General features: G+C 72.8%; 49 protein-coding genes, 1 tRNA gene and 1 pseudogene (2 of these 51 cut by a window edge). 26 read left to right on the top strand and 25 right to left on the bottom strand.

From position 1 onward, the window contains the following. The 4 genes from ACH5AO_RS04410 to ACH5AO_RS04395 all read right to left on the bottom strand — a co-directional run. On the bottom strand, nt 1-820 hold the 5' portion of the coding sequence (locus tag ACH5AO_RS04410) for a Cys-Gln thioester bond-forming surface protein (protein WP_398921647.1). 593 nt of this gene lie to the left of the window's left edge; only the first 820 of its 1,413 coding nucleotides appear in the window; its start codon is at nt 818-820; the stop codon falls past the left edge of the window. Nucleotides 821-1,098: 278 nt separating this feature from the next. Continuing rightward, nucleotides 1,099-1,575: a single-stranded DNA-binding protein gene (locus ACH5AO_RS04405; RefSeq protein ID WP_398921645.1), complete on the bottom strand. Its 477-nt coding sequence runs from the start codon at nt 1,573-1,575 to the stop codon at nt 1,099-1,101. A 318-nt stretch (nt 1,576-1,893) separates the two neighbouring features. Beyond that, nucleotides 1,894-3,711, bottom strand: a complete 1,818-nt coding sequence (locus tag ACH5AO_RS04400) for a GTPase (protein ID WP_398921643.1) — start codon at nt 3,709-3,711, stop codon at nt 1,894-1,896. Nucleotides 3,712-3,714: 3 nt separating this feature from the next. Then, on the bottom strand, nt 3,715-5,325 hold the full coding sequence (locus ACH5AO_RS04395) for a dynamin family protein (protein WP_398921642.1): 1,611 nt from the start codon (nt 5,323-5,325) through the stop codon (nt 3,715-3,717). A 322-nt stretch (nt 5,326-5,647) separates the two neighbouring features. Here ACH5AO_RS04395 and ACH5AO_RS04390 point away from each other — a divergent pair. Next, nucleotides 5,648-5,723, top strand: a tRNA-Arg gene (locus ACH5AO_RS04390). 174 nt (nt 5,724-5,897) lie between these two features. On the opposite strand, the gene ACH5AO_RS04385 is transcribed toward ACH5AO_RS04390, so the two are convergent. From ACH5AO_RS04385 to ACH5AO_RS04375, 3 genes and pseudogenes are all read right to left on the bottom strand, one after another. Beyond that, nucleotides 5,898-6,890, bottom strand: coding sequence for a site-specific integrase (locus tag ACH5AO_RS04385; RefSeq protein ID WP_398921640.1), 993 nt, complete (start codon nt 6,888-6,890; stop codon nt 5,898-5,900). Then, nucleotides 6,890-7,087, bottom strand: coding sequence for a helix-turn-helix transcriptional regulator (locus ACH5AO_RS04380; protein WP_398921638.1), 198 nt, complete (start codon nt 7,085-7,087; stop codon nt 6,890-6,892). Before ACH5AO_RS04380 ends, ACH5AO_RS04385 begins: the two co-directional genes overlap by 1 nt. Continuing rightward, nucleotides 7,084-7,348, bottom strand: a pseudogene (locus tag ACH5AO_RS04375) (replication initiator); the annotation flags it as partial. The gene ACH5AO_RS04380 and the pseudogene ACH5AO_RS04375, both read right to left, overlap by 4 nt. On the opposite strand from ACH5AO_RS04375, the gene ACH5AO_RS04370 reads away from it, so the two are divergent. Then, the gene (locus ACH5AO_RS04370) at nt 7,325-7,552 is read left to right on the top strand and encodes a hypothetical protein (protein WP_398922018.1); all 228 of its coding nucleotides are present in this window, start codon (nt 7,325-7,327) and stop codon (nt 7,550-7,552) included. The pseudogene ACH5AO_RS04375 and the gene ACH5AO_RS04370 overlap by 24 nt on opposite strands. A gap of 62 nt (nt 7,553-7,614) precedes the next feature. On the opposite strand, the gene ACH5AO_RS04365 is transcribed toward ACH5AO_RS04370, so the two are convergent. Further along, nucleotides 7,615-8,037 (bottom strand): hypothetical protein, encoded by a 423-nt coding sequence (locus ACH5AO_RS04365; protein WP_398921635.1) that lies wholly within the window; start codon nt 8,035-8,037, stop codon nt 7,615-7,617. A gap of 176 nt (nt 8,038-8,213) precedes the next feature. On the opposite strand from ACH5AO_RS04365, the gene ACH5AO_RS04360 reads away from it, so the two are divergent. After that, complete coding sequence (locus tag ACH5AO_RS04360; protein WP_398921633.1) at nt 8,214-8,555, top strand: UTRA domain-containing protein; 342 nt, start codon at nt 8,214-8,216, stop codon at nt 8,553-8,555. Nucleotides 8,556-8,685: 130 nt separating this feature from the next. Here ACH5AO_RS04360 and ACH5AO_RS04355 read toward each other — a convergent pair whose 3' ends face one another. Continuing rightward, a complete protein-coding gene (locus ACH5AO_RS04355; protein WP_398922001.1) occupies nt 8,686-9,246 on the bottom strand; it encodes a DUF6416 domain-containing protein in 561 nt (186 codons plus the stop codon). Nucleotides 9,247-9,657: 411 nt separating this feature from the next. Beyond that, a complete protein-coding gene (locus tag ACH5AO_RS04350; protein ID WP_398921631.1) occupies nt 9,658-9,927 on the bottom strand; it encodes a hypothetical protein in 270 nt (89 codons plus the stop codon). Nucleotides 9,928-10,902: 975 nt separating this feature from the next. Between ACH5AO_RS04350 and ACH5AO_RS04345 the strand changes: the two genes are divergently transcribed. Next, entirely contained in the window at nt 10,903-11,859 is a 957-nt protein-coding gene (locus tag ACH5AO_RS04345) for an alpha/beta fold hydrolase (protein ID WP_398921629.1), read from the top strand. Nucleotides 11,860-11,937: 78 nt separating this feature from the next. Here the strand turns inward: ACH5AO_RS04345 and ACH5AO_RS04340 are convergent, their stop codons facing one another. Both ACH5AO_RS04340 and ACH5AO_RS04335 read right to left on the bottom strand, forming a co-directional pair. Beyond that, entirely contained in the window at nt 11,938-12,804 is an 867-nt protein-coding gene (locus tag ACH5AO_RS04340; protein ID WP_398921627.1) for a tyrosinase family protein, read from the bottom strand. Beyond that, on the bottom strand, nt 12,788-13,288 hold the full coding sequence (locus ACH5AO_RS04335; protein WP_398921625.1) for a tyrosinase family oxidase copper chaperone: 501 nt from the start codon (nt 13,286-13,288) through the stop codon (nt 12,788-12,790). Before ACH5AO_RS04335 ends, ACH5AO_RS04340 begins: the two co-directional genes overlap by 17 nt. Before the next feature lie 428 nt (nt 13,289-13,716). On the opposite strand from ACH5AO_RS04335, the gene ACH5AO_RS04330 reads away from it, so the two are divergent. From ACH5AO_RS04330 to ACH5AO_RS04285, 10 genes are all read left to right on the top strand, one after another. Continuing rightward, complete coding sequence (locus ACH5AO_RS04330) at nt 13,717-13,962, top strand: hypothetical protein (RefSeq protein ID WP_398921624.1); 246 nt, start codon at nt 13,717-13,719, stop codon at nt 13,960-13,962. Nucleotides 13,963-14,183: 221 nt separating this feature from the next. Continuing rightward, entirely contained in the window at nt 14,184-14,465 is a 282-nt protein-coding gene (locus ACH5AO_RS04325; protein ID WP_398921622.1) for a hypothetical protein, read from the top strand. Nucleotides 14,466-15,408: 943 nt separating this feature from the next. After that, complete coding sequence (locus ACH5AO_RS04320; protein ID WP_398921620.1) at nt 15,409-16,497, top strand: DUF3344 domain-containing protein; 1,089 nt, start codon at nt 15,409-15,411, stop codon at nt 16,495-16,497. A gap of 116 nt (nt 16,498-16,613) precedes the next feature. Beyond that, nucleotides 16,614-17,843: a glycosyltransferase family 4 protein gene (locus ACH5AO_RS04315; RefSeq protein WP_398921618.1), complete on the top strand. Its 1,230-nt coding sequence runs from the start codon at nt 16,614-16,616 to the stop codon at nt 17,841-17,843. Further along, nucleotides 17,840-19,267, top strand: coding sequence for an exopolysaccharide biosynthesis polyprenyl glycosylphosphotransferase (locus ACH5AO_RS04310; protein WP_398921616.1), 1,428 nt, complete (start codon nt 17,840-17,842; stop codon nt 19,265-19,267). Before ACH5AO_RS04315 ends, ACH5AO_RS04310 begins: the two co-directional genes overlap by 4 nt. Nucleotides 19,268-19,273: 6 nt before the next feature. Then, nucleotides 19,274-20,617 (top strand): O-antigen ligase family protein, encoded by a 1,344-nt coding sequence (locus ACH5AO_RS04305; RefSeq protein ID WP_398921614.1) that lies wholly within the window; start codon nt 19,274-19,276, stop codon nt 20,615-20,617. A gap of 443 nt (nt 20,618-21,060) precedes the next feature. Continuing rightward, the gene (gene murJ, locus ACH5AO_RS04300; protein ID WP_398921612.1) at nt 21,061-22,710 is read left to right on the top strand and encodes a murein biosynthesis integral membrane protein MurJ; all 1,650 of its coding nucleotides are present in this window, start codon (nt 21,061-21,063) and stop codon (nt 22,708-22,710) included. Next, nucleotides 22,694-23,458 carry a polysaccharide deacetylase family protein gene (locus ACH5AO_RS04295; RefSeq protein ID WP_398921610.1) on the top strand — a complete coding sequence of 255 codons (765 nt, stop codon included), beginning with the start codon at nt 22,694-22,696 and terminating at the stop codon, nt 23,456-23,458. Before murJ ends, ACH5AO_RS04295 begins: the two co-directional genes overlap by 17 nt. Then, nucleotides 23,458-24,594, top strand: a complete 1,137-nt coding sequence (locus ACH5AO_RS04290; protein ID WP_398921608.1) for a glycosyltransferase — start codon at nt 23,458-23,460, stop codon at nt 24,592-24,594. Before ACH5AO_RS04295 ends, ACH5AO_RS04290 begins: the two co-directional genes overlap by 1 nt. Nucleotides 24,595-24,628: 34 nt before the next feature. Beyond that, the gene (locus ACH5AO_RS04285; protein WP_398921606.1) at nt 24,629-25,279 is read left to right on the top strand and encodes a lipopolysaccharide biosynthesis protein; all 651 of its coding nucleotides are present in this window, start codon (nt 24,629-24,631) and stop codon (nt 25,277-25,279) included. Between the two features lie 16 nt (nt 25,280-25,295). Here the strand turns inward: ACH5AO_RS04285 and ACH5AO_RS04280 are convergent, their stop codons facing one another. After that, complete coding sequence (locus ACH5AO_RS04280; protein WP_398921604.1) at nt 25,296-26,729, bottom strand: glycosyl hydrolase; 1,434 nt, start codon at nt 26,727-26,729, stop codon at nt 25,296-25,298. Between the two features lie 171 nt (nt 26,730-26,900). On the opposite strand from ACH5AO_RS04280, the gene ACH5AO_RS04275 reads away from it, so the two are divergent. After that, the gene (locus ACH5AO_RS04275; protein WP_398921602.1) at nt 26,901-28,151 is read left to right on the top strand and encodes an ATP-grasp domain-containing protein; all 1,251 of its coding nucleotides are present in this window, start codon (nt 26,901-26,903) and stop codon (nt 28,149-28,151) included. Between the two features lie 2 nt (nt 28,152-28,153). Then, nucleotides 28,154-29,419: an NAD(P)-binding domain-containing protein gene (locus tag ACH5AO_RS04270; RefSeq protein ID WP_398922000.1), complete on the top strand. Its 1,266-nt coding sequence runs from the start codon at nt 28,154-28,156 to the stop codon at nt 29,417-29,419. 216 nt (nt 29,420-29,635) lie between these two features. Here ACH5AO_RS04270 and ACH5AO_RS04265 read toward each other — a convergent pair whose 3' ends face one another. From ACH5AO_RS04265 to ACH5AO_RS04250, 4 genes are all read right to left on the bottom strand, one after another. Further along, nucleotides 29,636-30,655, bottom strand: a complete 1,020-nt coding sequence (locus ACH5AO_RS04265; RefSeq protein ID WP_398921600.1) for a chaplin — start codon at nt 30,653-30,655, stop codon at nt 29,636-29,638. A 154-nt stretch (nt 30,656-30,809) separates the two neighbouring features. Then, nucleotides 30,810-31,697 carry an ABC transporter permease gene (locus ACH5AO_RS04260; protein WP_398921597.1) on the bottom strand — a complete coding sequence of 296 codons (888 nt, stop codon included), beginning with the start codon at nt 31,695-31,697 and terminating at the stop codon, nt 30,810-30,812. Continuing rightward, on the bottom strand, nt 31,694-34,366 hold the full coding sequence (locus ACH5AO_RS04255; RefSeq protein ID WP_398921595.1) for an alpha/beta fold hydrolase: 2,673 nt from the start codon (nt 34,364-34,366) through the stop codon (nt 31,694-31,696). Before ACH5AO_RS04255 ends, ACH5AO_RS04260 begins: the two co-directional genes overlap by 4 nt. A 258-nt stretch (nt 34,367-34,624) precedes the next feature. Next, nucleotides 34,625-35,233 (bottom strand): hypothetical protein, encoded by a 609-nt coding sequence (locus ACH5AO_RS04250; protein ID WP_398921593.1) that lies wholly within the window; start codon nt 35,231-35,233, stop codon nt 34,625-34,627. A 331-nt stretch (nt 35,234-35,564) separates the two neighbouring features. Between ACH5AO_RS04250 and ACH5AO_RS04245 the strand changes: the two genes are divergently transcribed. Then, nucleotides 35,565-35,774: a hypothetical protein gene (locus ACH5AO_RS04245; RefSeq protein ID WP_398921591.1), complete on the top strand. Its 210-nt coding sequence runs from the start codon at nt 35,565-35,567 to the stop codon at nt 35,772-35,774. 252 nt (nt 35,775-36,026) lie between these two features. Here ACH5AO_RS04245 and mmsA read toward each other — a convergent pair whose 3' ends face one another. Both mmsA and ACH5AO_RS04235 read right to left on the bottom strand, forming a co-directional pair. Next, a complete protein-coding gene (gene mmsA, locus ACH5AO_RS04240) occupies nt 36,027-37,529 on the bottom strand; it encodes a CoA-acylating methylmalonate-semialdehyde dehydrogenase (RefSeq protein WP_398921588.1) in 1,503 nt (500 codons plus the stop codon). Between the two features lie 328 nt (nt 37,530-37,857). Beyond that, entirely contained in the window at nt 37,858-38,115 is a 258-nt protein-coding gene (locus ACH5AO_RS04235; RefSeq protein WP_398921587.1) for a hypothetical protein, read from the bottom strand. 382 nt (nt 38,116-38,497) lie between these two features. On the opposite strand from ACH5AO_RS04235, the gene ACH5AO_RS04230 reads away from it, so the two are divergent. Continuing rightward, complete coding sequence (locus tag ACH5AO_RS04230) at nt 38,498-38,698, top strand: MerR family transcriptional regulator (protein WP_344563407.1); 201 nt, start codon at nt 38,498-38,500, stop codon at nt 38,696-38,698. Between the two features lie 30 nt (nt 38,699-38,728). Here ACH5AO_RS04230 and ACH5AO_RS04225 read toward each other — a convergent pair whose 3' ends face one another. After that, nucleotides 38,729-39,775 (bottom strand): zinc-dependent alcohol dehydrogenase family protein, encoded by a 1,047-nt coding sequence (locus ACH5AO_RS04225; protein ID WP_398921585.1) that lies wholly within the window; start codon nt 39,773-39,775, stop codon nt 38,729-38,731. Nucleotides 39,776-40,005: 230 nt separating this feature from the next. Between ACH5AO_RS04225 and ACH5AO_RS04220 the strand changes: the two genes are divergently transcribed. Together ACH5AO_RS04220 and ACH5AO_RS04215 are read left to right on the top strand one after the other, a co-directional pair. Next, nucleotides 40,006-40,245: a heavy-metal-associated domain-containing protein gene (locus ACH5AO_RS04220; protein WP_398921583.1), complete on the top strand. Its 240-nt coding sequence runs from the start codon at nt 40,006-40,008 to the stop codon at nt 40,243-40,245. A 128-nt stretch (nt 40,246-40,373) separates the two neighbouring features. After that, nucleotides 40,374-42,635, top strand: a complete 2,262-nt coding sequence (locus ACH5AO_RS04215) for a heavy metal translocating P-type ATPase (protein ID WP_398921581.1) — start codon at nt 40,374-40,376, stop codon at nt 42,633-42,635. A gap of 882 nt (nt 42,636-43,517) precedes the next feature. On the opposite strand, the gene ACH5AO_RS04210 is transcribed toward ACH5AO_RS04215, so the two are convergent. The 3 genes from ACH5AO_RS04210 to ACH5AO_RS04200 all read right to left on the bottom strand — a co-directional run bounded on the left by ACH5AO_RS04210 (nt 43,518) and on the right by ACH5AO_RS04200 (nt 47,931). Beyond that, nucleotides 43,518-44,807, bottom strand: coding sequence for a citrate synthase (locus tag ACH5AO_RS04210; RefSeq protein ID WP_351996261.1), 1,290 nt, complete (start codon nt 44,805-44,807; stop codon nt 43,518-43,520). A 232-nt stretch (nt 44,808-45,039) separates the two neighbouring features. Then, nucleotides 45,040-47,313 carry an ATP-dependent RecD-like DNA helicase gene (locus tag ACH5AO_RS04205; RefSeq protein WP_398921579.1) on the bottom strand — a complete coding sequence of 758 codons (2,274 nt, stop codon included), beginning with the start codon at nt 47,311-47,313 and terminating at the stop codon, nt 45,040-45,042. A 135-nt stretch (nt 47,314-47,448) separates the two neighbouring features. Continuing rightward, the gene (locus ACH5AO_RS04200) at nt 47,449-47,931 is read right to left on the bottom strand and encodes a hypothetical protein (RefSeq protein ID WP_398921577.1); all 483 of its coding nucleotides are present in this window, start codon (nt 47,929-47,931) and stop codon (nt 47,449-47,451) included. Between the two features lie 303 nt (nt 47,932-48,234). Between ACH5AO_RS04200 and ACH5AO_RS04195 the strand changes: the two genes are divergently transcribed. The 6 genes from ACH5AO_RS04195 (at nt 48,235) to ACH5AO_RS04170 (ending at nt 55,343) form a co-directional block, all read left to right on the top strand. After that, nucleotides 48,235-49,278, top strand: coding sequence for a LacI family DNA-binding transcriptional regulator (locus tag ACH5AO_RS04195; protein ID WP_398921575.1), 1,044 nt, complete (start codon nt 48,235-48,237; stop codon nt 49,276-49,278). Next, complete coding sequence (locus tag ACH5AO_RS04190; RefSeq protein WP_398921573.1) at nt 49,275-50,804, top strand: sugar ABC transporter ATP-binding protein; 1,530 nt, start codon at nt 49,275-49,277, stop codon at nt 50,802-50,804. The genes ACH5AO_RS04195 and ACH5AO_RS04190 overlap by 4 nt, the downstream gene beginning before the upstream one ends. Beyond that, nucleotides 50,794-52,743 carry a substrate-binding domain-containing protein gene (locus ACH5AO_RS04185; protein ID WP_398921571.1) on the top strand — a complete coding sequence of 650 codons (1,950 nt, stop codon included), beginning with the start codon at nt 50,794-50,796 and terminating at the stop codon, nt 52,741-52,743. The genes ACH5AO_RS04190 and ACH5AO_RS04185 overlap by 11 nt, the downstream gene beginning before the upstream one ends. 23 nt (nt 52,744-52,766) lie before the next feature. Then, a complete protein-coding gene (locus tag ACH5AO_RS04180) occupies nt 52,767-53,738 on the top strand; it encodes a ribokinase (protein WP_398921569.1) in 972 nt (323 codons plus the stop codon). Next, nucleotides 53,735-54,124 (top strand): D-ribose pyranase, encoded by a 390-nt coding sequence (gene rbsD, locus ACH5AO_RS04175; protein ID WP_398921567.1) that lies wholly within the window; start codon nt 53,735-53,737, stop codon nt 54,122-54,124. Before ACH5AO_RS04180 ends, rbsD begins: the two co-directional genes overlap by 4 nt. A 247-nt stretch (nt 54,125-54,371) precedes the next feature. Continuing rightward, entirely contained in the window at nt 54,372-55,343 is a 972-nt protein-coding gene (locus tag ACH5AO_RS04170; RefSeq protein WP_398921998.1) for a helix-turn-helix domain-containing protein, read from the top strand. Between the two features lie 379 nt (nt 55,344-55,722). Here the strand turns inward: ACH5AO_RS04170 and ACH5AO_RS04165 are convergent, their stop codons facing one another. Continuing rightward, a complete protein-coding gene (locus ACH5AO_RS04165) occupies nt 55,723-56,520 on the bottom strand; it encodes a sugar phosphate isomerase/epimerase family protein (protein WP_398921996.1) in 798 nt (265 codons plus the stop codon). Between the two features lie 32 nt (nt 56,521-56,552). Continuing rightward, nucleotides 56,553-56,603, bottom strand: the final stretch of a protein-coding gene (locus ACH5AO_RS04160) for a dihydrodipicolinate synthase family protein (RefSeq protein ID WP_398921565.1). 1,104 nt of this gene lie beyond the right edge of the window; 51 of the gene's 1,155 nt are visible here — the last part of the coding sequence; the start codon falls outside the window, past its right edge; it ends in the stop codon at nt 56,553-56,555.

The raw sequence follows: 56,603 nt of genomic DNA, 5'->3' as shown, positions 1-56,603 counted from the left end.
CCGCCGCCGCGTCCTCGGGCACCTCGAAGAAGATCTGGCCGCCGTCGGCCGCGGTGGTGACGGGCTCGCCCTTCTCGTTCACGATCCGCACCCCGCTCGTGGCGGCGTCCGCCGGCGGGGAGACGGTCACGCTGCGCGCGTTCGTGCGCACCGTCACCGGGCCGATCGGCTCACCCGGGCGGCCGGAGACCGCGGGCGGGTCCAGAGCCAGCGACGCCTTGGGCTCCTCCTCGTCGCGGGCGTTCTTCTGCAGGTAGTCGGCGAGCTGCTCGGCCTGGGGGTCGACGGCGTCCACGGAGACGTCGTCGGAGTACCGCCAGATGGCCACCTGTGTGCCGGCCGCCGCGTCCTGTTCGGTGAGCCGGCCTCGTACGCCGGCCTTCTTCGCGAGTGCCGCGAGGTCGTTGACCTGCGGGTAGGAGTTCCGCAGGATCCAGCGGATCCGGCCGGCGTCCTTGTTGACGCCCAGTGAGGTCCCGCTCCAGGCGGTCTCGTGGTACTTGGCGTCCTTCTGCGTGGGCGTCCGGATGTCGACGCAGTACGTCTGCAGCATGCCGCCGCCCTCGACGGACATCTCGAACAGTCCCGCCGACACCTGCTGGTCCCCGGTGGCGCCGTGCATCACGGCCGCGCCGTAGGTCTTGAGTCCGGTTATGGTCGCGGCCGCCCCGCCGTGGTCCGGTGCCGTCTCCTCGTCGGCGGCCGCCGTCCCGGCACCGGCCAGTACGGCTGTGGCGACGAGTCCGGACGCCAGCGTCCCTGCGGCGAGGCGGGCCGACCAGCGTCCGCGCGCGGGTCCCGCGGAGAACGAAGCAAACACCGAAATCCTTTCCGGGTGGGACCCGTTGACGTGGGGGGACGGTCCCACCAGCAGAATCACCGGCCCCGAGAGTCCCGGGTGCCATGCCCGGCATCCTAAGGAGACGGCGATGCGCGCTTGCCGGTGATCGCGCCGGAGGGGTGATCCGACTCGGAATCGTTATCGCGGAAGCCGCCGCGGGCGGGGCTTATCGACAAATCCACCCGGGGTGATTCGATACACATCCGTCGATAAGCCTCAGTTCGGTCAGTGTCGGTACCGAGGCCGTATCACTGACCTCATGTCACCGTCGCGGGCTCCGGCCGCCGTTGGGGTGCGGTTCCGGCCGCGGTCGCCGCGTTCCCCGTCCCGCTTTCCCAGTTGGGCTCGGGAAGTTCCGGCACGGGGGCCTGCTCCGGTCGCTGCGCGCGCCGGAAGGCGGACGTGCCGCGGGCGAGGTCGTGGCCGATCGACACCGCGTCGATGTCCGCCGACATCCACCCCTGCCCCTCGCGCGTCTCCGTACGCACCTTCAGCCGGCCCTGCACGATCACCGGTTCGCCCACCGACAGCGACGCCGCCGCGTTGGTGGCGAGCTGCCGGTTGGCCCACACCGTGAAAAAGTTGGTGTGCCCGTCCGCCCAGGCGCTCTTCTCCCGGTCCCAGTACCGGGACGTGACCGCGATCCGGAACCTGGCCGCGGGGCCGGACACCGTCTCCCGGTACACCGGCCGCGTCGCCACGTTGCCCACCACGCACACCGTCGTCTCGTTCATCGTGTTTCCCTCCCTCGCCCGCCCGCCGGTCACGACACCGGCGCCGGGCCGGTACGCGTACGGGCCCGTCCCGTACGGCTGCCGTACGGCAGGGCGACCGCGGACCGTCCCGCGATCGCCGTACGGCCAGACTGCCTCCGTCGGACCGGACCCGCCGAGCGCTGTGGACCACCTCCGGCCTGTGGACATCCCCGCCACCCGAACGAGGCGCTCCGCCCCGGCCCCGTCCCGCCCGGCCCCGTCCCGCCCAGCCCTGTCCAGACCCGTCCTCCCCGGCCCCAGACCCGTCCTGCCCAGCCCCCTCCCGCCCCGCCGCCGTCAGGCGCGGCCGGCGCCCGCCCCCACGACCCGCCCGTACTGCTCCCGCACCTCCCGGTACCGCAGCAGCTCCGCCGCCACCGGGTCCAGGACGCGGGCCCGCCCGCACCCCGCGGCCGCCTCCCGCAGCCGTCTCTCCGCCTCCTGCCCGTACCGCCGGGCGGGCCCCCGGGCCGCCATGCGGCAGCTCCACTCGATGAGCGGGCCGCCGACGATGCCGATCACCATCAACAGCACCGGCACCCCCAGGTTCGGCGCCATGACCCCGACGATCTGGGCCAGCAGCCACAGCCCGCCGACGAACTGGAGGATCGTCATCGACACCTGGGCGAACACGGCCAGCGGCCACCACCCGGGCCGCGGCGGCCTCCCCGGCGGCAGTCCCGCGCGCACGGCCAGCTCGTCCAGCGCCTCCGGCAGGCCCTGGGAGCCGCGTACGGCCGCCTCCCGCACCGCCAGCGCCCACGGCGCCGGCAGCCCGGCCGAGGCGCGGTCGGCCACCGTGCGCACCGCCTGTTCCACACGCTGCCGGGCCGTGGCCTCCTCCTCGGGCTGACCGCGCGGGGCGATCCGGCCGGTGGACGGCTCGCCCCGCTCCTGGCACCAGCGCCACAGCCGCAGCCAGGGCGTGCCGCACGCGCGGTTGGCGTTGCGCAGCCAGGCGCGTTCGGCCGCCTCGCCCGTGGCGGTGGCCCCCACGGCGTCCGCGAGCCGGTCGGCGAACTCCTCGCGCGCCTCCTCGCTCAGCCCGGTGCGCCGCCGGGTGGCGTACACCGGCCACAGCCGGGCCGCCGCGACGTCCACGTCCGCGGAGATCCGCCGGGCCGGAGCCCCCCGTTCGGCCACGAACCGGGCGAGCGATTCCCTCAGTTCGCCGACCCCGTCCCCGGTCAGCGCGGACAGCGCCAGCACGGTCGTGCCGGGTTCGCCGTACTCCCCCAGCACGATGCCGTCCTCGTCGAGCAGCCGCCGCAGGTCGTCCAGGACCTGCTCGGCGGCCTCCCCGGGCAGCCGGTCGGTCTGGTTGAGGACGACGAACATGACCTCCGCGTGGGCCGCCATGGGCCGCAGATAGCGCTCGTGCAGCACGGCGTCGGCGTACTTCTCGGGGTCGACGACCCAGATGACCGCGTCGACCAGTCCCAGGACGCGGTCCACCTGCTCCCGGTGCTGGACGGCCGCCGAGTCGTGGTCGGGCAGGTCGACCAGGACCAGCCCGCGCAGCCGCTCGTCGGCGTCCGCGGTCGCCTGGAGGGGGCGCCGCCTGAGCCTGGGCGGGATGCCGAGGCGTTCGATGAGGCCGGCCGCGCCGTCGCTCCAGCTGCACGCGATGGGTGCGGCGGTGGTCGGCCGCCGTACGCCGGTCTCCGAGACGGGCACTCCGGCCAGCGCGTTGAACAGCTGCGACTTGCCGCTGCCGGTGGCGCCCGCGATGGCCACGACGGTGTGCTGTCCGGAGAGCCGGCGCCGCGCGGTGGACTCCTCGAGGACCCGGCCCGCCTGCGCGAGGGTCCGGTTGTCGAGCCGGGCGCGGGAGAGCCCCACCAGCTCGCGCAGCGCGTCGAGCCGCGTCCGCAGCCACGAGTCGTAGGCGAGCGGGGCCACGGTCTGCGGCGCGGGCGCGCGGGCTGCCGCCGCCCCGCCCTGCTCCTCGCCGGCGCCCCCGTTCACCCGGCGTGCGATCAGCCCGTCGTCCCAGGGGCCCGCGGCGCCCGCGGTGCTCGCGGTGTCCGTACGGGGCGCCCCTTCGGCCTCGTGGCCGGGACGCTCGGGACGCTCGGGGTGCTCGGTGTGGTCCTGGTCAGTGACGGCGGTCACCGGTCACCTCTCCTTCTGCAGTACGGACAACGCGGCGATGAGTTCGGCCTGGGGCTCCGCGTGCACCTCGAGCGCGTCGAGCGGGGCGAGCCGGCGTTCGCGTTCGGCGCGCATGACGCGGTCCACGTGCTCGACGAGCAGCCGTCCGCCCCGGTCGCGCAGCCGCAGCGCGCCGTGCGCGCCGATCCGCTCGGCGATCCCCTCCCCGGCGGTCCGGGCCCGGCGGCCGCCCAGCAGGGCCGTGGCGACCAGCGCGGCGACCGTCTCGGGGTCGGGCGCGGTGCCGCGGTCCAGCACCCGCACCTCGTCCTCGGCGTACTCCTCGAGCTCGCGCCGCCAGCGCCGTACGGCCAGTCCGATGCGGTGCTCGGTGCTCTCGGGCGCGGTGTCGCGGCCGGCGAGCTCGGGGGCGTCCGCCGCGGGTTCGCGCCGCCAGGCGTCGTCGACGCGTTCGTCGGCGGCGGCGACGGCGCACAGCAGCAGCTCGCTCAGGCTCTCCACCAGGGCGTCGAGGAGTTCGCCCGGGGTGCAGTCCAGGGGGAAGGCGCGCCACCGTCTGAGCGCGTCGCCGGCGAGTACGGCCCCGGCCTGCAGCCGCCCCCGCACGCGCGCGTGCTCGCTGTCGTACGCCCCCTCGACGGCGGCGGTGAGCCGCAGCGCGGCCGCGTACTGCGCGGCGGCGGCACCCGCCAGTTCGGGCATGCGGGCGTCGAGGGAGCCGAGGACGCCGTACGCGGTGCGGGCCATCACGTGCTGCCGGGCCGCGGGATCCAGCGTCTGGTGGACCAGCCAGGTCCGCAGCGAGGCCACGGCGGTGGCGGGCAGCAGCCCGCCGCCCCAGGCCGACTCGGGCAGCTCGGGCACGGTGAAGCGCGGTACGTGGCCGAGTCCGGCCTTGGTGAGCAGGGCGCCGTACTGCCGTGACACCTCGGAGACGACCTGGTGGGGTACGCGGTCCAGGACGGTCACCAGGGTGACGTCGTACTCCTTGGCGGTGCGCAGCATGTGCCAGGGCACGGCGTCGGCGTAGCGGGCGGCGGTGGTGACCATGACCCAGATGTCCGCGGCGTTGATGAGTTCGGCGGCGAGGACCCGGTTGTCGCAGACGAGGCTGTCGACGTCGGGCGCGTCCAGGAGGGCGAGGCCGGGCGGCAGGGTGTCGGCGGTCTCGACGCGCAGCACCCGCGCGGGGTTCTCCCCGGGCAGGAGCAGGTCGTCCGCGGGGTCCCGGTGGTGGGGCACCCACACGCGCGTGAGGTCGGGCAGCACCCTCATCCCGCTGAACCAGTGGTGGTCCTCCGGATGGCAGACGAGCACCGGTGTCCGGGTCGTGGGCCGCAGCACGCCCGCCTCGCTGACCCGGCGGCCCACCAGGGAGTTCACCAGGGTGGACTTCCCGGCTCCGGTGGATCCTCCGACGACGGCCAGCAGGGGCGCCTCGGGATCTCTCAGCCGGGGCACCAGATAGTCGTCGAGCTGCGCGAGCAGTTCGTCACGGTTGGCACGCGCGCGTGCGGCCCCCGCCAGGGGCAGCGGGAAGCGGGCGGCGGCGACACGGTCGCGCAGGGCGGAGAGCGCGTCGAGCAGCTGGGGCCGTACGTCCAAGGTCACCACATGCGAAGAATGCCCAATTTTGGGGGAATTCTGAAGCATATGAGTATGCCTGCGCGCCGACAGGACACAAGGGGCGGAAGGGACGACCGCGACGCGTACGCGCTCCAGGCATAACGAGTGCACAACACCCGGTGCGCGAGAGACCAAAAGCGGTGCACGATTCGTACCTGCCTGCGATTATCAGGACCGCTTCACCGAACCTCCACATGGAGCCACGGAGGCGAGGCGACAGGGGGCAAGGATGCGGGAGCCCTATCCTTGTCTCCGGCAGCGTCACGGACAGGCCCGGACCCGGGCACCACGACGACAGGCCACCACACCGGCCCCCGTAGCTCAGTGGATAGAGCAGGCGCCTTCTAAGCGCTTGGCCGCAGGTTCGAGTCCTGCCGGGGGCGCCACTCTCCACCCTCCCCTCGGGAGGGCTTTTCGCTGGTCAGAGCGTATGCCAGCCGACACGACGAAGCCCCGGACGCCCTTTTGGCGACCAAAGGCGGGCTCCGGGGTTGTCCGGCTGTCACCGGGTTTTCGCGGGTGGCCGTATCGAATACGTGTCGAAGTTCCCGGCCGGAGGATCAGCCGGCCCCGGACGCCTCCGGCAGGTCCCCCGCGGCTTCGAGCCGCCGTTTCAGGTCCGGTAGCTGCCCGTCGACACATCGGGCGTATGTGGCGAGCAGCACAGCCACGCTGTTCCCGGCCCACTCCGCCACTTGGGCGGGCGGGACGCCGTCGTTGAGCCACTTGGTCAGGCGCCTGTGCCGGTTGTCGTACACGCGCCGTCCGGTCGGCGATTCGAAGACGTGCGGAGGCAGCACGGCCTTACGTGCGCTGCGCCACGCCCGACGGATGACCGACCCGGCGAGGACGCCGCCCGACTCTCCCTGGAACAGCAGATCACCCGGCCGCAGCCGCTCGTCCTGGATGTGCCGCCGCAGGATGCGCCGCCGGACCGCGTACTTCATGACGACGTTGAGGATCCGGCGGTTGCGCTTCCGGGACCAGGCCGCCGCTTGCCTGCCGTCGAGGCGGGTGTCGATGGCTTGCGGGACCTGGTCGGCCTTCTCCGGGTCCTCCCAAGCCGAGACGGGCAGGGAGTTTCGCTCGACCCATCTGAGGATGGCCGCCACATCCCGCGGCGCGTCAGGTCGTCGGTTCGTATTGAACGCCCACTCACGCAGGGCGGTACGCACGGCCGCAGGCGCGAACTGGGTGAGCTCGGCCCGCAACAGTGCGATGGTCGTCGCGGTGAGGGTCTTGGCCATGTTCTTGCGGCTGTTGCCTCCGAGCTGGGACCAGCGGGCATCCACGTACTCAACGGCGGACTTGTACCAACTCATGGCAGCCGACTTGGAGCGATGGGACACCGGAAGACCAGTGGTGACGACGAACGCCTCCCCCTTACCGGTGGCCCGGATGAGTTCGGAGCGGAAGCCCTCGGCGAGCGCGACCGTGTCGAAGGGCTCACGCCAGCGCTTCCCCGCGACCACCCAGCGCACGGTGTACGTGTTCTTCCGGGCACCCTTGTACGCGAGGATCTTGTAGACCTTGACGTCGTACGTCGTCTCCATCAGGCGGCGCCCTCACGGTCGTAGAGCCAGTCCTCGAGGTCGCTCCGCCGGATCCGGAGGTCGCCGTTCGGGAGCTTGATGCAGCGCGGCGCACGACGCTTGGCCCGCCAGTCGTAGAAGGTCGAGCGCGAGATGGCCAGTTCCTCGCAGACCTCCGCGAGGGTGAGCATGCTGCGCGACCGGACGGCCGTGGTCATTCCGCGCTCCCTTCGCTCAGGAGGGCTTCGCGGGCGGTCTCGCGGTTGGTCCGGAGGCCGCGGGCAATGGTCGCGGCGAGTGCGGCTTTGCCCGGCGTGTGGCCGTGGCCGGCGTACTGCCAGTCCGTCAGGACGAGGGGTGTCCGGCTCGCGGTCGTCCAGGCCGAGGGCCCCGGCCTCCTGTGCGGCGCGGTAGTCGGCGCGTGCCTGGCGGAGGGCGCAGAGGGTGGTGGAGTAGTGGCGGGACTTCAAGTGCCCGCGCACGGCGCGGGCGCGCGCCGCCTCTGCGGCGCGGCCTGCCTCTTGTCCGCGCCCCGGCTGGCCGCGCCCGGCGGCGCGCTGGCGATCTGCGGGCATGAGATGGGTAAAACCCTCTGTGGCTGGGGCGGTCGGCTCCACAAGGAGGACGGCGCGGCACTGTGGGCGTTCGGGGCGACGGAGACCAGGGTCAGGGTCGTCGAGTAGCTCGCGAGTCTTACGGGCGATGCCCCGGACACCCTCATCGGCGTGCCCGGGGCGATGCGACCTCAGCAGACGGACATGGTGTTGAAGTCGTACGTCGCCGCGTTCGGGAACACGGTGATGACGTTGGGGTTGGCAGGGGCGCGGTACGTACCCACGTTGGGCCCCGTGAAACGGACTTCGGCTCCGCCCGTCTGGTTGTTGAGCACGGAGAGCGCGTCGATGAAGTTCGAGAGCGACCGCGTACCGCACCTGTAGAGGTGGAAGATGCTCTGCTTGCCGTCGCCCTGACCGACCGAGACACAGGCGATCCCTGATGCCCAGGCGCAAATCTTGAGCGCCTCTTCAGCATCGTCACCACCTGGTATGTCCCGCTGCACCCACTCGCCCGAGTACAGGGGGGAGATCCCCGGCGTCCACGCGTTCGCGGCGGCCTGGGCCGGTGCCTGCGCAGCCAGCGGAAGAAGGAACGCGGCGATCAGCGTCACGACCGTCGCAGCCGCTCGTTTTCTCAGTCTCATGGGGTCCCCTCTGGAGTCGAAACCGACGTCTCGAACCGTAGACCGCACCAGGGACGTCGTGACCCTGACAGCTATCAGGGTGGGTCGGCTCGGGGCGCGTCCGAGGCAAGGGCTGCGGAGCCCCCATTTCGAGCCCCGGCGGCATGCCGGTGGGGGCGTACGACAGTGCAGTCGACCGACACCAGCCAGTCGATGTCGCCGGCGCATCCGCCTGGGACTGGGCTGCCGGGCGCATCTGCTCGAACGTGCCGTCCAGGGCCCAACGGCGAAAGCGGTCGTGCAGCGTCTGCCACGCTGTGGAGCAGCCGGAGCCGAGGAAGGCGACCGCGGAGGAGGCGTCACTCCTGGGCATCCAGAAGTCCGCGCTCGTCACGCACATCCGTCGGACGTACTACAGCGACCAGGGGCGGCCCGTGGAGACGGCGGACATCGTGGTGCCCGCCGCGCACTGCGAGATCGTCTACGAGATCCCGATCAACCGTTAGCCGCTACTCGCAGGGCGGTTGATATGTACCGGGCGAGGTTCAAAAGGCGTGCGCCCCGTCGGCGACAAATGGTCGCCGACGAGGCGCTACTACGACGAGACCACCGGCCCTCAAACCACGGGCGATGGAGTCACTCGTCAAGTTGAGCGGCCAGGAACACCGCTGCCACCGAGGGGCGCACTGCGTACGTTGCGCCCGCACTTCCCTCAGGGGCCTCCCACCAGTAGAACGGATACCGCCGCCCACTATTACCGTGCCCCCTACTCGTCCCGGACAGAACACCTGCCACGCGTCGCGCCGGATCACTCCCATTGGGCCCACCCAGGACCTTGTCCACCAGCTCTGTGCAGTGGATCCTCCGGCCGGGGTTGCGTAGCAGGTACTCGAACACCTGCCGGGCCTGCGGGGCGAGTTGGGTCAGGAACACCGCGGCGCGTTCCAAGTCCTCGGGACCCCATTCCGGAGCTTCGTAGTGCCCCTCTTCCCCGGAATGCTCAGCCCACCGCGGATCGGCCTCAGCCAGATACGTCGTCACGTCCACCCCCACGTCTCGCCTTTGAGAGGCTTCATTCTGCCCCGTTGCAAGCCCATCCCGGGGCTGCTCCGTACCTGATCGGCCTAGCCTCCTGTACCGCAGACCATCGGCCGGTGTGCGTAACGTTCGCGCCGTACGGCCGCCAGTACAGTGCATGTCGAATCCGTGTCGAAGCTCCACCGACACACCGCTCAGTCGAGGAAGAGCCGCAGGTCATCAGGAGGGTGGGACGCAACCCGCAAGGCACCTTCTGAGCGCTTGGCCGCAGGTTCGAGTCCTGCCGGGGGCGCCGGTCTCCGCCTCCCCCTCCGGAAGGGCTTTTCGCCGGGCGGAGCCGGCGTCGAGGGTTCCGGGCGGCCGGCCGGCGCCGGATCCTCCGCCTCGTCCGGCACGGCGCACGTAATGGTCCGCCGACTGAGTCGGCGGACCATTACGCGGGATCGAGGCCCGGAGCGTGCCGGAGAACAACACGCGGGCGGGCGGTGCACCGGCCTGTGGGCCACGTCTCAGAACCCGTACAGGTCGATTCCCGGCAGATCTTGACGGGTACGAGAGCGGGACGCTCGGTCAGCAGTCTTCACGGGGGACGGGGAGGAACGCATCGTTCACCACGCGTACCAGGTCGGTCTCCTTCTTGACGTTCCTGGAACAGTCGATGTTGTTGTCGGAGGCCGAAAGGTTCGACTGGTCGATGACCTCGCTGACCTCGCAGCTCTGAGTCTGCTCGTCGCTGCCGGGATCCGACCGGGCGCCGTCGTCCGCCCACGCGGTCCCGGCGGCACCACCGGCGAAGGCCAGGACGGCGAACGCACAGACGACGGCACTCTTGAACTTCATGTGCTTCTTTCCTCTCGGAATTACCTCACGCGGGTGCGCTGACACAGACCTGCGCGACCGGTCGACAACCCAGTGCTACGGAATCCTTTTGTCGCCGCGGTCAGTTGCATCTGCAAGCTATATGATTCATCTGTACCACGCAGCGAACGAAGTCCCGCGCGAGACGGCATTACTCCGATCAGGTGGCGCCGACACCGTCCAATTGGCTGCGATTTCCTCTCGGTCACCGCTTCGGCATCGGCCATCGCGGCCACGGCGAGCGGAACGGCGCCGTGGCCGCCCGCGTCCGCCGGTGCGACGCCCGCGCCGAACCGGGTACGGCCTCCGTGCGCGAAGACGTGGAATTCCCTGACGCCCGGCGTGGTCACCCGGGCCGCGGTCCACACCGGCTCCCCCGTACTCAGCCGTGTGCGGCCGGGTCCCGCCCGGGAAACGCGGTCGGTTCCTCCGGGCGGCGCGGTGACGGGCGGCACCGCGGACCACTCGGACCAAGGGGTGGCAACACCACGGGGATTCCGAGGAGTTCGGACGGTCCGCAAGCGCTTCGGTCACAGCGGCCGTGATCACGGAAAGGCCGAAGCCGTCCGCGCCCGCGGGCATTTCCCCGATGAGACCGCGACCCGAAGTGCGCATACACGGCGCCGGTGAGTCTGAATCCCGCCGGATAAGGGCCGCAAACGACGGACCATGCCTGGGATGGCGCCCCCTGAACGCCTTCCGGATCACCTTCGGGGACGGAATCACCCCGACCACCCGCCGGACAGCTCAACCGGCGGGAAGAACAGATGGGTTGGCACCTCCGGAAGGGTGTCTTCGCCCCGTTCGGGGGCCTGCGGGACTTCCCGGCCGGTGAACGACTCCTTCGGAATAACCCGGCACGGGGCAATTGCGCCAGTACTGTGTGCTTCTTGATGGTTACGGAATGTCTGCCGTCTTTCCGTTTTCCCCTCTTCCCGCCGTTTTCCGGAGCCGCTCATGCGCACTGCCGTCATCACCGCCCAGAACCCGCCCGCCGTCGGACACCCCGGGCCCGTTCCCCCGGCGCCGGGGCGGGTGGAGGAACGGGAGCTCGTCTTCGAGGGCTTCGCGTACGAGTGCCGCATCGTCCACCGGCCCGCGCCGCTGACCGCGCCGCTGGTGCTGCTCGGGGGCTCGTCCCAGAACAAGTACTCGTGGCAGGGGCACGAGAAGTACCTGTCACCGCTCGCCACCCTGGTCACCGTGGATCTCCCCGGTTACGGCACCGCGGACTTCCTGCCCGCCCGGTACGGCATCGACTTCCTCGCCGCCGCGGTCAGGCACATGCTGGTCGAGATCGGAATGCCGCGCGTGAACCTCTTCGGCGGCTGCTTCGGTGAAGTCATCGGGTTGCGTTTCGCGCAACTCCACCCCGAGTTCGTCACCCGCATCGTGTTCTGCGGCGCCGCCAAGCGCTTTCCCGAGCTGTACACCGACGCCGTCCCCCGCCTGACCCGTGCCCTCGAACGCGGCGAGATCGAGGAGGCCGCCGAGGGACTGGTGCGGATGTTCATGTCGAACCCGGGCGCCGCACGGGTCCGCCGGCACGCGGCCGTGACCCGTCTGCTCCACCGGCAGTTCCTGAACCAGACGCCGGACGAGCTGGAGAAGGTGGTCGAGCACAACACGAGGCTGCTGATGCACGGTTGCTACGAACCCCTGCCCGTCCCCGACGTGCCCTCCCTGGTGTTCAACGGGGAGTACGACACCCTGTGCACCCCGCAGATGGGCCGGGAGCTGGCCGCGGCGATGCCCTCGGCGCTGTTCACCACCCTCAAGGAGACGGACCACCTGGTCACCGTCGAACGCCGGGAGGAGTCCTCGGACCTGATCGGCCGGTTCTTCACCGACCGTCCGATCGACGGCCTGCCGTACTGCAACGCCGTGGAGTCCCTGGGGTTCGCGGCCGGGTGAGGCCGCTGCCGTCCGGGGGCCGCGTGGGCGGTCGCCGCCGGTGACGGGCCGGCGGCTCAGCCGTGCCGCCGGCCCACCTCACGCGTACCGGTAGATCCGGCCGACGTCCTCCAGTTCGGCCGGTGTCACGTCCCACGGCGGCAGCCGTTCCTGACGCGCCACGATCCGGCCGTGCTGCGCGTCGCCGGAACCCGGCGGGGTCGCGGGCAGGTAGCGGGCCCCGCCGTGCCGGCGTTGCCAGTGGTGCCACTGCAGGTCGACGAACGCGTGGTGCAGCCAGAAGACGGGATCGTTGACGGAAGCGCTGGTGAGCATCACACCGCCGACCCAGCGGTGCACCCGGTTGTGATTGCGCCACGAGGCGCTGCCCCGGCCTGAGCCCCAGCCCTCCATCCGGTTGCGGAAACCCCGGGTGACCGTCGAGTCCCAGGGCGCCACGTCGTAGTCGGGTTCCCCCAGCGCCCACTCCAGGTCGCTCTTGGCGGGCAGTTCGATCGGGGCGCTCCTGCGGCCGAGGTCCCTGGTGAGGAACTCCCCTTCGGTGACCCTCACCTTGAGGTTCCAGTTGCCCTCGTGGTGGGCGAACGGTCCGGTCATCACCCGGTGGTCGGAGCCGCGCCCGTTGCCGCCGAGGAGATCCGCCGTCCACGGGGTGGAGGTGGTCGTGCGATCGCGGGTCCAGTCCCAGTACGGAAGGGTCACCGAGGAGTCGACCCGGCGCAGGGCGCTCTCCAGGTCGAGCAGGAACCGGCGGTGCCAGGGCAGGAAGGAGGGCGCCATGTGCGCGGTGCGCAGTCCGCGCTCACCGTCGGACGCATAGTAGGCGATGTGTATCCGTACGAACTCGTCGTACTCGCCCCGCCGTTTGATCTCGAGCAGCGCGTTGACGAACCGGCGCTTCTCGTCGGCCGTGAGTGTGCCGGCGTCCTTACGCACGTACGCCATGGTGGCCCCCTCCGGGCGAGTGTGCCGTGCCGTCGTCCGGGTCCGCGCGCAGCCCCTGGCCGGGCGGGAGGGCGTCGACGGCCGCGCGGGCGGCCTCGAGCGGTGTCCGGTACGAGCAGTAGTGGTCGACCTCGCTCAGCCAGGTGCCGTCGGCGCGGCGCATCAGATGGAGGGGCCGGCCGTCGACGGTGACGTGCCACCGGCCGTCCCCGGCCGCATCACCCGCGGGGAACCACGTCCCCCGGATGCGGCGGCCCCGGTGGGTGCGGTCGAAGGCGGTGCCGGCCGGGACGCCGTCCTCACGCGCGGGCCGCAGGTACGGGGGCCGGGAGGCGGCGAGCAGCGGCGCCAGGGTGACGGTGAGGGCGCAGGCACGCAGACCGCGCACCGCCTCCCGCCGGGTCACGCCCACCGGGCCGGGCCGTGCCGCGCCCGGTGTTCCGTCCGTGGTACCCACCGGTGTTCCACCGGTGTCGACGACCATGGTCCACTCCTTCGTGCGTGCGGTTGTCCGTAGTAATAACCGCTGGTCGCCCTCTGTGGTCACCGCCGCGCCAGAAGCGGGGGCCGTACACACGAAAGGGCGGCTCCCCTCCGCGGGAAACGGGAAAACGGCCTCCGGGCTGCGGAGGACGGTCACGTCCACGACCGGGACCACCTCTTTCCCCGCCGCCGGACGGCGGCCCGGCAGCGTGGCGTGCGACGCGGAGCGGGCGGCCGGAGAAGCGGAAGAGTCGTCACGGACAGCGCCCCATAACGCCATTGGATTCAATGGATCACCCTTTCAGCGGCATGACTCATGCGATTCACCGTCGTTACCTCGATGCTGATACTCGTGCCGGGCCTCCTGAGGAGCCCGGCGCACCATCGTCCGCTCGTATCGAATGTACGAGCCAACAGCGGAGGTCCATCTTGCGCCGGAAAGAAGTAGCCGTTCTCTCTCTGTCGGCTGCCGCCCTCTTGATGGCGGGAGGAGGGAGCGCTCACGCCCAGGACGGGCCCAAGTTCCAGAACGACAACAAGATTTTCTCCTGCACGGTTCTGGAGGTCATCGACATCCCGATCCTGTCGTCCGCCAACAACAACATCGACTGCTCGACCAATTACAACGTCGAGCAAAAGGAGTACGTGTCGACCGAGGACGACCACCGGAACTGACCCGGATGGAGCAAAACCTTCCGGTGAGCCCCCTCGTTCACTGGTTGGTAACGCCGGAGGGCATCGCAGAACACTCGGCTAGAAGATGTAAATTAGCGGATATCTGCGGAGCCGGCGTTAGAACTGGGAAAGAGTGTGCTACAAATCCCAGTCACAGAGACTTTCCGCTCTGCCAGTCCCGGAAAGATGAAGAGAAAAACATCCCTCCACGAGGAGAAGAAGTGAAGCTCAGCAAGGCCCTCATCACCACCGCCGCCACCGCCATGGCCATTGTCGGCGCCGGCGCCGGAGTCGCCCAGGCCGCGAACGACGGCGACACCCTCTCCGAGAGCTGCAAGGTGACCGAGGTCATCGACATCCCGATCCTGTCGTCCGCCAACAACAACATCGACTGCTCGAAGAGCGTCGAGGAGGAGACGTCGCTGCACGTCGAGGACGAGGACAGCGCTCAGTCGGCCGTTCTCCTCCCCCTCTACGAGGACGACAAGGGCAAGAAGCACTGACCTTCGCAGCCCGCCGAGAACAGCGTGTAGCTGGGCGAGCCGAGAAGGTACCGTGCCGCTCCGGCATGGCCGGAGCGGCACTATAAACAAGGAGAAGCCCCCATCATTTGGGGGCTTCTTCGCGTCTCCGGCCGGTCCGCCGGTGCCGCCGGAACGACTCGGGCCGGCGCACTGGAATCCTCATGAGGAGCGGGACATCAGGTCGCTTCCGCCTGCGAGCGGATCGGTGCCACGCCGGTCCGGGCGACGGATGGAATCCGCCCGGCGGTCATCCGTCCCTTTCGGGGCCGGCATGCGCCATTCACCTGCTCGGCAGATTTCCGATTACCTCGGGCCAGGAATCCGGTGACCTCGTTCCGGAGCCGTGGAAAAGGGTGACGAGGTCGACCCACTCGCTCGGAGCAATGCCCGTCCCGGGGGCCCCGCACTCGCCGTTCGGGGGCGAGTACGAACCGGCTCCTCACGGACACCGGAATCCCGGAGGGCGGGGAATTCCATGGGTCCGGGCAGGTGATCGGCCGCGTTCCGCGGCCGGAACGGCGCAGCACGCGCCGAGTACGACACGCCGTGCGGGCAGAGCACGCATGCGCGTTCCTCCGGGTGAATTCCGGATCCCGGATCACGGACCCCGGCGGGAGTGCCCACGCCCGTCCACGACGGGTCATACGCCGTTCGAGATCCCCCCGTTCACCCCGTCGCCCGTCCTGACGGGCGGGTCCGGTTCCCGTTCGGCGGGGCGACGGGGCGGCAGTACCACAGCAGCGGCACAGCGAGAGCCGGCTTCACGATTCCAACACACATGTCGACATTCGCTGAGTTTCAGTCGATTTGTCCGTTTGGTGTCTAGAGTGATGAACCTCCCCGCGCATTCCTCCGGGCGGACGCAGCGCACTCGTCCCGCTGTCCGCCACCGCCGCTCCCCGTTCGAAAGGCTACGACGGTCATGCGTCAATCCCTGGGTCAGATGCTCCGCCATGCGGCAGTGGGCGTCTTCTCCCTCGCAGTGATGTGGACACCCTGCGGCTCCGCGGCCGCCGCGCCGGTCGCGCCCTCCCCGGAGGCCGACGGCCTCGCCTTCTCCCAGCGGTACCGCGCGGTCCAGCACGGTGGCATCGTGCGGGCCGCCAACACCTCCGCCACCTGCCGTGCCGAGACGCCCTCGTGCCGGAACGTGCAGGCCGGCGCGCAGGGGGTGAACGGCGACTTCAACATGTTCTACATCGACGTCGACAGCGACCCGAACACGTACAACTCCTCTCGCGCGGAGCTCCGTCTGCCCGCCGGCTCCCGGGTGACGTACGCCCGCCTGTACTGGGGCGGCAACCTGCTCGTCGGTGAGCAGAAGCCCTGGCAGGACAACGGGCGGGTGCTGATCGCCGAGCCCGGCGGGGAGTACAAGGAGTTGCTCGCCGACACGGTGGTGGGACACCGGGTGGCGGACGGCGCGGACGCCTTCCAGGCCTCGGCGGACGTGACGGAACTGGTGCGGGACAGCGCGCCGGGGCTGTACACGGTGGCGCAGGTCAACGTGGCGATGGGCAGATCGGCGGCCGGGGCCTGGGGCGGCTGGACGCTGGTGGTGGCGTACGAGAACCCGGAGGAACCGCTGCGGCACCTCGCGCTCTGGGACGGATTCGCCCCGCTGGGCGGCCGCTCGGGGGTCGAGATGCAGCTGAGCGGCCTGCCGTTCCCGGCGGGCGCCGGGGGCCGGGCGGGACTGGTGGCGTACAACGGCGACCGCGGTACCGCCGGCGACTCGCTCGTCCTCACCGCCGGCGGCCCCGTCCCCACCGCGTTCGCCGACCGGGCCAACCCCTTCGACGACGTCCTGAACTCCACCATCACCGATTCCCGCGGAGCGTCCCCCCGGCGGGTACCGGCGTACGCCAACACCCTCGGCTACGACTCCGACGTGTTCGACCTCGAAGGGGGCCTGCCGCGCGCCGGTGACCAGGTGGCCCTCCGACTCATGTCCCAGCGGGACGCGGCATGGGCGGGCGTGCTCTTCGCCGCCGTCGACGCCCGGCGGTGAACGCGTCCGCGCCGAGCGCCTTCGGGAACACGGAAACCCTGCCCGCGACCCCCACGGACCCTGTGGTCCCCGCGGACCTTGCGAACCCCGCGGACCTCGCAGACCTCGCGACCCCCGTGGCCGGTGGCCGCCGGCCACGGGTCCTGCACCTCACCCAGCCGGTGGACGGCGGAGTGGCGCGTGTCGTGACGGACCTGGTGCGGGCCCAGCTCGCGGACGGCCTGCACGTCACCGCGGTCTGTCCCGCCGGCGCGCTCTCCGGCCGGTTGCGGTCGCTCGGCGCGCACGTACGGCACTGGGAGGCGACGCGTTCGCCGGGCGTCTCGCTGGCGCGGGAGGTGCGGCAGCTGGCCCGGCTGATCGACGAGGTGCGCCCCGACCTGGTGCACGCGCACAGCGCGAAGGCCGGGCTCGCCGGGCGGCTCGTGGTGCGCGGCCGCATCCCCACGGTGTTCCAGCCGCACGCCTGGTCGTTCGAGGCGGTGGGCGGGAGCACGGCGGCCCTCGCGCTGCGCTGGGAGCGGTGGGCGGCCCGCTGGGCCGCGCGGATGGTGTGCGTGAGCGAGGCGGAACGCGCCACCGGCGTGCGCGCCGGGATCACCGGCCACTGGGTCGTCGTGCCCAACGGCATCGACCCCGACCGTTTCCGCCCGGCGCCCGCCGGCCCCGTACGGGCCGGACTCGTGCCGCCGGCCGGGCCGGACCCGCGGGCGCCGCTCGTCGTGTGCGTGGGCCGGCTGTGCCGGCAGAAGGGACAGGACGTCCTGCTGCGGGCCTGGAACGCCGTGCTGCGCCGGGTGCCCGAAGCCCGTCTCGTACTGGTCGGCGACGGGCCGGACCGTGACCGGCTGCGCGCGGCCGCGCCCGGCTCCGTGCTGTTCGCGGGGGCCGTCGCGGACACCGCCCCCTGGTACCAGGCCGCCGACCTCGTCGTCCTGCCGTCCCGCTGGGAGGGCATGGCGCTGGCCCCGCTGGAGGCGATGGCCTGCGGGCGGCCCGTGGTCGTCACGGACGTCGACGGCGCCCGCGAGAGCCTGCCGCCCTCCTTCACCGCTCCGTGCGTGGTGCCGCCGGAGGATCCCCGGGCCCTGGCGGGGGCGGTCGGCGGGCTGCTGCTCGACCCGGCACTGCGCGCGTCCCTGGGCGACCGGGGCCGCCGGCACGTGCTGTCCCTCCACGACGTGCGGCACACCGCGCGTGCGGTCGCCGACGTCTACCACGACCTGCTCGGCACCCGGCCCGCCACGGCGAGGACACGCCCGTGCCGGGCGGCCGGTGACGCCGAGGCCGACCGGACGACATCCCACGTCGATCCCCCCGAGCACAGGGAGTGCCTCCACTCGTGACTGCCGAACACACCGTGCCCTCCCCCGGCGTGCCGCCGCGGGACCACGGATTCCCCTCCTCGCCCGTCTCCGTCATGTCGCCGCGCGGCACCGACACCGGCCCCCGCCTGTCCGCCGCGCCGCCCCGGACGGCCTCACCGCTGCCGCTGCTCGTCGCGGACGGTGCCGCCGTCCTGCCCGCCGCGCTGGTGCTGCCCGGGGCCCTGCGCCATCCCCTGCTCATCGCCCTGCTGATCGCGGTGTCGCTGCTGCTGCGCCCGCGTGACACCCGGCCGCCGGTGCCGGAACTGCTGGAGGAACTGCCCGCCGTGTGCGGCCGTGTCGCGGTGGTCTGGACGGCCGGCGCCGCGCTGTGGGCCGCGTACCGGCCGGAGCACGCGCTGTCCGCCGGCACCGTGCTGACCGGACTGGCCGTGCAGGCGGCGACGGCCTGCGTGCTGCGCGCGGCCGTGCACGGGCGGCGGCGGGCCGCGCTGCTGCGCCGCCCGCACGCCGCGCTCGTCATCGGGCCGGCCGGGACCGCGCAGCGCGTGGCCGCCGCCGTGCTGCGCCACCCGCGCTGCGGGATGCGGCCGGTGGGAATCGTCACCGACCAGCCGGACGGCGCCGAAGGCGTGCCGGTGCTGCGCACGGACGAGGAGGTCGAGCGGGCCGTCATCCAGAACGGGGTGCGGGTGGTGCTCGCCGTCCATCCCTCGGTACGGACCGAACAGGGGCCGCTGCTGCGGGCACTGGCCGGGTCGGGCTGCGCGGTCTGGGAGATCGACGCCGCTCCGGCGCCGTACCCGGCGCGGGAGCGGCTGGCCGGGTTCTCCTGCCGCCGACTGGACTTCGCCCCGGTGCGCGGCGGCGGCCTCGGCAAGCGGCTGCTCGACATCCTGGTCTCGGGGACGCTGTTGCTGCTGGCCGGCCCGCTGCTGCTGGTGTGCGCCGTGACGCTGCGGCTGGCCGACGGGCCGGGTGTGGTGTTCCGGCAGGAGCGCATCGGCCGCGACGGGGAGCCGTTCACGCTGCTGAAGTTCCGCACCCACCGCCCGGTCGACGAACACGAGTCGGCGACCCGGTGGAGCGTGGCGGGCGAGCACGAGATGCGCTGGTTCTGCCGCATGCTGCGGCGCACCTCGCTGGACGAGCTGCTCCAGCTGTGGAACGTGCTCCGCGGCGACATGAGCCTGGTCGGGCCCCGGCCCGAACGCCCCTACTTCGTCGGGCAGTTCAGCCAGACGTATCCCGGTTACGCGGCCCGGCACCGGATGCGTACCGGCATCACCGGTCTGGCGCAGGTCCACGGGCTGCGCGGCGACACCTCGATCGAGGACCGGTGCCGGTTCGACAACGCCTACATCGACGACTGGTCGCTGTGGCGGGACGTCTGCATCCTGCTGCGCACCGCGGCCACGCTGGTCCGGCCGACGGGGAGCTGACGTCACGTGAGTCACGTCCTCGTCCCGCCGCGCCGAGCCGTTGCCGCCCTGGCGCCGGTCCTGCCGCTGGTGGCGGTGGTCGCCCTGGCGGGCCTGCCGTCGGCGGGGGGCGGCGCGGGGCCCGCCGACGTGGTGTCCGCGCTGGTGGCCGGGTACTGCGTGATCCGGCTGCTGCGGGAACGGCGGCGCCCGCTGTCGCCCCGCGCGGCCGTGGTGCTGGGACTGCCGGTCGCGGGGGTGGCGCTCGCCGCCATGGGGGCGGCCTCGCCCCAGGCGGCGTTCGACGGCCTGGGCCGCTACCTGCAGGTCTTCGTGCTCGTCCCGGCCGTTGTCCTGGTGCTGCTCCGCGGCCGGGCCGACTTCCGGGTGCTGGCCTGGTCGTTCGTGGGGCTCGCCCTGTGGCAGGGGGCCGTCGGGGTGCACCAGTACGTCACCGGGACCGGCGCCTCGTACCAGGGCGAGACCGTCCGCGCGGTCGGCACCTTCGGGGCGCAGGACGTGATGGGCATGGCGACGGCGGTCTCGCTGGGCGTGGTGTGCGCGGCGGGGATCGCGCTGGGACGGGCCCCGGTGCGGCAGCGGACGGCCGCCGCCGGGTGCGCCCTGGCCCTGGTGCTGCCGCTGGCGCTGTCCTTCAGCCGGGGCGCCTGGATCGCAACCGCGTTGGCGTGCGCGGTGCAGCTGGTGCTGGCGGGGCTGCGGCGCGCGGTGAAGGTGGCGGCGGCCGTGGTCGCGGCGGGTGTCGTGCTGGTGGGCGGGCTCGGGACCGGTACGGCGATGCTGCAGGAGCGGATCGACAGCATCACGGAGGTCACCGGCACGCCCGACCAGTCCGTCGTCGACCGGTACACCCTGTGGGCGGCGGCGACCGGCATGTGGCGCGAGCACCCGTGGACCGGGGTGGGGCTGAAGAACTTCCCCGAGTACCGCGACGGGCACGCCACTCTGGCGCTGTCCTCGGGCAGCGACATCGCGGGCGCGGGTACGGAGTACCACAAGCAGGCGCTGCTGTCGCCGCACAGCATGTACCTGCTGGTGCTGAGCGAGCAGGGCCTGATCGGGCTGCTGGCGCTCGCCGGGGGCTGGCTGGCGCTGCTGGTGTGCGCGCTGCGGCGCCTGCTGCGGGTCCGCCGCCGCGGCCCCGGCCTCGACTGCGCGCTCGTCGCCGTCGGCCTCCTGCTCTGGCTGCTCACCGACTTCGTCTACGGCGACATCGGCGGCCCCTCGACCGTCCTGACCGGCATGGCGCTGGGCCTGACGGCGTGGTGGGCGCTGTCCCACGAGGACCGGGCGGGCGCCGCCCCGCGGGGCGCAGCGCCCGCCCGCACCGAGGAGGCCGCGACCCGATGACGATGCTGCCTTCACGGACTCCCGGTTCCGGCCGGCCCGCGACGGACGCCCCCACACCGGACGGACCCCGGCCCGCGGAACCCGGACCCACCGGCACGACGGCCGGCACACACACGACGACCGGCAGGCTCAGGACCGGCAATCCCGCCTCCGGTCGGCCCGCGGAACCCGGATCCACCGGTACGGCGGCCAGCACTCACACAACGGCCGGCACACGCACGACAGCCGACGCACGCACGGTGGCCGGTGGCCCCGCGCCCGGCGGGCTCAGCACCGGCGGCCCCGCCTCCGATCGGCCCGCGACGGACGCCCCCACACCGGACGGACCCCGGCCCGCGGAACCCGGATCCACCGGTACGGCGGCCGGCACATGCACGGCAGCCGGTGGCTCCGTGCCCGGTGGGGCCGAGGGCGTGGCGGGGGGTGGTCCGGGGGTGCCGTCCGTGACGCGTGCCGTCGGGGCGGGTGGTGACGGTGGCGAGTCGGGCACGGTGTCCCGGAGGTTCCTCGCCCGGGCCGCGCTGGGGACGGCGGCGCTGTCCATCGCCGGGTCGGTGCTCGGGCTGGTGCGGGACCAGTCGCTGGCGCGGCTGTTCGGGGCCGGGAGCGACACGGACGCCTTCCTGGTCGCGTGGACGGTGCCGGAGATCGCCGCGACGCTGCTGATCGAGGACGGGCTGGCGATCGCGCTGATCCCGGCGTTCAGCGTGGCGCTGGCGCGCCGGGCCCGGGGTGCGCCCGGCGACCCGGTGCGCGATCTGGTCAGGGCCACCCTGCCCCGGCTGTGCCTCGCCTTCGCCGCGGTGACGGCGCTGGTCGCCGCCGGGGCCCCGTACCTGGTCCGCGTCCTGGCGCCCGGCCTGTCCGATCCCCGCCTCGCCGTCGACTGCACCCGCATCACCGCGCTCAGCCTGCTGGCCTTCGGGCTCGCCGGGTACTGCAGCGCCGCCCTGCGGGCGCACCGCCGTTTCTTCGCGCCGGCGGCGATCTACGTCGCGTACAACACCGGCATCGTGGCGACGATGTTCCTGCTCGGCGGCGCGTGGGGGGTGCGCGCGGCGGCGGTCGGGGTCGCGGTGGGCGGCTGTCTGATGGTGGCGGTGCAACTGCCGTCGCTGTGGCGCCGGCTGGCGTCGCCCGCGCCCGCGCCCGCGCCCGCCGCGACCGGGCCGGCGGACGGGGAGCGGCCGGTGCGGCTCGCCCTGATCGCCGCCGTGCTGCTGTTCGCGCTGTGCCGCCAGTCGCAGGTCCTCGTCGAACGGTTCCTGGCGTCGTCCCTGCCCGCCGGGTCCATCTCGCACCTCAACTACGCGCAGAAGGTCGCCCAGATCCCGATGACGCTGTCGCTGATGGTGTGCACCGTCACCTTCCCCGTGGTGGCGCAGGCGCTCGCCGAGGGCGACACCCGCCGGGCCCGCGCCCGGGTGGAACGGGACCTGGTGCTGGCGTCCTGTGTGGTGCTGGCCGGCATGTGCGCGGTGATCGCCTGCGCCCCGCAGATGATCGAACTGCTCTTCCAGCGGGGCGCGTTCACCGCAGCCGACACCACCGCCACGGCGAACGTCATGCGCGTGTACGCCCTGGGCCTGCTCGGCCAGACCCTCGTGGGCGCCCTCGTCCGCTGCTACTTCTCGGCGGGCCGCCCCAGCTGGTACCCCCTCGGTGTGATGGCGGCCGGCATCGTCGTCACGTCCCTGGTCGGTGCCGCGACCGTGGGCCGCTGGGGGGTGGCGGGGATCGCCGCCGCCAACGCCTTCGGCATCACCGCCACGGCCGTACTGCTGCTGACCGGCCTGCGCGCGTCCCGCCCCGGCGGCACGGCCGGCGTCACGGTCGGCGTCCGCGAGGTCCTGGGCCGGCTGGGCCGGCCCGTGCTCGCCTCGGTCCTCGCCGTCGCCGCCGGGGTGTTCGCCGCGAGCCGCTTCGAGTCCCCGGTGGCCGCCCTCGCGGCCGGCTGTCCGGCCGTGGCCGCCGTCTTCGTGCCGCTCGCCCTGCCCGTCCCGGTCGCCCGGCGTTCCGTATCCGCATCAGCATCCGCACTGCGCTCCGTGCGCACCGTCACACGAAGGCTCACACATGGCCGCTCCCGTTGATTCCGTCGCCGCCGGCAGACCCTCCGCGCCCCGTCCGGGCCCCGTCCCCTGGGTGGCGATGTACCACTCGGTGGGCGACTGCTCGGACGATCCGTACCGCATCACCGTCACTCCCGGGCGGCTCGGGCGGCAGCTGGCCTGGCTGTGCCGGCAGGGGCTGCGCGGCGTGTCCGTCGCCGAACTCCTCGCCGCGCGCGCCCGGGGCGAGGGCCGGAACCTGGTCGGCCTCACCTTCGACGACGGCTACGCCGACTTCCTCACCGGCGCCCTGCCGCTGCTGCGCCGCTTCCGCTGCGGCGCCACCCTCTTCGTCCTGCCGGGCCGGCTCGGCGGCGACAACGCCTGGGACCCGCTCGGCCCGCGCAAGCCGCTGCTGACCGCGGACGGCATCCGGCGCGCCGCCGACGCGGGCGTGGAGATCGGCTCGCACGGCCTCACCCACATCGACCTGACCCGCGCGGACGACGCCGCGCTCACCGCCGAGGTCGCCGAGAGCCGCGCCCTGCTCGCCGAGTTGACCGGCGCCCCGGTCCACGGGTTCTGCTACCCGTACGGCACGGTCGACGCGCGCGCCGTCGAGGCCGTGCGGAAAGCGGGCTACACCTACGCCTGCGCCATCGACCCCGGCCCGCTGACCGGCCCGCACGCCCTGCCCCGCGCGCACGTCGGGCAGAACGACACGGCGTTGCGCCTGCGCCTCAAGCTCCGGCTGCACCGGCTGCGCCGGCGCCCGGTGGAGGGCGTGTGATGAGGGCGCTGCACATCATCACCGGGCTCGGTGTCGGCGGTGCCGAGCAGCAGTTGCGGCTGCTGCTGCGTCATCTGCCGGTCGACTGCGACGTGGTGACGCTCACCAACCCCGGCGCGGTCGCCGACGGGCTCGGCGCCGACGGCGTGCGCGTCGTGCACCTGGGCATGGGCGGCAACCGCGACCTGGCCGCGCTCCCCCGCCTGGTCCGGGTGATCCGCGCCGGCGGCTACGACCTCGTGCACACGCACCTGTACCGGGCCTGCGTCTACGGCAGGATCGCCGCCCGGATCGCCGGGGTCCGTGCGGTGGTGGCGACCGAGCACTCGCTGGGCGACACCCAGATGGAGGGCCGCAGGCTGACGGCCGGGGTGCGCGCGCTGTACCTGGCGAGCGAGCGGCTCGGGTCGGCGACGGTCGCCGTCTCCCCGACGGTGGCCGACCGGCTGAAGCGCTGGGGCGTGCCCGCCCCCCGCATCGAGGTCGTCCCCAACGGCATCGACCTGGACCGTTTCCGCTTCGACCCGGAGCGGCGGGAGCACACCCGCCGGCGCCTGGGCCTGCCGGAGGGCGCGTTCGTCGTCGGCGGCGTCGGCCGGCTCACCCGGGGCAAGCGGTTCGACGTCCTCGTCCGCGCGCTCACCCTGCTGCCGGAGGACCACTGGCTGCTGCTGGTGGGCGGCGGTCCCGAGGAGCACGTGCTGCGCCGCACCGCGCGCGAGGCCGGGGTGGCAGGGCGGGTCCTGTTCACCGGTGAGCGTCCCGTCGTCCCCGACGGCACCCCCGGCCCCGACCTGCCCTCGCTGACGGCGGCGATGGACCTGTTCGCCTCCCCGTCCGCGGAGGAGTCCTTCGGTCTGGCCGCCGTGGAGGCGCTGGCGTGCGGCCTGCCCGTGCTCTACGCCTCCTGCCCGGCGATCGAGGACCTGCCCCCCGGGGCCCGCGCCGACGCCCGGCGGGTGCGCGGCGGCCCCGGGGCGTACGCCCGCGCGATCACCGAGGCCCGTGCCGCGGGCCCCGGACCGCGTACGGCCGGGCAGGCCGCGCACCACTACAGCATCACCCGCAGCACAGCCCGCCTCATGGACGTGTACGCGGCGGCCGTCGCCGGCTCGTCGCCGTCCGCCGCGCCATGAGCCCCCACCGCACCTTCGAGGGAGCAAGCCCGTCATGACCGACACCCCGCCCCGTCGGCTCCGTCCGTCCCTGGACCGTGTCAGAAAGCTGCCCGCCTGGTCCGCGCTGGTGGCGGGCACGCTCCTCGGCGGCCTGCTCGGCGGCGCGTACGGCCTGCTCACGCCCCGGGCGTACACGGCCACCAGTTACGTCGTCGCCGTACCGACCGGCAAGGCCGCCCCGGACACGGCCAGCGGCTTCGCACAGGCGTACGGCCGGGTCGCCACCCAGGTCGCGGTGCTCGGCGACGCGCAGGTGTGGGCCGGGGTGCCGGTGCGGACGCTGCGGAACAGCGTGCGCACGGCGACGTCGCCGGACGCGCCGATGGTCGCCGTCTCGGCCACCTCCGAGCAGCCCGAACTGGCCGTCGACATGGCCAACGCGGTCGCGCGCGCGCTGACCCGGCACGCCGAGGACACCAAGGGCAGCACCCAGGTCCGGCTCGTGCAGTTCTCGCGCGCGGTGAAGCCGGGCAAGCCCTCGTCCGCGTCGCCGACGGTGACCGCGCTGGTGGGGGCGAGCGCGGGCGGCCTGCTGGGCGGCCTGGTGCTGCTCGCCCGGCCGGGGCGGTCCGGCCGGGACGACGACCCCGCCCCCGCCGCCTCGGTGCCCGGCCCGGCCACCGCCGCCGATGTGCAGCGGTGACGCGGCCGGGGTGGCGCTAGCGGGTGCGCGACCACCAGTCGAAGCGGAGGCAGAGTCTCCCGCCGAGCCAGTACTCCACCCACCGGCCCAGGTCCAGCGGCGAGCAGTTCCCCGGCGGCGGTGTGCCGGGCGCGGTCGGTACGGGAGCGGGTGCCGGGGTGTCCTGCTCCCCCTCGTGCGTGCGTCCGTAGAGCACGCTCTTGTAGACGCGGGACGAGTCGGGGTTGTCGTCGCACTGCCACACTCCGTGCGGGCAGTAGTCGGTCAGCGTGTTGTAGAGCGGCTTGTGCCGGTCGATCCACGCGAGCATGCGCCGCATGTACTCGGGATTGTCGCCGTTGCGGAAGAGCCCCCATTCGGGATAGGAGATGGGTTTTCCGTGGGCCTTCGCGAAATCGACGTGCGCCTGGAGTCCGTACGGTTCCTTCACCTGTTCGTCGAAGGAGTGCCCGGCGGGCTGGTCGTAGGAATCCATGCCGACGATGTCGACCGTGTCGTCCCCGGGGTAGCACCGGGTCCAGGGAACGGCGTCCCGGCCGCGGCTCGGTGCGAAGTCGAAACGGAATTCCTGGCCCGGCACCGCGCGCATGGTTCTCACGATCCGGTTCCAGTACGTCTTCCAGGATTCCGGGTCGGGACCGCAGCGGTGGGTGTAGGTGACGCCGTTCATCTCCCAGCCGAGCACCAGCACCGTGTCCGGCACCTTCAGCTCGACCAGCCGCTCGGCGAGGGCACGGAAGTGGTGGTCGAACTCCCCGGCCGCGCCCCGCCGCAGCAACTGCCGGACCTCGTGGTCGGGGACTCCCTCCTCGTTGCGCTCCTGCATGGGGACGTTGAGGACGAGCATCCGGTCGTCGTCGGCGTTGCGCCAGCGCGCCCACGACGTGAGGAAGCCGATGTCCCCCTCGATGTCGCTCCAGTGGTTGCCGGGCAGGTAGGTGTGGCCGACGCGCAGCTCGGCGCCGCCCAGCCAGCGGCTGAGCTGCTTCATGCGGGTCACGCCGCGCGCGTCGGAGGCGAGGAAGGCGCCGAAGGCCGGAACCTGGGGGCGCGGCACCGGCAGGAGCGGGGTGGGAACAGGCGGGAGGCCGAGGTCCGGGACGGCGGGGACCGGCGGGAAGCCGACGTCCGGGACCACGGGGGCCTGAGGGACCACGGCCTGTGGATCCACGGGGACCTGGGGGTCTACGGGGGCCTGCGGGGCCGTGGGGGCCTGGGGGTCCGCGGGGGCCTGCGGATCCACGGGGGCCTGCGGGGCCGTGGGGACCTGCGAGGCCGTGGGAGCCATGGGAGTGGCCGCGGGCCCGTCCGGGGACGGCACCGCCGGACGGGAGTCGCCGGTGCGCGCCGACCCGGCCGCGGGTCCGGCCGCCAGGGCGGCGGACACGACGACCGCCGCCGCGCCCACGGCCATTCCGCGGGCCCGGACCCGCCTGTGCTGTGGGGCCATTGGCTGCTCCTCTTCTCATTCACATCCGCTTTCTGCCCGACATCCTTGTTTTTTGACGGACAGTCATATGGATTCAGGCACAGGAAATACGACGGTGCCAATGTCACTGCGGCTTTCGAGTGCCGGGCTCGCCCGTGCGGGTGAGCCGGTACCAGAAGAAAGTGAGTATTCGTGTCGCTGCTCGACACCCGTGTCCCCGCCGTACTGCTGCGGACCGACCGGAATCCCTTTCACCACGGAACGCTGGGCGCCGTGCGGTCGCTCGGCAGGGCGGGAGCGGAGGTGCATCTCGTCGCCGATTCCACGGGAAGTCCCGTCCGTCACTCGCGTTACGTCCGCGGCACGCACGTCCCGCCGCCGCCGGGCGCGTCCGCGCAGCAGGTCCTCGCCGTGCTGCGCCGGGTGGCCGCCCGGGTGGGACGCCCGGCCGTGCTGATCCCGCTGGACGACGCGACCGCGATCGCCGCGGGCCGGCTGCGGGACGACCTCGCGCCCTCCTACCTGCTGCCCGAGATGCCGGCCACGCTGCCCGAACGCGTCGCCGACAAGGCGGAACTGGCCGCCGTGTGCGCCGCCGCGGACGTTCCGCACCCGCTCACGCTCGTCCCGGACAGCCCGCGGCGGGCCGCCGCCGACGCCCACCGGCTCGGACTGCCGCTGGTCGCGAAGTGGAGCCGGCCCTGGACGCTGCCGGCCGGCGGCGGACTGCGCAGCACCCAGCTGGTGCACTCCGCGCGGCAGGCCGGGGAGCTGTACGCGCGCACCGCGGAGGCGGGCAGCCCGCTGCTGCTCCAGGAGTACCTGCCGCCGGGCGAGGACCGGGACTGGTTCTTCCACGGCTACGCCGACCGTACGGGCGCCGTGCGCGCCGGCGGCCCGGGCCGCAAGCAGCTGTCCTGGCCGCGCGGCGCGGGGCTGACCGCGGTGGGTCACTGGACGCCCAACCCCGAGGTCCGGGAGCTCGCCGAACGGCTCACCGGCGAACTCGGTTACCGCGGCGTCTTCGACCTCGACTTCCGCCGCTGCGGCACGACCGGCCGCTACCACCTCCTCGACTTCAACCCGCGCCCCGGCGCCCAGTTCCGGCTCTTCGCGGACAGCGCGGGAGTGGACGTCGTACGCGCCCTGCACCTGGATCTGACCGGGCGGCCGCTGCCGGCCGGGGATCCGGTGGCCGGGCGGTCGTTCGTGGTGGAGAACTACGCGCCGTTCGCCGCGCTGCGCACGGCACCCGGCGGACGCGAACTGGCCTGGTACGCCAGGGACGACCGCGCCCCCGGATGGGCGATGTGGGCCCTGTGGGCCCGCCATGTCTCCGGCCGGCTGCGGCGGCGGCTGCTCCCGGCGGCTTCCCCGGCGCCCCGCCCGGCCCCCCGGGCGGCCACGTCCCCCCTGACCGACAACGAGAAAGCGAGCAGCTGATGATGTACGACCTCCTGGTGGTGGGCGCCGGTCCGTACGGTCTGTCGATCGCGTCGCACGCCGCGGCCGCCGGGCTGAACCTGCGCGTGTTCGGCCGGCCCATGGCGTCCTGGCGGGACCACATGCCCGGCGGCATGTTCCTGAAGTCGGAGCCGTGGGCCTCCAACCTGTCCGATCCGGACGGGCGCTGGCAGCTGGACGCGTACTGCGCCGAGCAGGGCCTGGCGGCACGTCACGCGCACCCGATCCCGGTGGAGGTGTTCGCGTCGTACGGCCTGTGGTTCGCCCACAACGCCGTGCCGGAGGTGGACGAGCGCATGATCACCCGGGTGTCGTCCGGCCCCGGCGGTTTCACGGCGGTCACCGAGGACGGGCAGGCGCTGCACGCGCGGACGGTGGCGCTGGCGGTCGGGGTGATGCCGTTCATCGAGGTGCCGCCGGCCCTGCGCGGGCTGCACCCGACGCTGGTGACGCACAGCAGCCACCACAGCGACCTGGGCCACTTCCAGGGCAAGGACGTCACGGTGATCGGCGGCGGCCAGGCGGCCCTGGAGACGGCGGCGCTCCTCGCGGAACAGGGCACGCGGGTACGGGTGCTGGCGCGGGCGGAGCGGCTGCGGTGGAACGACGTGCCGCCGCCCTGGGAGCGTCCGTGGTGGCGGTCGGTGCGCTCACCGCACAGCGGTCTCGGGCCCGGCTGGCGGAACTGGTTCTACGCCGAGCGTCCCGCTCTGTTCCGGCGGCTGCCGCAGACGTCCCGGCTACGGATCGCGGCCACGGCGCTGGGCCCCGCGGGCGCGTGGTGGGTGCGGGACCGGGTGGAGCGGGCGGTGGACCTGTTGCCGGGCCAGGAGGTCACCGCGGCCGCCGCGGTGCCGGGCGGGCTGCGCCTGGAGCTGGCCGGCCGTGACGGCTCCCGGCGTTCCCTGGAGACCGAGCACGTCATCGCCGCCACGGGGTTCAAGGCGCACCGCGACCGGCTCTCCCTGCTCTCCGCCGAGCTGCGCGGGACGCTGGCGGCGCTGCCCGACGGTTCCCCGCTGCTCGGCCGCAGTTTCGAGTCGTCGCACCCCGGGCTGTTCCTGGCGGGCCTGGTGACCGCGTCCGGTTTCGGCCCGGCGATGCGCTTCGTGTACGGCGCGACGTTCACGGCGTCGACCCTGGTCCAGGGAGTGCGCCGGCGGCTGGGGTCGGCCCCGGCGCGCGGCATGGTCTCCGTTCCGGGGGCCGGCAGTCGCAGCGGGGCGCCGTCGCCGGTGCGCGGCTGACCGTCGTCGGAGGTCCGGCACCGACCGGTGCCGACGGCGGCGTCCCCCGGACCGGGACCGGTCCGGGGGACGCGTCGCCGTGCGGGTGCGGCTGCCGGTGGGGGGCGGCCCGGCAGCCGACGCCCCCGGTTCGGTCCTCGGCCCGTGCGGCGGGGCCGCGGGGTGGCCGGCGCTCCGTCCCGAGGCGCCGTTCGACGCCGGGCGTCGAGGGCCGGGCTAGCTCCGGGAGGCCAGGCGGCTCCGGCGGTAGAGCATCGCACCGCCGGTGATCAGGACGGCACCGGCGGCCGAGGCGGCGATCATGCCTTCGGTGCCGGTCAGCGCCAGGTGCGGCAGGTTGCCGGGCGGCTGCTCCTCCTCGGCCGGGGGCTTCTCGGCCTCGTGCGTGGGAGGCGTCTTCACCTGGGTGGGCGGAGGCGGCGTCTCCTTGCCGGGCTCGTCCTCCTTGCCCGGCTGGTCCTCCTTGCCCGGCTCGTCCTCCCCGCCGGGCGGCTCCTCCTTGCCGGGCCCGTCCTTGCCGGGCCCGTCCTCGTCGTAACCGCCTTCGTTGGCGCAGTCGTTCCCGTAGGCGCCGTTGAACAGGCCGTACACGTCGGCGGAGTTGCCGCACACGTTCACCGGTGCGTCGACCGATGTCTGCACGTTGTTCCCGGACAGCACGCCGGGCGACCACTCGGCACCGCCCACCGCGTACGCGCCACCGGAGTCGCCGTACGAGGAGTCGCCGTGCGAGGGGTCGCCGTACGCGCTCTCCTCCTTCGTGCTGTCGGTGGACTTCTCCGCGTGGCCGTGGGAGCCGTTGACGCAGGTGTTGCCGGCCGTCCAGTTGCCGGCTCCGACCACGTCGGCGGAGTTGCCGCACACGTTCACCGGCCCCTGGACCGGCGCCTGCACGTTGTTCCCGGACAGCACACCGGGAGAGCCCTTGGCGCCGCCCACCGCGTACGCGCCACCGGCGGAGTCACCGTGCTTGCCGTGCCCGGACGCGCTGGAACCGTTGACGCAGGTGTTGTCGGCCGCCTCGTTGAAGGCTCCGGCCACGTTGACGGAGTTGCCGCACTTGTTCACCGGCCCGTGGACCGGCGCCTGCACGTTGTTCCCGGACAGCACACCGGGAGAGTCCTCGGCAGCGCCCACCGCGTACGAGTCGGCGAGGGCGGGGGTTCCGTACAGGGACAGAATGCCCGTGGCGGCGGCGGCCGCCACGAACACTCCCCTGCTCAGGGTCTGTCGCAATGTGGTTGTCTTCCTGCTTGAAGAATTGGGAGCGGCCACGCGTTCTGGCCCTCCGCTGCCGCATGGCCTACTCCCTCATCAACCCGACTCGGCGGAATCGGTTGCGCAGGTTCACCCGGTTGGACCGCGCCGGCGGGCGCGCGGTCCGGGGGGGTCAGGACACCACGTCCTTGCGGACGAAACCGCGGAACGCCAGCGCGAACAGCACCAGCGCGTACGTCACGGACACCGACGCGCCCTGGATCATCCCGGACCACTCCGGGGTCGGCTGGACGGCGTCCGCCCAGGCGAACTGCCAGTGCGCGGGCAGGAAGTGACGCCAGTCGCCGAGGGCGGTGACGGCGTCCAGGACGTTGCCGACGATGGTCAGGCCGACCGCGCCGCCGACCGCGCCCAGCGGGGCGTCGGTGCGGGTCGACAGCCAGAACGCGAGCCCGGCGGTGACCAGCTGCGACACGAAGAGGTACGCCACTACCACCACGAGCCGCTGCGCCGCCGTAAGCGGGTCGAGCGCGCCGCCGGTGGGGATCTGCAGCGGACCCCAGCCGTAGGCGGCGGTGCCGACGACGAGCGCCACCACCGGCAGCAGCACCATCGCGGCCAGGCTCATCCCCAGTCCGACGATCAGCTTGGACCACAGCAGCCGCATCCGGGGCACCGGCGCGGCGAGCAGATAGCGCAGGGAGGACCAGCCGGCCTCCGAGGCGACCGTGTCCCCGCAGAACAGGGCGACGGGGATGACCAGCAGGAAGCCCGCGGACACGAACAGGTTGACGGCGGCGAAGTTGGCTCCGGAGGCGGTGGCCGTGTCCATCAGGTTGACGCGGTTGCCGTCCGGGCCGCCGTCCGGTGTGCCGCCGATCGCGAAGGCGGCCACCAGCACGAACGGCAGGGCGGCGAGGATCGCGCCCATCACGAGGGTGCGGCGGCGCTTGAGCTGGCGGACCAGTTCCACCCGCAGCGGCAGGGTGCGGCCCGCGCGGTAGCCGACGGCGACCTCGGTCCGCTCGGTGGGCTCGGCTCGCTCGGTGAGCGTGCTCATGCGGAACCTCCGATCAGGGTGAGGAAGGCGTCTTCGAGGCGGCGGTGCGGGCCCACCGACGCCACGGGCACCTCCAGCCGGACCAGTTCGGCGACCAGGCGCGGGGCGGTGCCGTCGGCGTCCAGCCGGACCAGCAGCCCCTCGTCGGTGCGGACGGCGGAGGCGACGCCCGGCAGCGCGGCGATCTTCTCGGCGACCGGCTCGTCCACGGGCGCGACGGTGCCGACGAGCAGGGTGTCGCCGGAGCCGACGATCTCCTGCACCGGACCGGCCTGGACGAGCTGCCCGCGGTCCATCACCACGAGGTGGGTGCAGGACTGCTCGACCTCCGACAGCAGATGGCTGGAGACGATCACCGTGCGTCCGGCGGCCGCGTACCGGATCATCACCTCGCGCATCTCGCGGATCTGCGGCGGGTCGAGTCCGTTGGTCGGTTCGTCGAGGATGAGCAGGTCCGGCAGGCCGAGCATGGCCTGGGCGATGGCGAGGCGCTGGCGCATGCCCTGGGAGTAGGTGCGCACCGCGCGGGCGAGCGCGTCCCCGAGCCCGGCGATCTCCAGGGCCTCCTCCAGGTGGGCGTCCTCGGGCGGCCGTCCCGTGGCCCGCCAGTACAGCTCCAGGTTCTCCCGGCCGGACAGGTGCGGCAGGAAGCCCGCGCCCTCGACGAAGGCGCCGACCCGGGAGAGCACCGGGGCGCCGGGACGGATGGCGTGGCCGAAGACGCGGATCTCGCCGCCGTCGGGCTTGATGAGGCCCATCAGCATGCGCAGGGTGGTGGTCTTGCCGGCGCCGTTCGGCCCGAGCAGGCCGAGCACCTGCCCCTTCTCGACCCGGAAGGACAGGTCCCGCACGGCGTACCGGTCAGAGGAGCGGGTGTAGCGCTTGCTCAGGCCGGTGATCTGGAGCGGCACGTCGGCCAGGTCCGGGTCGGGCGCCGGGGCGGTGGTGCGGCGGCGGCCGGTGAGCAGCAGGGCGAGCGCGATCAGGGCGCCGGCGACCGGCAGCCACACCACCCATGCGGGCAGCGGGGCGGCGGCGGTGGTCACGCCGGGCGCGGTGGGCACGGTGAGGTCGCTCTTCAGGGAGACGGTGTACGTCGCCGGGGCGGCCGGGGAGGCGTAGCCGAGGTCGGTGGAGGACAGGACCAGGCGCAGGCGGTGGCCCTCGCGCACCTCGTGGTCGACGGCGGGGAGCGTGAGGGTCACGTCCTCGCCGGCCTCGGCGTCCTCGACGCGGACCGGTGTGACCAGCTGCGAGGGCAGTACCTGTTGCCGTCCGTCCGGGCCGACGTCGTACACCTTGCCGAAGAGGACGGCGTCGCCGCCGGTCGACTCCACGTGCACGGTGACGGTGGGTGAGCCGGTGATCCGCAGGTCGTCGCCGACCGGGGCGGACTCGAAGCGGGCGTACTGGCCCGGGAAGTCCAGGGAGACGCCGACGCCGAGCGAGGACAGCCGGGCGAGTCCGCCGGAGCCGCCGAGGCCGGGCAGGGAGGAGATCGCGGGCGGGCCGGCTCCCGCCGGGTTGGCGAAGCTCTGCTCACGCCCGGTGAGGGGGATGGACCGGCCGCCGTTCGTCAGACCGGGGTAGGTGTCGGCGCTCGCGCCGTTCAGCACGGCCCGGCCGTCGGTGGAGTCCACCCCTCCGGTGCGGGTGACGCGGAAGGCGGGGCCGGTGTCGGCGCCCTTGTCGTCCTTGAGGTACCGGTCGAACCACGCCCGGACGCGATCCCGCACCCGGTCGTCCTCCGGGTCGCCGCCGTCGTGCCCGCCGGCGATCCAGTCGACGTCGACCGGGGCGCCGTTGGCGCGGATCGCCCGCGCGGCGGCGTCGGCCTGGCCGAGCGGGAAGAGCGAGTCGATCTGGCCCTGCACCAGCAGCGTGGGCACGTCGATGCGGTCGGCGACCGCGGACGGCGACCGCGCCTCGAGCAGTTCGCGCGCCTCGGCGTCCGGGACGCCGGACTCGGCGACCCGCTCGTACATCGCGCACAGCGCGGGCTCGAACTTGTCGCAGCCGCCGCCGGAGTTGACGAAGACGCCGGCCCACAGCTTCTTGAAGACGCCGTTCGGGAAGAGCGCCTCGGCGAGGTCGAAGTAGGTGATCGCCGGGGCGATGGCGTCGACCCGGTCGTCGTACCCGGCGCCGAGCAGCGCGATGGCGCCCCCGTACGAACCGCCCGCCATCCCGACCCGCGGGTCGCCGTCCTCGTCGAGTTCGACCTCGGGCCGCTCCGCGAGCCAGTCGATCAGCCGGGAGACGTCGGCGACCTCGCCGTCGGGGTCGTTCAGCCCGATCTTCCCGGTCGACCCGCCGAAGCCGCGCGCGGACCAGGTGAGGACCGCGTACCCGTCGCGCGCGAGGTCCTCGGCCTGTTCCCGCACGTCGTCCTTGCTGCCGCCGAAGCCGTGCCCGAGCAGGACGGCGGGGCGGCGGCCGCCGGGTCCCGCGGTGAAGTACGAGGTGTCGATGCGCACCCCGTCGCCCGTGCTCATGACCCGGTCGGCGCGGGTGACCGCGAGCGCGTCGTCGGAGGCGACGGCACTCCACGTACCGGCGCCGGCGAGCACGACGACGGCGGCGGCCGCGGCGGTGATGGTCCGTCGCGGCCGCCGTGACAGCGGCCGCCGTGACAGCGGCCATCGCGATCCGGGCAGTCGAAGATCCATGCGTCAACGGTACGGGGTCGACCTGTCGCCGAGATGTCGACCGGAGACCGAACCCGGGCACCTCCCGGGGGTGTACGGGAGGGCTGCCGCGTACCGCGTCCGTGGTACACGGACGGCCCGTCCGCCCCGGGCGTTGTTCGTGAGGTGTTTTCCGACGGCTCCCCGGGCCGCTCAGGAACGAACCGGGTCCGGCGCGTGCGTTCTCGGCGTTCTCTCAGGCCTGGACGAGAGGGAACGCCGCCTCGGACGGTCGGGGTCTCAGATGGTCGGGGTGTCGTCGACGACCGGCCTGTGGATCTCGACGACCGGCTTCCACCCCGCGGAGAACTCGATGAAGTCCGCACGGGTGGGGTAGGTGTCGATCGCGCGACGGTCACGCTTGGGGCTGTCGCTCGCCTTGCGTCCCCGGGGAACCTGCTCCTCGAAGATGTCGACCTTCACGTCGGGAACCTCCTTGAGGCCCTGGCGCCAGATCTGCACGACGTCGGCGCCGAACGCCTGCCGGGCCGCGGCGTAAAGGGCCGAGAGGGACCCCTTGTCCCCACCGGGGACGAAAAGCGCCAGGTCCAGCACGACACCGGCGGACTGAAGGACCTCGATGGTCACCGGGCCGTTCTCGTCGGCCACGTAGATTCCGGCTTCATTCTCGTCGTCGGGAAGGCAGGAAACCTCTTCCTGGAATACGGTCCTCGCCGTGATCGAGCCGCCCTCGAAATCCTCACCGGACTTGGTCAGAAAGGCAGGGACATAGCAGTCGGGAAGCTTGAGTTCTGCCGTGTCGGCGGAAACGAAGATCCTGTCCTTCACACCGAGCTTCGTCACCTCTTCCAGCGAGAGGCGGCGAGCGGCGATCTTCTCCGTGTTCACGATTTCCCTTTCAGGTCGCACTGTCCCTCCGAACAAGGACGCTACCACGAAACCCTGAGGTCAACTGCCCAGTAATCCCTGGGTAGATAGTCTCTGACGACCCGCACGGGAGAATACTGAAGCGAGTGCCACCGGGCCGGGAACACGCATCCGCCGGGCAGTGTCCCTCTTCATGGTGTCGAGGATCAAATGGCGGTTGCATTTCGGTGCATCGGGTAGCACGGGGGAACTAAAAGAGAGTTTTCGGCGGATATCGCCCAATGGTGGGCGGGGTTCGGCGCACGGCGGGCACGGGTGTCCGCGCCGATGGTTTTCTCTGTGCTCCGCAGCCTTGGACTGCCGCCCGTCCACGGTCGCGGCGTGGCACGCCGAGCCGCTCATCGACCTCGGGCGGTGCGATCTCCCGACCGCCCGCGAACTCGCGGCCGAGGAGTGCCGTCTCCTGCTGCGTCTCCTGGCCGGCTTGCGGGGCTGCCCCGCGCGTGAGGCCGCGTCGCGGGAGCTCGACCGCCGGAGCAGTCGCCGGGGCGCGCTGCGGTGAACGGACGGTCGCGCCGGACGCGGACCGGCTGGCGCCGTCGCGCGGCACGGGCGTGATCCCGCGCGGGCGCTGGTGGAGGATCCGGGTTCGGGGCGGGTCGGGCGCTTCAGGACGTCACCGCGTACGCGCCGGCCTGGGGGGGGCAACTCGGCCCGCGTTGGGGCGTCCGCGCGGGGGGGGCCCGGCGCGTTTGGGGCGGGTGGCGGGGGGGGCCCGCCCCCCCGGCGGGCGGGGGCGCCGCTCCGCTCGGGCTCAGTGGTTGCGGGGGAAGCCCAGGTCGACGCCGGCCGGGGCGTCCGCCGGGTCGGGCCAGCGGGTGGTGACGACCTTGCCGCGGGTGTAGAAGTGCGTGCCGTCGTTGCCGTAGATGTGGTGGTCACCGAAGAGGGAGTCCTTCCAGCCGCCGAAGGAGTGGTAGCCGACGGGGACCGGGATCGGGACGTTCACGCCGACCATGCCGGCCTCGACCTCGAGCTGGAAGCGGCGGGCGGCGCCGCCGTCGCGGGTGAAGATCGCGGTGCCGTTGCCGAAGGGGGAGCTGTTGATGAGGTCCAGGGCCTCCTCGTAGGTCTCCGTGCGCAGGACGCACAGGACGGGGCCGAAGATCTCGTCCTGGTAGGCCTTCGCCGTGGTCGGCACCTTGTCGAGGAGGGAGATGCCGATCCAGTGGCCGTTCTCGTGACCGTCGACGGTGTAGCCGGTGCCGTCCAGGACGACCTCGGCGCCCTCGTCGGCCGCGCCGGCCACGTAGGAGGCGACCTTGTCGCGGTGGACCTTGGTGATCAGCGGGCCCATCTCGGAGGTGGGGTCGTTGCCGGGGCCGATCTTGATCTTCTCGGCGCGCTCGCGGATCTTCTCCACCAGGGTGTCGCCGATCGCGCCGACGGCGACGACCGCGGAGATCGCCATGCAGCGCTCGCCGGCCGAGCCGTAGGCCGCGGAGACGGCGGCGTCGGCCGCCGCGTCGAGGTCGGCGTCGGGGAGGACCAGCATGTGGTTCTTGGCGCCGCCGAGGGCCTGGACGCGCTTGCCGTTCGCGGAGGCGGTGGTGTGGATGTAGCGGGCGATCGGGGTGGAGCCGACGAAGGAGACCGCCTTGACGTCGGGGTGGGCGAGGAGGCGGTCGACGGCCAGCTTGTCGCCGTGGACGACGTTGAACACGCCGTCGGGGAGACCGGCCTCGGAGAGGAGTTCGGCGAGGCGGATCGAGGCCGACGGGTCCTTCTCGGACGGCTTCAGGACGAAGGTGTTGCCGCAGGCGATGGCGAGGGGGAACATCCACATCGGCACCATCGCCGGGAAGTTGAACGGCGTGATGCCGGCGACGACACCCAGCGGCTGGCGGATGGACGACACGTCGACGCGGCTGGCGACCTGCGTGGACAGCTCGCCCTTCAGCTGCACGCTGATCCCGCAGGCCAGGTCGACGATCTCCAGGCCGCGCGCCACCTCGCCGAGGGCGTCGGAGTGCACCTTGCCGTGCTCGGCGGTGATCAGTTCGGCGATCTCGTCGCGGTGGGCGTCGAGCAGCGCGCGGAACCGGAAGAGGATGGTGGTGCGGGTGGCCAGGGAGGACTGGCCCCAGCTCAGGTACGCCTCCTTGGCGGCGGCGACGGCGGCGTCCACCTCCTCGACGGACGCGAACGCGACCTTCGTGGTGACCTCGCCGGTCGCCGGGTCCGTCACCGGGCCGTAGGTACCCGAGGCGCCTTCGGCGGTCCTGCCGCCGATCCAGTGGTTGACGATCTTCGTCATGACCGAGAACTCCTTCGCAGATGGCGGCGACGGGTGGAGACGTGCCGTTCGTACAGCTCGTGCGGCCCGGCGGCGGGCGGACGCGCCGCGGCTCCGGCCACGCGTACATCCCACCAGCCGCGGGGCCCGGGGCGGGCCCGACACAGTGTCGGCCGTTCGGGTTCCCGAGTGGACACATGACACTTCGACGGGACCTCCGGCGCGGGGCCGCGGCGGGCGGGGAGTCGTCGCTCGCTCTTCGCTCCTGCCAAAGCGATGCGGCCTTCCGCGCCGGAGGCGATCGGTGCCGGGGTGCCGGTGGTGGCGCCCCGGGGGACGTACGGCTCTGTCATGTGACGGCTCCCGCGGCGAGCGCCGCGTCGGTCTCGTCGGTCTCGTCGGGGGTGGGCGTCGAGGGGGAGCGCTCCGGGCGGGCGGAGGCGATCGCGACGCCGGTCGCTGCGGCGATCGCGGCGCCGGTCGCCGAGTCGGTCGCCGGGCCTCCGGGGAGCTCGCCGAAGGGCGTGACCCGCGGCAGCGGTGCGCCCGTCCGGGGCGGGTGGGGGTCCACTCCGATCCGCTCCACGGCGATCACGTCGTACGTCATCGCGTCCCCTTCGTACGGCTCCACGTCTGTGTGGTTCTCCCCGGTTCTAGCCCCGGACGTGAAGCCCTGTCAATGTTTTGTCCGGACATTCGGACGAAACTTTGGTGAGGATCCGCCCGGACCCGTGTCCACGGGGGAAGTCAACGCGCCCCGCCGACGGACCGACGCGCGTCCGTGTGGCATCCCTGTCACAGACGCTTCCGTTCGGTCACGGGCGTCACACGTGCGTGGGTCTTCCGTCACATCCGGCGCACAAACCCTGCCCTGCCGCCGACGGGCCTCGTTCACCGGGCACAACGCATACCTGATCACCAGCACGCGCCCGGCTCCCCCTGACGGCCGCCCCCGGCCGTCGCCGCGGTGCGCGCGGGGAGGTGCCACCATGACCGACCGATCGCTGTGGTCCTACAAGGACATCGCGGCCCACATCAAGGTGCAGCCGGACACCGTCCGCTCCTACCGCAAGCACGGGCTGCTGCCCCCGCCCGACCACGTGGAGGCGGGCAAGCCCTACTGGTACGCCGACACCGTCCGGGCGTGGGTCGCCTCCCGCCCGGGCAACCGGGGCCGCGGGGGCGGCTGACCTCCCGTCGCCCCTCCGGGCGGGTCCCGGTCAGCTCCAGGGTTCGATGACGGTCACGCCCGCCCCCGCCGCCGCCCCGCCCATGGCCGCGAGGGCGGACGGGGCGGCGTCCAGGGCGATGGTGGAGGTCACCAGCAGATCGGGGCGGAGCACGCCGGCCCGGACCAGTTCCAGCATCGGGGGATAGGCGTGCGCGGCCATGCCGTGGCTGCCGAGGAGTTCGAGTTCGAGGGCGATGGCCCGGGCCATGGGGACGGGCGTGGTGCCCGTCGGTGAGGGCAGCAGGCCGACCTGGACGTGGCGGCCCCGGCGGCGCAGGCCGTCGACCGAGGCGGCGCAGGTGGCGGGTGCGCCGAGGGCGTCCAGGGAGAGGTGGGCGCCGCCGCCGGTGAGGTCGCGGACCGCCTCGGCGGGGTCCGGTACGGCCGCCGCGTCCACGCACTCCGCCGCGCCGAACCGCCGTGCCAGGGCGAGGGCCCCCGGTGACACGTCGACGGCGACGACGCGCGCACCGGCCGCCGCGGCGATCATCACCGCCGACAGCCCCACCCCGCCGCAGCCGTGCACGGCCACCCACTCCCCCGCCGCCACCCGGCCCCGCTGCACCACCGCCCGGTAGGCCGTGGCGAAACGGCAGCCGAGCGAGGCGGCCGTCGCGAAGGACATCCCGTCGGGGACGGCGACGAGGTTGACGTCGGCGTGGTCCAGCGCCACGTACTGGGCGAAGGAGCCCCAGTGCGTGAAGCCGGGCTGGGTCTGGCGCTCGCAGACCTGCTGGTCGCCGGCCGCGCAGGCGGGGCAGGAACCGCAGGCGCAGACGAAGGGGACGGTGACCCGGTCCCCGGCGCGCCGGCCGGTGACCCGGGCGCCGACGGCCTCGACCGTTCCGGCGAGTTCGTGGCCGGGGACGTGCGGCAGGACGATGTCCGGGTCGTGGCCCTGCCAGCCGTGCCAGTCGCTGCGGCACAGGCCGGTGGCCTCGACGCGGACCACCACCCCGTGCTCCGCCGGCTCCGGGTCCGCGACCTCCCGCACCTCGGCCGGTTCCCCGTACCGCTCGAACACCACCGCCCGCATGACCGGTCCCGCCCTTCGGTGATCGTCACTTCCGGCGGAACGGTATCCCCCGGTTCCCGCCTGTAGCGAGGGTCCCCGGTCCGTCGCGGATGCCTCGGTCCGTCACGGGGCCCTCGGTCCGCCTGGCGCCACCCCGGCCGTCAGACTTGGATTCATACCCCCTAGGGGTATAGCCTGAAGTCATGGCCAAGGCCACACCGCCCCCACACGCCTCGACGAGGAGTAACGACATGACCTCCCAGACCGACACCCAGGGCTCCGTCACCACCGTCTACAAGGTGAGCGGGATGAGCTGCGGGCACTGCGAGGGCGCCGTCTCCGGCGAGATCTCCCAGATCGCCGGCGTCAGCTCGGTACAGGCGGTCGCCTCCTCCGGCGAGGTGACCGTCGTCTCCGCCGCCCCGCTCGACGAGGAGGCCGTCCGCGCCGCCGTCGACGAGGCCGGCTTCGAGCTGGCCGGCCGGGCCTGAACCGGGAGCCCCGCCCCCGCACGACGTGAACCGGGCCGCGGCGGCCACCCGTTCCCCGCGGCCCGGCACGCCACCGCCATCGGAGCCCCGGACGTCCCCGGGGCCCCGGACGTCCCTGGAGTACGGACATGACCAGCACCACCGCCCCCGAGGAAGCGGCCGCCGGACAGTCGGCCCTCACGGAGGTCGAGCTGCTCATCGGCGGGATGACCTGCGCCTCCTGCGCGGCCCGCGTCGAGAAGAAGCTCAACCGCATGGACGGCGTCACCGCCACGGTGAACTACGCGACGGAGAAGGCCCGGATCACCTGCCCGCCGGACACCGAGGTCGCCGACCTGATCGCCACGGTGGTACGGACCGGCTACACCGCCGAGGAACCCGCGCCCCCGCGGCCCCCGCAGGACGGGGCGCCCGCCCCCGGGGAGGCCGACCCCGAACTGGCCGGCCTGCGCCGGCGCCTGACCGTCTCCGCGCTCCTCGCCCTCCCCGTCGTCCTCCTGGCGATGATCCCGCCCCTGCAGTTCGACAACTGGCAGTGGCTCTCGCTCACCCTTGCCGCGCCCGTCGTGATCTGGGGCGCCGCCCCCTTCCACCGGGCCGCCTGGACCAACCTCCGGCACGGCGCGGCCACCATGGACACGCTGGTCTCCGTCGGCACGCTCGCCGCGTTCGGCTGGTCCCTGTGGGCGCTGTTCCTCGGTGACGCGGGCATGCCCGGCATGCGGCACCCCTTCGAGCTCACCGTCTCGCGCACCGACGGCGCCTCCACGATCTACCTGGAGGTCGCCGCCGGCGTCACCGCCTTCATCCTGCTCGGCCGCTACCTCGAGGCCCGCTCCAAGCGCCGCGCGGGAGCGGCCCTGCGGGCGCTGATGGAGCTGGGCGCCAAGGACGTGACCGTACTGCGCGGGGGACGCGAGGTGCGGATCCCGGCGGAGCGGCTGGCCGTGGGCGACCGGTTCGTCGTACGGCCCGGGGAGAAGATCGCCACCGACGGCATGGTGCTCGAGGGCTCCTCCGCCGTGGACGCGTCCATGCTGACCGGCGAGTCCGTCCCCGTGGACGTCACCACCGGCGACACCGTCACCGGCGCCACGGTCAACGCGGGCGGACGGCTCGTCGTCGAGGCGACCCGGATCGGCGCCGACACACGGCTCGCGCGGATGGCGCGGCTGGTGGAGGAGGCGCAGAACGGCAAGGCCCGGGTCCAGCGCCTCGCCGACCGGATCTCCGGGGTCTTCGTCCCCGTGGTGCTGCTGATCGCCGTCGGGACCTTCGGGGTGTGGCTGGGCGCCACCGGCGACACCGTCGCCGCGTTCACCGCCGCCGTCGCCGTCCTGATCATCGCCTGCCCCTGCGCCCTCGGGCTCGCGACCCCGACCGCGCTGATGGTCGGCACCGGACGCGGCGCCCAGCTCGGCATCCTCATCAAGGGCCCCGAGGTCCTGGAGTCCACCCACCGCGTCGACACCGTCGTCCTCGACAAGACCGGCACCGTCACCACCGGCCGCATGACCCTCCAGGAGGTGCACGTCGCCGAGGGCACCGACGAGCGGCTGCTGCTGCGGCTCGCGGGCGCCCTGGAGCACGCCTCCGAGCACCCCGTCGCGCGGGCGGTCGCCGCGGGCGCCGAGGACCGCGTCGGCGCGCTGCCCCGCGCCGAGCACTTCGAGAACGTCCCCGGCCGGGGCGTGCGCGGGCGCGTGGAGGGCCACGAGGTGGCCGTGGGGCGGCTCTCCGAGCTCTTCGGGGAGCTGCCCCCGGAGCTGGCGCGGGCGAAGGACGAGGCCGAGCGGGACGGGCGTACGGCCGTCGTGGCCGGCTGGGACGGGGCGGCCCGCGGCGTCCTCGCGGTCGCCGACGCCGTGAAGGAGACCAGTGCCGAGGCGGTGCGCGAGCTGCGCGCCCTGGGGCTCACGCCGGTGCTGCTGACCGGTGACAACAGGACCGTCGCCGAGGCGGTGGCGCGGAGCGTGGGCATCGACCGGGTGATCGCCGAGGTGCTGCCCGAGGACAAGGCCGACGTCGTACGGCGGCTGCGGGACGAGGGGCACAGCGTCGCCATGGTCGGCGACGGCGTCAACGACGCGGCCGCGCTGGCCGTCGCCGACCTGGGTCTCGCCCTGGGCACCGGCACGGACGCGGCGATCGAGGCGGGCGACCTGACCCTGGTCCGCGGCGACCTGCGGGTGGCGGCGGACGCGATACGGCTGTCCCGCAGGACACTCGGCACGATCAAGGGCAATCTGGTGTGGGCCTTCGGCTACAACGTGGCCGCGCTGCCGCTGGCCGCGGCCGGCCTGCTGAACCCGATGATCGCGGGTGCGGCGATGGCGTTCTCCTCGGTCTTCGTGGTGACGAACAGCCTGCGCCTGCGAGCGTTTCATTGAGGTCTCAAGTTGGGGTGTACCCCTGTCGTCCGGTACGAGCCTCCCATAAGCTCTTCACAAGGCTCGCGCATCATCCTTACGCTTGAGTCCCGTGAGAGGTTTGCGGGCTCTTGCGCACCTTTGGGGGATATGCAAGAGACGCAGATCACAGTGATCTGAACGTAACCATCGAAGGGGTTCGAAGGTCTAAGTTGACGATGTCAGGCAGCGTCTTGGGGGGCGTCGTCTGACATCTGGGGAATGTCTTGGGGGACTTTCTCCGGAGATTGCGTTGCCGGGGCACGTACCAGCGGGGAGCTTTGAGCGGCCCTCCCGACACGTGCGCTGTCCCGGCAGACCGCACATCGACGAGGACGACGGGTTCAGGTCCGTCCGTGCTCGCACAGCGATTCAGGCGCTGTCCTCATAGACGCCCGGCCGGATCCCGTGGGGGGAATCCGCACCGGGACATGGGAAGGCGCCCCGGTTCGGCGGCCCGTGGGGGGACCGTCGACCGGGGCGCCTTCTTCTTCGCTGCCGTGCGACACACTCACAGGAGTGCGGGCTCGCGTGTGGCCGGGCAACACACCCGAAGGGCCCGCGGGCCGCACGCGGACGGTGCGACCCGCCCAGGGCCGCGGGCAGGTGCGCGACGCGCCTTCAGGCCGTGAGGCCGCGGGCGGGCGCGCAACGCACCTTCAGACCGTGAGGCCGTGCGCGGGTGCGCGACGCGCCTTCAGACGGTGAGGCCGTGCGCGGGCGTACGACACCCTCGGGGGCGCGGGGCTGTACCTACATGCGGCTCCGCCGCGTGGGCGCGAGCGGCCCGCAGGCCGGCCCGCGGTCGCCCACGCTCCTTCAGCGACGAGCCGGCAGGCGCGTCGCGCGCCCCACCGGCAGGTGTCAGCGCTCCTCGACCGGGACGAAGTCGCGCTCGACGACGCCCGTGTAGATCTGGCGCGGGCGGCCGATGCGGGAACCCGGCTCCTTGATCATCTCGTGCCACTGGGCGATCCAGCCCGGAAGGCGGCCGAGGGCGAACAGGACCGTGAACATCTCGGTCGGGAAGCCCATGGCCCGGTAGATCAGGCCGGTGTAGAAGTCGACGTTCGGGTAGAGGCTGCGCGAGACGAAGTAGTCGTCGGAGAGCGCGTGCTCCTCCAGCTTCAGCGCGATGTCCAGCAGCTCGTCGGACTTGCCGAGGGCGGACAGCACATCGTGCGCGGCGGCCTTGATGATCTTGGCGCGCGGGTCGAAGTTCTTGTAGACCCGGTGGCCGAAGCCCATCAGGCGGACGCCGTCCTCCTTGTTCTTCACCTTGCGGATGAAGGAGTCGACGTCGCCGCCGGCGTCGCGGATGCCCTCCAGCATCTCCAGCACCGACTGGTTGGCACCGCCGTGCAGCGGGCCCCACAGCGCGTTGATGCCCGCGGAGATCGAGGCGAACATGTTCGCCTGCGAGGAGCCGACCAGGCGGACCGTGGAGGTCGAACAGTTCTGCTCGTGGTCCGCGTGCAGGATCAGCAGCTTGTCCAGGGCGGCGACGACCGTCGGGTCGAGCTCGTACTCCTGCGCCGGGACCGAGAACGTCATGCGCAGGAAGTTCTCGACGTAGCCGAGGTCGTTGCGCGGGTAGACGAACGGGTGACCGACCGACTTCTTGTACGCGTACGCCGCGATCGTCGGGAGCTTGGCGAGCAGCCGGATCGTGGAGAGGTTGCGCTGCTGCTCGTCGAACGGGTTGTGGCTGTCCTGGTAGAACGTCGACAGCGCGGAGACGACCGACGACAGCATGGCCATCGGGTGGGCGTCGCGCGGGAAGCCCTTGTAGAAGTTCTTGACGTCCTCGTGCAGCAGGGTGTGCTGCGTGATCTCGCCCTTGAACGCGGACAGTTCGTCGACGGTCGGCAGCTCGCCGTTGATCAGCAGGTAGGCGACCTCCAGGAAGGTGGAGCGCTCGGCCAGCTGCTCGATCGGGTAGCCGCGGTACCGGAGGATGCCGGCCTCGCCGTCCAGGTAGGTGATGGCGGATTTATAGGCGGCGGTGTTGCCGTAGCCGCTGTCCAGTGTCACCAGACCGGTCTGTGCGCGGAGCTTCCCGATGTCGAAGCCCTTGTCGCCGACGGTGCTGTCGATCACCGGGTAGGTGTACTCGCTGCCGTCGTACCGCAGTACTACAGAGTTGTCGCTCACGTCTTCCCTCACCGACCTAGTGCCTCATCTTCGAGGTGCCCTGACTGTCTCCACCATCCCCCACTCGGCGCAGGAGAGTGCACTCGGGGTCGACCATCGGGCCTATTGGCGGCACTGAGTGCCGTCAACTTGCCCATCCTGCCCCCTGTGTCCCCCATCCGGAAGTGCTCTGTGACCTTCGTGACTCATTTGATCGATCATTTTTTGGTGACGGGCCGCTCACGGGGACGGCTCAGGGGTGTGAGAGGCGGGAACCGGCGAGGCGGAAGTCCAGCGCCGTGCACCGGCGGCCCGCCGAGACCGTGCGCACCGCCTGCCCGATCGCCTTGCGGGAGCCGACGAGGACGACCAGCCGCTTGGCCCGGGTGACCGCCGTGTACAGCAGGTTGCGCTGGAGCATCATCCAGGCGCCCGTGGTCACCGGGATGACGACCGCCGGGTACTCGCTGCCCTGGGAACGGTGGATGGTCACGGCGTAGGCGTGCGCCAGCTCGTCCAGCTCGTCGAAGTCGTAGCCCACCTCCTCGTCCTCGTCGGTCAGCACCGTCAGGCGCTGGTCGACCGGGTCGAGGGCGGTGACCACGCCCACGGTGCCGTTGAAGACGCCGTTCTCCCCCTTCTCGTAATTGTTGCGGATCTGGGTGACCTTGTCGCCGACGCGGAAGACCCGGCCGCCGAACCGCTTCTCGGCGAGGTCGGGGCGGCCGGGGGTGATGGCCTGCTGGAGCAGCCCGTTGAGCGTGCCCGCGCCGGCCGGGCCCCGGTGCATGGGTGCGAGGACCTGCACGTCCCGGCGGGGGTCGAGGCCGAACTTGGCCGGGATGCGCCGGGCGGCCACGTCGACGGTGAGCCGGCCCGCCTCCTCGGTGTCGTCCTCGACGAAGAGGAAGAAGTCCTTCATGCCGTCGGTGACGGGGTGCTGCCCGGCGTTGATCCGGTGGGCGTTGGTCACCACGCCGGACTGCTGGGCCTGGCGGAAGACGCGGGTGAGCCGGACGGCGGGGACGGGGCCGCCGTCGGCCAGGAGGTCGCGCAGGACCTCCCCCGCGCCGACGCTGGGCAGCTGGTCGACGTCGCCGACGAAGAGCAGGTGAGCGCCCGGGGGCACCGCCTTGACCAGCTTGTTCGCGAGGAGGAGGTCCAGCATGGACGCCTCGTCGACCACCACCAGGTCGGCGTCGAGCGGGCGGTCCCGGTCGTAGGCGGCGTCGCCGCCGGGCTTGAGCTCGAGGAGGCGGTGGACGGTGGAGGCCTCGGCCCCGGTCAGCTCGGCGAGCCGCTTGGCGGCGCGGCCGGTCGGGGCGGCGAGGACCACCTTGGCCTTCTTGGCGCGGGCCAGCTCCACGATGGACCGGACGGTGAAGGACTTGCCGCAGCCGGGCCCGCCGGTGAGGACGGCGACCTTCTCGCTCAGCGCCAGCTTGACGGCGGCCTCCTGCTCGGGGGCGAGGTCGGTGCCGGTACGGTCCTTCAGCCAGCCGAGCGCCTTGTCCCAGGCCACGTCCCGGAAGGCCGGCATCCGGTCCTCATCGGTGCGGAGCAGGCGCTGCAACTGGGCGGCCAGGGCCAGCTCTGCACGGTGGAAGGGGACGAGGTAGACGGCGGTGACGGGGTCGCCGCCGTCGGGGGCGGGCACTTTCTCCCGTACGACGCCGGGGTCCTCGCCGTCCTCCTCCGGCTCGGCGGCGAGTTCGGCGAGGCACTCGATGACCAGGCCGGTGTCCACCTGGAGCAGCTTCACCGCGTCGGCGATCAGCTTCTCCTCGGGGAGGTAGCAGTGCCCCTGGTCGGTGGCCTGCGAGAGGGCGTACTGCAGGCCGGCCTTCACCCGGTCGGGGCTGTCGTGCGGGATGCCGACGGACTGGGCGATCTTGTCGGCGGTGAGGAAGCCGATGCCCCAGACGTCGGCGGCGAGCCGGTACGGCTGGTTCTTCACCACGGAGATCGAGGCGTCGCCGTACTTCTTGTAGATGCGCACGGCGATGGAGGTGGACACCTCCACGGTCTGGAGGAAGAGCATGACCTCCTTGATCGCCTTCTGCTCCTCCCAGGCGTCGGCGATCTTCTTGGTCCGCTTGGGCCCGAGCCCGGGGACCTCGATGAGGCGCTTGGGCTCCTCCTCGATGACGGTGAGGGTGTCGACGCCGAAGTGCTGCGTGATGCGGTCGGCGAAGACCGGCCCGATGCCCTTGACGAGGCCGGAGCCGAGGTAACGCCGGATGCCCTGCACGGTGGCGGGCAGCACGGTCGTGTAGTTCTCGACGTGGAACTGCTTGCCGTACTGGGGATGCGATCCCCAGCGCCCCTCCATCCGCAGGGACTCCCCCACCTGAGCGCCGAGCAGCGCGCCGACGACGGTGAGCAGGTCACCGGCGCCCCTGCCGGTGTCGACGCGGGCGACCGTGTAGCCGTTCTCCTCGTTGGCGTACGTGATGCGCTCCAGCACACCTTCGAGGGTGGCGAGCCGGCGTTCACCGGGGGCGGCGGCTGCGGACTGGTTGGGCATGATCCGACGGTACCCGTGGGGTGTGACAGGGCGGGGCGTTCCCCGGGCACACAAGAGGCCGCCGGGCAGGAGTCCAGCACGCCGGGGCCGCCTCCGTGGCGTGCGGGACGTGTTCCTCGATCCCCGAAGCCGCGCTCAGGGCGTGAAGACAGTGAGGCCACGCGCGGCGGGCCGGTGTGTCTGCTGGGTTCGGACCAGTGTGGCCGCCGCAGCGGCGATGAAGACGAGCTGCAGCAGAGTGCGCCGGCCGAGCGGGTCTCCCTGGGCCACGCCCCTGCGGGCGGCCGAGACGTTCGCCGGGAACATCGCGATCATCAGCAGGATGAGCCCACCGGCCGCCCAGCGAGCGGTCGCCGGAATCAGCAGGCCGACCATCCCGGCCACTTCGAGCAGACCGGTGACGGTCACCAGCAGGTCCGCACGGGGCATCCACGGCGGCACCATGCCGATGAGTTCGGACCGCAGCCGGGGTACGAAGTGCGCGAGCGAGGTGAGCAGGAACATCGTCACCAGCCCGGCCCTCAAGGCGGGCTGCCACCCGTCGAGAGCGTCCACACCGATCAGCCCTGCGAGACGGGCCCCCGTGAATCCCACCACCAGCGCGATCAGCGGTTCCACAGCGTGTCTCCCTTCCCTCCGCACGCGGGCTCCCGCCGGCCGGAACGCCATGCTCCCCGTGATCCACTCCACCACCACGACCGGCCTCCCGCCACTCGGGACGGACCCCGGGGATCCCGTCGGCCGCGTCGTCGCCCCTCATCCCGCACGCCATTACGCCGCCGGTCCGTCACGCCATGCGCGCACCCACTCGCCCGTCCCGGTCACGATTGAGTTTCGGACACCCCGCACCCTCTTGCCAGCCGCCCGTGTAATCGTTTCCAATCCTCCGTGTAATCGATTCCACAAGGAGGTGGAACGGCGATGGCGAGCATCAAGGACGTCGCCGCCGAGGCGGGACTGTCCGTCGCCACGGTGTCGCGGGTGCTGAACGACCACCCGTCGGTCAGCGAGGACGCGCGCCGGCGGGTGACGGCCGCCGTCGAGGCGCTGGGCTACCGCCCGAACGCCGTCGCCCGCTCCCTGCGCACCGACCAGACCCGCACCCTCGGGCTGGTCATCAGCGACGTGATGAACCCGTACTTCACCGAGCTGGCCCGCTCCGTCGAGGAGGAGGCCCGCGCGCTCGGGTACAGCGTGATCATCGGCAACGCCGACGAGCGGCCCGATCTCCAGGACCACCACGTGACGACGCTGCTGGACCGCCGTATCGACGGGCTGCTCGTCTCCCCCACCGACGGCGGGTCGCCTGGCATGCTGGCCGCCGCCCGTGCGGGCACGCCCATGGTCTTCGTCGACCGGTGGATCCCCGGTGTGGACGTGCCCGTCGTCAGGTCGGACGGGCGGGGCGCCGTACGGGACCTGGTCGCGCACCTGTACGGGCTCGGGCACCGGCGGCTCGCGATCATCGCCGGGCCCGCCGCCACGACCACCGGCCGCGAGCGCGTGGACGCCTTCCGGGAGGCGCTCGGCGCGTACGGGCTCCCCCTTCCCGACGCCTACATCGGCCAGGGCGACTTCCAGGCCGACAGCGGGCGCCGGGTCACCGAGGGCTTCCTCGGCCTGCCCGAGCCGCCCGAGGTCGTGTTCGCCGCCGACAACCTGATGGCGCTCGGCGCGCTGGACGCCGTACGGGCGCGCGGGCTGCGGGTGCCCGACGACATCGCGCTGGCCGCGTTCGACGACATCCCCTGGTTCGTGCACACCGATCCGCCGGTCACCGCGATCGCCCAGCCGACCGGCGCGCTGGGGCGGGCCGCCGTGCGCGCGCTCGTCGACCGGATCGAGGGGAGACCCGGCGCGTCCGTCACCCTCCCCGCCCGGCTCGTCGTACGCCGCTCGTGCGGTGAGCCGGCGCCCCCGCAGTCCCCCGCACCACAGTCCCCCGTACGAAGGAGTACGTCGTGAGCAGCCCGGACGAGTTGCTGCGCATCGAGGGCATCCGCAAGACCTTCCCGGGCGTGGTCGCGCTCGACAGCGTCGACTTCGACCTGCGCCGGGGAGAGGTGCACGTGCTCCTCGGTGAGAACGGCGCCGGCAAGAGCACGCTGATCAAGATGCTCTCCGGTGCCTACACGCCCGACGCCGGCCGGATCACGGTCGGCGGCGAGGAGGTGCGCATCCACGGTGCGCAGGACTCCGAGCGGCTCGGGATCGCCACCATCTACCAGGAGTTCAACCTGGTCCCCGATCTGACGGTCGCCGAGAACATCTTCCTCGGGCGGCAGCCGCGCCGCCTCGGGATGATCGACCGCAAGAGGATGGACGCCGACGCCGAGGTGCTGCTGAAGCGCGTCGGGGTCGACGTGTCCCCCCGGGCCCGCGTGCGTGAGCTCGGTATCGCGCGGCTCCAGATGGTCGAGATCGCCAAGGCGCTCAGCCTGGACGCGCGGGTGCTCATCATGGACGAGCCGACCGCCGTGCTGACCTCCGAGGAGGTCGAGAAGCTGTTCGCGATCGTGCGGCGGCTGCGCGAGGACGGCGTCGGGATCGTGTTCATCACCCACCATCTGGAGGAGATCGCCGCCCTCGGCGACCGGGTCACCGTGATCCGGGACGGCCGCAGCGTCGGGCAGGTGCCCGCCGCCACGCCCGAGGACGAACTCGTACGGCTCATGATCGGGCGGTCGATCGAACAGCAGTACCCGCGCGAGCGCGCCGAGGCCGGTGACGCGCTGCTGAAGGTGGAGGGGCTCACCCGGGACGGCGTCTTCCACGACGTGAGCTTCGAGGTGCGGGCCGGTGAGGTCGTCGGCATCGCGGGGCTCGTCGGGGCCGGGCGGACGGAGGTGGTCCGGGCGGTGTTCGGGGCCGACCCGTACGACGCCGGGACCGTGCACGTCGCGGGGGCGCCGCTGCGCCGGCACGACGTGAACGCCGCCATGGCGGCCGGGATCGGGCTGGTGCCCGAGGACCGCAAGGGTCAAGGGCTCGTCCTCGACGCCTCCGTCGAGGAGAACCTCGGCCTGGTCACCCTCCGGTCCGCCACCCGCGCGGGGCTCGTCGACCTCAAGGGGCAGCACGAGGCCGCCGAGCGGATCGCCGGGCAGCTCGGCGTGCGGATGGCCGGGCTCGGCCAGCACGTGCGGACGCTCTCCGGCGGCAACCAGCAGAAGGTCGTCATCGGCAAGTGGCTGCTGGCGAACACCAAGGTGCTCATCCTCGACGAGCCGACGCGCGGCATCGACGTCGGCGCGAAGGTCGAGATCTACCAGCTGATCAACGAACTGACGGCCGCCGGTGCCGCCGTGCTCATGATCTCCAGCGATCTGCCGGAGGTGCTCGGCATGAGCGACCGGGTGGTCGTCATGGCGCAGGGGCGCGTCGCGGGCGAACTCCCCGCCGACGAGGCCACCCAGGACGCCGTGATGGCCCTCGCCGTCAGCACCACCACTCCCCACAGCAACGGAACGGAGGCCTCCCGTGGCCACTGACACGCTCAAGGGCGCGCAGGGCGGCGCCACGGCCGGCCTGCGCCGCCTGCTCCTCGACAACGGCGCGCTGACCGCGCTGATCGTCCTCGTCATCGCCATGTCGGCGCTGTCCGGGGACTTCCTGACCGCCGACAACCTCCTCAACGTCGGCGTCCAGGCCGCCGTGACCGCGATCCTCGCCTTCGGCGTCACCTTCGTGATCGTCTCGGCGGGCATCGACCTGTCGGTCGGCTCGGTCGCCGCGCTGTCCGCGACCGTGCTGGCGTGGAGCGCGACCGAGGCCGGGATCCCGGTCCCCCTGGCCGTCCTCCTCGCCGTCGCGACGGGCATCGCCTGCGGTCTGGTGAACGGCTTCCTCATCTCGTACGGGAAGCTGCCGCCGTTCATCGCGACGCTCGCCATGCTGTCGGTGGGGCGCGGTCTGTCGCTCGTCATCTCGCAGGGCTCGCCGATCGCCTTCCCGGACTCGGTCTCCCACCTGGGTGACACGCTGGGCGGCTGGCTGCCGGTGCCGGTGCTCGTGATGGTCGTCATGGGGCTGCTCACCGCCTTCGTGCTCGGCCGGACGTACATCGGCCGCTCCATGTACGCCATCGGCGGCAACGAGGAGGCCGCGCGCCTGTCCGGCCTGCGGGTGAAGCGGCAGAAGCTCGCCATCTACGCCTTCTCCGGGCTGTTCGCCGCCGCCGCGGGCATCGTGCTCGCCTCCCGGCTGGCCTCCGCGCAGCCGCAGGCCGCGCAGGGCTACGAGCTGGACGCGATCGCCGCCGTCGTCATCGGCGGCGCCTCCCTCGCGGGCGGCACCGGCAAGGCGTCGGGCACGCTGATCGGCGCGCTGATCCTCGCGGTGCTGCGCAACGGGCTCAACCTGCTGTCCGTCTCCGCGTTCTGGCAGCAGGTCGTCATCGGTGTCGTCATCGCGCTGGCCGTCCTCTTCGACACGCTGCGCCGCAAGGCGGGCGCGACCACCCCGGCCGCCGGGGCGTCCGGAGGCGGGAACAAGGGCAGGCAGGCACTGACGTACGTCATCGCGGCGGTCGTCGCCGTCGCGGTCGTCGGCGCGACCTCGCTGCTGCACAACGGGTCGTCCGCCGGGAAGACGCAGAGGATCGGTCTGTCGCTGTCGACGCTCAACAACCCGTTCTTCGTGCAGATCCGCGCCGGCGCCGAGGAGGAGGCGAAGAAGCTGGGCGTGGACCTGACGGTCACGGACGCGCAGAACGACGCCTCCCAGCAGGCCAACCAGCTGCAGAACTTCACCAGCGGCTCGCTCTCCGCGGTCGTCGTCAACCCGGTGGACTCCGACGCCGCCGCTCCCGCCGTGCGCGGCGCGAACAAGGCCGGCATCCCGGTCGTCGCCGTGGACCGCGGGGTCAACGACGCGGACACGGCCGCGCTGGTCGCCTCCGACAACGTCGAGGGCGGCGCGCTGGGCGCGAAGGCGCTCGCCGAGAAGCTCGGCGGCAAGGGCACCATCGTCATCCTCCAGGGGCAGGCCGGCACCTCCGCCAGCCGCGAGCGCGGCGCGGGCTTCGCCGAAGGACTGAAGGACTACCCGGGCATCAAGGTCGTCGCCGAGCAGCCCGCGGACTTCGACCGCACCAAGGGCCTGGACGTGATGACGAACCTGCTCCAGGCGCACCCCGACATCGACGGTGTCTTCGCCGAGAACGACGAGATGGCGCTCGGCGCGATCAAGGCGCTCGGCGCGAAGGCCGGGAAGTCGGTCCAGGTCGTCGGGTTCGACGGTACGCCGGACGGGCTGAAGGCGGTCGAGGCCGGCACGTTGTACGCGTCCGTCGCGCAGCAGCCGTCGGAACTCGGCAGGATCGCGGTACGGAACGCGCTGCGGGCCGCCGAGGAGAAGAAGGTGGAGAACACGGTGAAGGTGCCGGTGAAGGTGGTCACCCAGGACAACGTGGCCGGCTTCGAGGGCTGACGCCGGGATCGGGGAGCGATTTCATGTACGACTACGACCTCCTGGTCGTCGGATCGGCCAACGCCGACCTGGTGATCGGGGTCGAGCGCCGGCCCGGCGCCGGGGAGACGGTGCTCGGTTCCGACCTGGCCGTCCACCCGGGCGGCAAGGGCGCGAACCAGGCGGTCGCGGCCGCCCGGCTCGGTGCCCGTACGGCCCTGCTTGCGCGGGTCGGCGACGACGGGCACGGGCGGCTGCTGCTGGACTCGCAGCGGGCGGCCGGGGTGGACACGGTGGGCGTGCTGGTGGGCGGGGCGCCCACCGGGGTCGCGCTGATCACGGTGGACCCGTCGGGGGACAACAGCATCGTCGTCTCGCCGGGCGCCAACGGCCGGCTGACACCGGCGGACGTGCGGGCGGCCGGGAGCCTGTTCCACGCCTCCCGGGTGATCTCCGCGCAGTTGGAGATCCCGCTGGAGACGGTGGTGGAGGTGGTGCGGAGCCTGGTGCCGGGCAGCCGGTTCGTGCTGAACCCGTCCCCGCCGCGCCCGCTCCCGGCGGAGGTGCTGGCGGCCTGCGACCCGCTGATCGTCAACGAGCACGAGGCGAAGGTGATCCTGGGCGACGACGCCGGGGCGGGTGACAAGCCCGAGGAGTGGGCGCGGCTGCTGCTGGCGAGGGGCCCGCGGTCGGTGGTGGTGACGCTGGGCGGCGAGGGGGCGCTGGTGGCCTCCGCCGACGGGGTGGCCCGGGTGCCGTCCGTCGAGGTGCGCGCCGTGGACACCACCGGGGCGGGGGACGCGTTCACCGCCGCGCTGGCCTGGCGCCTCGGCGCGGGCGAGCCGCTCGCCGGGGCGGCGGCGTACGCGGCCCGGGTGGGGGCGGCGACGGTCACCAAGGAGGGCGCGCAGGTGTCCTTCCCGACGGCGGCGGAGGTCGCGGCGGTGGGTTGTGCCGGTCCCGGCCGGGGGCCGGACAGCGCGTCCGGGGCGGATCGGGAAGGCGGCGCCCGGTGAAGAAGCACGGAATCCTGAACCGGCACCTCGCCGGCGCCCTGGCCGAGCTCGGGCACGGCGACGGGGTGCTGGTGTGCGACGCCGGGATGCCGATCCCCGGCGGGCCGCGCGTGGTGGACCTGGCGTTCCGCGCGGGGGTGCCGTCGTTCGCGGAGGTGCTGGAGGGGCTGCTGGAGGAACTGGTCGTCGAGGGCGCCACGGCCGCGTCCGAGGTGCGGGAGGCCAACCCGGCGGCGGCCCGGCTCCTGTCGGACCGCCTCCCCGGCCTCGGCCTGGTCCCGCACGAGCGGCTCAAGGAGCTGAGCGCGGACGCGCGGCTCGTCGTCCGCACCGGCGAGGCACGGCCGTACGCGAACGTGCTGCTGCGCTGCGGGGTGTTCTTCTAGCGACGCCCGGTACGGGACGCGTACGCACTTCGAGGGGGCCCGGTCCGTCGACCGGGCCCCCTCGTCCCTCCCCGTCAGGACCCCTCAAGTCCCCCCGGGTCCCCTCCCGGAAGTCCTGACGCCGAGTAGGACCCGCGGGGTGCGGGGACGGTTGCGTGATCTCCGCGGAATTTTTCCGGTTCCGGTTGCCTACGATGTCCTCCTGGGCAGGATGCGGTCGTCCGGTACGCGGTGGGGGCGTGTGGCGATGCTGGTGCAGGAGTTCCGGACCGAGGTGGTGCCGCCCGCCGAGCGGTGGGATCTGTGGCAGGACGTGTCCACCCAGACGCATGTGCCCAATGTGCTGCGCAGTGAGCGCAGCGACGACTTCCGGGCCACGATGCGGGTGCTGCCGCTGGGGGACGTGCAGATCGCCGAGCTGGACATGCCGCACCTGGACACCGTGCGCACACCGCGCTCCATCCGGCGCTTCGACCCCGAGGTCCTCCAGATCGACTGTCAGCTCGCCGGCGACGGCGGTCTGGCGCAGGACGGCACGGAGGCGGCGTTCGAGGCGGGCCACCTCATCATGGCCGACAGCAGCCTCCCCTACGACGCCCGGATCAACCGCACGTCGCAGCGGTCCACGACGGTGATCGTCAGCATGCCCCGGGCCCGGCTGCCGCTGCCCCCGCGCGCGCTGCGCCGCCTGCTGGCGGTGCCGGTGCGGCTGGACCACGGCATGGGCGGGTCGCTGCACCGCTGGATCGTCGACGTCACCCGGCGGGCCGACGAGTTCACCGACGCGGACGTGCCGGTGCTGGCCTCGGTGACCACCGATCTGCTCGCCTCCGTGCTGGGCGGCTGCGTGGACCTGGAGGACGCGCTGCCGCCGGAGTCCCGCCGGCGCGCCCTGCGCACCCGGATCCGGGACTTCATCGACCGGAACCTGGGCGATCCGTCGCTGTCCCCGGCGACCGTCGCGGCGGCCCACGGCATCTCGGTGCGGCATCTGCACCAGCTGTTCGCGGCGGAGGGCGAGACCCCGGCGGCCTGGATCCGCCACCGCCGTCTGGAGCGGTGCCGCCGTGACCTGGCCGACCCCCGGCTGCGGGGCCGCTCCGTCCACGCGATCGCCGCGCGGTGGGGCTTCACCGACGCGGCCACCTTCAGCCGCGTCTTCCGGCGTGCGTACGGCATGACGCCGACGGACCACCGCCATCACCACGCGGGCCCATAGGGGGAAGTGTTCCGTCCTGGTTCCGGGTTCCGTCCTGGTTCCGTGTTCCGTCCTGGTTCCGTGTTCCGTCCTGCCGGAATCGACAAGAAACCTGCACGGATGGTCAAGGATTCACCTGTTCGATGGGCGCATGCTGGTGCCCGTGCACAGTGGGGGCTGTGCACCAGCGGGGAGCAGGGGGGAAGCAGCGTGCGGTGCCGGCGAACGTCGGCGTCCGGTCCGGCACCGCACGGCTTGCGCTCCGCGCGGGACGGCAGGGCACGGGAAGACCTCTCCCCAGAGTTTTTCCCGTGTCCCGCGCCTCCGTGCCCCGCGCCTCCGTGCCCCGCGCCTCCGTGCCCCGCGCCTCAGCGGCCCGCGCCTCGGTGCGCGGGGAACCTCATCCCGCGTGTTCCACGAACCGTGCCGCCGTCTCGGCGAGGACCTCGCGGCCGTCACGGGCCCACAGGGCGTCGTTGAAGAGTTCGACCTCGATGGGGCCGGTGTAGCCGGCCGCCTCCACGTACCCCTTCCACTCCCGCATGTCGACCGCGCCGTCGCCGATCTGACCGCGGCCGTTGAGGACGCCTTCGGGCAGCGGGGTGGTCCAGTCGGCGAGCTGGAAGGTGTGGATGCGGCCCTGGGCACCCGCGCGGGCGATCTGCGCGGGGGCCAGGTCGTCCCACCAGATGTGGTACGTGTCGACCGTGACGCCGACCTGGTGGGCGGGGAAGCGCTCCGCGATGTCCAGGGCCTGCGCGAGCGTCGAGACCACGCAGCGGTCGGAGGCGAACATGGGGTGCAGCGGCTCGATGGCCAGTCTCACCCCGTGCTCCTCGGCGTAGGGGCCGAGTTCGGCGAGCGCGTCGGCGATGCGCTCGCGGGCGGCGCGCAGGTCCTTGGAACCGGCCGGGAGGCCGCCCGAGACCAGGACCAGGGTGTCGGTGCCGAGGGTGGCCGCCTCGTCGACGGCGCGGCGGTTGTCCGCCAGGGCGGCGGCCCGCTCGCCGGGGTCGGTCGCGGTGAGGAAGCCGCCCCGGCACAGCGTCGTCACCGTCAGGCCCGCGTCGCGGACCAGTTTCGCGGCCGCCTCCACGCCGTACGCCTGGACGGGTTCGCGCCACAGGCCGACGCCCGGGACGCCCAGGTCCCGGCAGGCGTCGACGAGTTCCGGCAGCGAGAGTTGCCGGACCGTCATCTGGTTGATGCTGAAGCGGGTGAGGTCGGCGGTCACGGGGTCACTCCGTACAGGTGCAGCAGGGTCCTCATGCGGTCCTCGGC

Origin of the sequence: Streptomyces sp. NPDC018964 (assembly GCF_044390325.1) — a bacterium.
Taxonomy (GTDB): Bacteria; Actinomycetota; Actinomycetes; order Streptomycetales; family Streptomycetaceae; genus Streptomyces.
This window is presented reverse-complemented; position numbering and strand designations above follow the sequence as displayed.

What these genes read in the sequence shown, in the direction of transcription:
- ACH5AO_RS04405 (WP_398921645.1), bottom strand. Translation starts at nt 1,575, where the DNA reads ATGAACGAGACGACGGTGTGCGTGGTGGGCAACGTGGCGACGCGGCCG.
- ACH5AO_RS04385 (WP_398921640.1), bottom strand. Translation starts at nt 6,890, where the DNA reads ATGGAGACGACGTACGACGTCAAGGTCTACAAGATCCTCGCGTACAAG.
- ACH5AO_RS04380 (WP_398921638.1), bottom strand. Translation starts at nt 7,087, where the DNA reads ATGACCACGGCCGTCCGGTCGCGCAGCATGCTCACCCTCGCGGAGGTC.
- ACH5AO_RS04360 (WP_398921633.1), top strand. Translation starts at nt 8,214, where the DNA reads ATGCCGGTGGGGGCGTACGACAGTGCAGTCGACCGACACCAGCCAGTC.
- ACH5AO_RS04355 (WP_398922001.1), bottom strand. Translation starts at nt 9,246, where the DNA reads ATGCACTGTACTGGCGGCCGTACGGCGCGAACGTTACGCACACCGGCC.
- ACH5AO_RS04350 (WP_398921631.1), bottom strand. Translation starts at nt 9,927, where the DNA reads ATGAAGTTCAAGAGTGCCGTCGTCTGTGCGTTCGCCGTCCTGGCCTTC.
- ACH5AO_RS04345 (WP_398921629.1), top strand. Translation starts at nt 10,903, where the DNA reads ATGCGCACTGCCGTCATCACCGCCCAGAACCCGCCCGCCGTCGGACAC.
- ACH5AO_RS04340 (WP_398921627.1), bottom strand. Translation starts at nt 12,804, where the DNA reads ATGGCGTACGTGCGTAAGGACGCCGGCACACTCACGGCCGACGAGAAG.
- ACH5AO_RS04335 (WP_398921625.1), bottom strand. Translation starts at nt 13,288, where the DNA reads ATGGTCGTCGACACCGGTGGAACACCGGTGGGTACCACGGACGGAACA.
- ACH5AO_RS04320 (WP_398921620.1), top strand. Translation starts at nt 15,409, where the DNA reads ATGCGTCAATCCCTGGGTCAGATGCTCCGCCATGCGGCAGTGGGCGTC.
- ACH5AO_RS04295 (WP_398921610.1), top strand. Translation starts at nt 22,694, where the DNA reads ATGGCCGCTCCCGTTGATTCCGTCGCCGCCGGCAGACCCTCCGCGCCC.
- ACH5AO_RS04290 (WP_398921608.1), top strand. Translation starts at nt 23,458, where the DNA reads ATGAGGGCGCTGCACATCATCACCGGGCTCGGTGTCGGCGGTGCCGAG.
- ACH5AO_RS04285 (WP_398921606.1), top strand. Translation starts at nt 24,629, where the DNA reads ATGACCGACACCCCGCCCCGTCGGCTCCGTCCGTCCCTGGACCGTGTC.
- ACH5AO_RS04280 (WP_398921604.1), bottom strand. Translation starts at nt 26,729, where the DNA reads ATGGCCCCACAGCACAGGCGGGTCCGGGCCCGCGGAATGGCCGTGGGC.
- ACH5AO_RS04270 (WP_398922000.1), top strand. Translation starts at nt 28,154, where the DNA reads ATGTACGACCTCCTGGTGGTGGGCGCCGGTCCGTACGGTCTGTCGATC.
- ACH5AO_RS04260 (WP_398921597.1), bottom strand. Translation starts at nt 31,697, where the DNA reads ATGAGCACGCTCACCGAGCGAGCCGAGCCCACCGAGCGGACCGAGGTC.
- ACH5AO_RS04255 (WP_398921595.1), bottom strand. Translation starts at nt 34,366, where the DNA reads ATGGATCTTCGACTGCCCGGATCGCGATGGCCGCTGTCACGGCGGCCG.
- mmsA (WP_398921588.1), bottom strand. Translation starts at nt 37,529, where the DNA reads ATGACGAAGATCGTCAACCACTGGATCGGCGGCAGGACCGCCGAAGGC.
- ACH5AO_RS04235 (WP_398921587.1), bottom strand. Translation starts at nt 38,115, where the DNA reads ATGACGTACGACGTGATCGCCGTGGAGCGGATCGGAGTGGACCCCCAC.
- ACH5AO_RS04230 (WP_344563407.1), top strand. Translation starts at nt 38,498, where the DNA reads ATGACCGACCGATCGCTGTGGTCCTACAAGGACATCGCGGCCCACATC.
- ACH5AO_RS04225 (WP_398921585.1), bottom strand. Translation starts at nt 39,775, where the DNA reads ATGCGGGCGGTGGTGTTCGAGCGGTACGGGGAACCGGCCGAGGTGCGG.
- ACH5AO_RS04220 (WP_398921583.1), top strand. Translation starts at nt 40,006, where the DNA reads ATGACCTCCCAGACCGACACCCAGGGCTCCGTCACCACCGTCTACAAG.
- ACH5AO_RS04215 (WP_398921581.1), top strand. Translation starts at nt 40,374, where the DNA reads ATGACCAGCACCACCGCCCCCGAGGAAGCGGCCGCCGGACAGTCGGCC.
- ACH5AO_RS04205 (WP_398921579.1), bottom strand. Translation starts at nt 47,313, where the DNA reads ATGCCCAACCAGTCCGCAGCCGCCGCCCCCGGTGAACGCCGGCTCGCC.
- ACH5AO_RS04195 (WP_398921575.1), top strand. Translation starts at nt 48,235, where the DNA reads ATGGCGAGCATCAAGGACGTCGCCGCCGAGGCGGGACTGTCCGTCGCC.
- ACH5AO_RS04180 (WP_398921569.1), top strand. Translation starts at nt 52,767, where the DNA reads ATGTACGACTACGACCTCCTGGTCGTCGGATCGGCCAACGCCGACCTG.
- ACH5AO_RS04170 (WP_398921998.1), top strand. Translation starts at nt 54,372, where the DNA reads ATGCTGGTGCAGGAGTTCCGGACCGAGGTGGTGCCGCCCGCCGAGCGG.
- ACH5AO_RS04165 (WP_398921996.1), bottom strand. Translation starts at nt 56,520, where the DNA reads ATGACGGTCCGGCAACTCTCGCTGCCGGAACTCGTCGACGCCTGCCGG.